The following is a 57,671-nucleotide window of genomic DNA, read 5'->3' as shown; positions in this document are numbered from 1 at the left end:
AAAAAAAATAAAATGCAGCCAAAATTAAAATTTCTTGACCGGTATTTAACGCTTTGGATTTTTCTTGCGATGACAATCGGAGTAGCTTTAGGATACTTTTTCCCGGATTTTTCTATAATGACAGAAAGCCTTTCTGTAGGAAGCACAAATATTCCGTTGGCGATTGGATTGATTTTGATGATGTATCCGCCGCTTGCAAAAGTAGATTACTCATTGTTGCCAAAAACTTTCAAGGATAAAAAAGTGCTGCCTATTTCGTTGATTCTCAACTGGATTATTGGTCCAGTTTTAATGTTTATTCTGGCCATCATATTTCTTCGAGACGAGCCGGATTATATGGTCGGACTGATTTTAATCGGGCTTGCGAGATGCATTGCAATGGTAATCGTATGGAATGACTTGGCAAAAGGAAACCGTGAATATGCTACGCTTCTGGTTGCGCTGAACAGTATTTTTCAGATTTTTTCGTACAGTTTTTTCGTCTGGCTGTTTATTAATGTATTGCCGCAAAAATTAGGCTTCGGAAATTTTAATGTTTCGGTGCCGATGCGTGATGTGACGGAAAGTGTTTTGATTTACCTCGGCATTCCCTTTTTAGCAGGATTTTTAACACGTTATTTTTTAGTAAAAACAAAAGGCGTAGATTGGTACAGCCGAAAATTTATACCAGCAATTTCGCCAATTACTTTATATGCTTTATTATTCACGATTGTTTTGATGTTTAGCCTGAAAGGAAGTACAATTGTTGAACTGCCAATGGATGTGTTAAAAGTTGCCGTTCCTTTGATTGTTTACTTTGTACTGATGTTTTTTGTAAGTTTTTTTATTAACAAATCAATGAAAGTTCCTTATGATAAAAACGCTTCCATCTCTTTCACTGCAACTGGAAACAATTTTGAGTTAGCAATTGCAGTAGCGATTTCGGTTTTCGGAATCAATTCAGCACAAGCTTTTGTTGGAGTCATTGGCCCTTTGGTAGAAGTTCCTGTATTGATTCTATTGGTGAAACTAAGCTTATTTCTAAAGAAAAAATATTACTACGATAATCATATTTAAATGAAAACATTTGCTACAAAACCTTTGTTAGAAATGCATAGAAAGGATGTTCTGGAAATTTATAAACTGGGAATAGAAACTAAAAATGCGACTTTCAACACCTCTGTTCCAACCTGGGAAGAATGGGACAAAGGTTACCTTCAGCATTCAAGATTTGTAGTAGAGATAGAAAATAACATCGCAGGCTGGATTGCGCTAAGTCCTGTTTCATCAAGATGCAATTATTCCGGTGTTGCGGAAGTCAGCATTTATATTCATCCAGATTTTTTTGGATTGGGAATAGCTTCTGAACTTATGAAAGTTTTAATTTATGAAAGTGAGAACAACGGAATCTGGACTTTACAATCCAGTGTTTTTCCGGAAAATGAAGCAAGTCTAAAACTTCACGATAAATTTGGTTTTAGAAAGGTTGGATATCGTGAAAAAATTTCAAAAATGGATGGAATCTGGCGAGACACTATTCTTTTGGAAAGACGAAGTGCGAATTTGATTTAAAAAAAAGTCTGAAAATTTTCAGACTTTAATTATTATTGACCGATTTTTTCTTTCAAATCTTTGATGTATTTCTTCAATTCTTTATCTATTTTGGAAACATCGCGGATCGTGTCGCAAGCATACATCACGGTCGAATGGTCTTTCCCGCCCATTTCTTCTCCGATTTTTGTAAAGGTTGCATTCGTATATTCTTTTGCAAAATACATGGCTAACTGTCTAGGCAAAGCAATTTCTCTTTTTCTAGTTTTAGACAACAATTGCTCTCTCTGAATCCCGAAATAATCACATACAACTTCCTGAATATAAGGAATATTGATGGTTTTCTTTTGAGTTGTCGCTAACTTGTTAATGGTGTCTTTTAATAAATCAAGACTGAAATCCGATTTATAAACTGTTGAATAAGCAATCACCGCATTTACAACACCGATGAGTTCTCTTACACCGTTGGTTTTAACTTCAGAAGCTAGATAATCAAGCATATCATCGGTCAGTTCAATTCCGTCACGACTTAATTTGTCAACGATGATTTTTCTTCTTGTCTCGAAATTAGGCGATTTGATTTCCGCAGAAAGTCCCCATTTGAAACGGGAAATAATTCTTTCCTGAGTATCCAAAATATCAGCAGGCGCTTTATCAGATGTCAAGATAATTTGTTTACCATTCTGATGGAGATAATCAAAAATATGGAAGAAGCTGTCCTGTGTTGCTGCCTTTCCGGATAAGAACTGAATATCATCGATAATCAAAACATCAATCATCTGATAATAATTCTGGAAGTCTGTTTTATTTTGGGATTTAGCCGCTTTTACGAAATCCTGAATGAATTTTTCCGAAGACTGATAAAGTACAACCTTATCAGGAAAAGAAGCTTTTACCTCCAAACCAATTGCCTGAGCCAGGTGCGTTTTTCCAACACCATATCCGCCATAAACAAACAGTGGGTTAAAGGCGGTTGCTCCAGGTCTTTTTGCAATCGATTTTGCAACTGTGCAGGCAAACTTGTTGCTTTCACCTTCTACAAAATTATCAAAAGATTGATCTGCTTTTAGATTAGAATCTATATTGATTTTCTTGATTCCTGGGACTACAAAAGGATTGACATTATTTTCCTTAATAACCGGTCTCGCTTCCTGAATTTTTGGAGCCTGTGTAGAAATTCCTTTTACGTTCATCGTAATTGGTTTTTCTTTTCCTGCAGGTTTGTTTTCCATTACAGAATACCACAACTTCACACCTTTACCGATATTTTTTTTGAGCGCAGCAGACAGTAAAGACAGATAATTATCTTCAATATATTCCTTATAAAAATCGCTTGGAACTAGCAACGTAAGATTATTGTTTACCAAAGAAATTGGCTGAACTTTGTCAAACAATAAGTCGAAAGAATTTTGTAACTTTTTGAGGTCTGAATTATCCTCCGCTGCGTTTAGATTGTCTCTCATAAACTGGAGACACCTATCCCAGATCAATACCAAATTATCATTCATTTTCTGCTGCTATTACCGGTAATATTCTAGTTTTTTTAGAAGAAGACAAATATCCAATTATTAATTTTTATAAAAAAATATTTTAGCTATTGATTATTAAAAAATATATTTGTATGAATTATTATCGACTTAAAATGATACACACAACACACTCAATACGAGTACGTTACGGAGAAACAGACCCCATGAAATATGTTTATTATGGTAACTATGCAGAATATTTTGAAGTCGCAAGAGTTGAACTTTTTCGCACCCTTGGAATGTCATATGATGAAATTGAAAAGAGAGGAATTTTCCTTCCCGTTTCCGAATATAAAATTAAGTATTTGAAACCAGGACTTTATGACCAACTTTTGGAAATTCATACTTACGTAAAAAAAATTCCGGGCGTTAAAATTGAATTTGATTATGAAATTTACAATGAAGATAAAGTGAAAATTACAGAAGCTTCCACCACTCTATTTTTCCTGGATGCCGAAACTAATAAAATTGTAAGATGTCCCGATTTTCTTTTGGACTTGATTAAGGAAAATTGGAAGGAATAAATTATCTTTCCTTAAATTTTCAACATATTCGGAATTAAAATAAATCTTAAATGAAAAAATTACTCGCAATAGTTTCATTATCTATTGTATCATTATTTTCAGCGCAACAAAAAACCTATTGTAATCCTATTAACATCGATTATGGTTATACGCCGTTTGAAGTTTTCTCCAAGCAAGGAAAACACCGTGCAACTGCGGACCCTGTAATCGTTAATTTTCAGAAGAAATTATTTCTTTTTTCTACCAATCAGGAAGGTTATTGGTATTCTGATAATATGTTGGATTGGAAATTTGTAAAAAGAAAATTCCTTAGAGACAATAAATACATTCACGATTTGAACGCGCCTGCAGTCTGGGCAATGAAAGACACACTTTATGTTTTTGGCTCAACCTGGGAACAGGATTTTCCGATTTGGAAAAGCACCAATCCTACAAAAGACGATTGGAAAATTGCTGTTGACACTTTGAAAGTTGGCGCTTGGGATCCTGCTTTCCATTATGATGAAGACAAAGACAAACTTTATCTCTATTGGGGTTCTAGCAACGAGTGGCCCCTGTTAGGAACCGAAGTTAAAACTAAAACAATGCAGTCCGAAGGTTTCGTAAAACCGATTCTAAGGTTAAAACCTGAAGACCACGGTTGGGAAAGATTTGGAGAATATAATGACAATGTTTTTCTTCAACCCTTTGTAGAAGGTGCTTGGGTTACTAAATATAAGGACAAATATTATATGCAATATGGTGCGCCAGCAACAGAGTTCAGTGGTTATTCTGATGGTGTTTATGTTTCCAAAAATCCTTTAGAAGGTTTCGAATATCAGCAACATAATCCGTTTTCTTATAAACCCGGAGGTTTTGCAAGAGGAGCTGGTCACGGTGCAACTTTCGAAGATAAATTCGGGAATTGGTGGCACGTTTCCACGATTTTCATTTCGACAAAAAATAATTTCGAAAGACGATTGGGAATCTGGCCAACTGGATTTGACAAGGATGATGTAATGTACACCAACACCGCTTATGGCGATTACCCTACTCTTCTTCCGCAATATGCTCAAGGAAAAGATTTCTCAAAAGGCTTATTTCCTGGTTGGATGTTATTGAATTATAATAAACCGGTTCAGGTATCATCAACTTTAGGCGGTTATCAACCGAATCTTGCCGTGGATGAAGACATCAAAACTTATTGGTCTGCAAAAACCGGAAACGCAGGAGAATGGTTTCAGACAGATTTGGGAGAAGTTTCTACAATCAATGCGATTCAAATTAATTATGCCGACCAAGATGTTGAGTTTATGGGGAAAACGCTCGGCAAAATGCATCAATATAAAATTTATGGTTCTAACGATGGCAAAAATTGGAAAGTGATTGTTGACAAATCAAAAAACCAAACCGATGTTCCGCACGATTATGTAGAATTGGAAACATCTGCAAAAGTAAGATTCCTGAAAATGGAAAATCTGAAAATGCCAACAGGAAAATTCGCTTTAAGTGGTTTTAGAGTTTTTGGAAAAGGAGCTGGAACAAAACCAGCTAAAGTTCAAAACTTCGTTCCGTTACGGGCTGACCCGAAAAAATATGGCGAGAGAAGAAGTATTTGGTTCAAATGGCAACAAAATTCTGACGCTGACGGTTATGTCATCTATTGGGGAAAATCGCCGGATAAATTATATGGAAGCATTATGGTTTATGGCAAGAATGAATATTTCTTCACAGGAGCAGACAGAACAGATGCGTATTATTTTCAAATTGAAGCATTTAACGCCAATGGAATCTCTGAAAGAACAGAGGTTGTAAAATCAGAATAAATTTTAAAGTTTTTCAAACAAAAATTCAAGCTTTCGGAGTCAATCTTCGAAAGCTTTTTTATTTTTTATGATTATTATTTCGAAATATTAAATTTTCATTAATTCAATGATTTTAAAAATTAGATTAATATTCATTAACAAACTTAAATTTTAAAAGAAAAACACTCAACAATTTCTAATTAATTGAAATAATTTTATAAATTTATAACAGTAAAAGAATTTTAAAAGCAAATGGAGTTTTTTCTGACATCAGAAGATAATGATGACCGACCGATTTTTATTACCGGTAATTTCAACAAGTGGAATCCGAAAGATTCAAAGTTTGAGTTGGAAAAATTGGATGAGAATAATTATTACATCAATATTTCTGACGAACTTTTAAATGATGAAATAGAATATAAGTTCACAAAAGGCGGTTGGGAAAATGTAGAGATTGATAAATACAACAATATCACTCCGAACAGAAAAACTAAAAAAGAGAACAAGAAAACACAAGATTCTGTAGAAAAATGGAGACTGAATTGGGGACCTTTCAAAAAAGAATTTTTCCCGATTACGGAACTGGTTGATGATGCATTCTATATTCCTCAGCTTGATAAGACGAGGAAAGTCTGGGCGCTTTTGCCTTATGATTATTACCATTCGGACAAAAGTTATCCCGTTTTGTATTTGCAGGATGCACAGAATTTATTCAATGACGGTTCCGAATTTGGAAATTGGGAAATTGATAAAAAATTGGCTCTTCTTGCAGAATATGGACGAGGCGATTTGATTGTCATTGCGGTAGAACACGGTAACGATGACCGAATCAAAGAATATATTTTTGATAATGAAGATGTGACGAAAAATGCTGAAGGCAAAAAATATTTGAGGTTCATTACTGATACTTTGAAACCTTGGATTGATAAAAATTACAGAACAAAGAAAGATAGAGAAAACACCGGAATTGGCGGAAGCTCTTTGGGTGGATTGATTAGCATTTATGGCGGATTTCTCTATCCGGAAGTTTATTCCAAATTGCTGATTTTTTCGCCGTCGCTTTGGGTAGAGCCTGAAAATAATTTTCCGATGATAAGGTTTGATAACCCTTACAAGCTAAAGGTTTATCTCTATGGTGGCAAGAAAGAAGGTTCCCGAATGGTGGGAAGAATAAGATTATTTGAAAAAGCTTTGAAAAAATTAACAGTGCAGAAATCCTTTGATTTTGAAGTCAGGACCAACATCAATGACCAAGGAACACATCAGGAATTTTTTTGGTCGCAGGAATTTCCAAGAGCAGTGGAATGGCTTTACATAGACAGTCTGGAAAGTCCAGTGAAAGCCAAAAATGAATTAGAAAACAACGAAGCAAATGATTAAAATTTACAATAAAAAAGAATCAACAACTCAAAACATATACCTGTTCAGCGAAGCCGAGTGGGAACAAGAAAAAAACTCACATCCAAATGTTGAATTATTCTTCAATGGAAAAAAGAACGAGGTTTTCATTAAGACCAATTCAGATGAAATCAATTTTTTCGTTGGAATCGGAAAAGACGCAAAAGGTTTTGAAATTCAATCTATCGCTAACAAATTTGCGAATGATTACAAGAAAAATCTGCAAGCAGTTCCAACTTCTGTTATTTCAAAATTAGGATTGGATTTGACAGGAGAATTAGTAAAAGGTTTATTTTTAGGAACTTATCACTATCCTTTCGAAAAATCTCATCCGTTTTGGCAAGAGAATTTTGAACTTCATTTTGAAAACATTTCTGAAGAAGTAGGAAGAAATTTAGCCTTAAAAACAGAAGCACTTTGCAACGGACAATTTGCCGGAATGGAATGGCTGAACAAGCCTGCGAATCATAAAAAGGTACACCAAATCTCAGATTTTCTAAAATCGACTGCGGAAAAATATGATTTGAAGTATAAAGCATTCAACAGAGAAGAGTCTATAAAAGAAGGTTTAGGGGCATTTGTTGCAGTTAATCAAGGAAGTTCGCAAGAAGCCGCGTTTACCATTTTGGAATACAATTGCGGAAAAGCAGATGCAAAAACTTTCGGGTTAGTCGGAAAATGCCTTTTGTTTGATACTGGAGGGATTTCCATCAAACCATCTGACAATATGCATTATATGAAAAGTGATATGGGCGGTGCAAGCGCAGTTATTGGAGCTTTGATTACAGCTTCGGAACTGAAACTTCCTGTAAACATCATTGCCATACTTCCGATTACGGATAATGCCGTGTCGGAAAATGCGTACTTGCCGAGCGATGTTGTGACAGCTTACAACGGAAAAACAATTGAAGTTCTAAACACCGATGCAGAAGGAAGAATGACATTAGCAGACGGACTTTCTTACTTGTCAAAAAATTACAAAACTGATGTTTTGATAGATTTGGCAACACTCACAGGAAGTTCAGTCAGAATGTTTGGTTACACTTGTGGCGCTTATTTTTCCAACAATAATGATTTGAAAATCAAGCTGGAAAAATCCGCCGATAAAACCAATCAGCGACTTTGGAATCTTCCGCTTTGGGATATTTGGAAAGGTGATTTCACTTCGGATGTTGCCGATTTTAAGAATATTTCGATGAAACCTTTTGGAGATTGCATTATTGCGGGAAAATTCTTGGAACAATTCATTGAAGGTCACGAAAATTGGGCGCATCTGGATATTGCAGGCGTTGCATTTGGGAATGTTGGTTATGCTAAAGATAAAATGGCGACCGGTTATGGCGTTCAGCTATTATTAGACTTTATAGAGAATTATAATTAAATCATCGGACATCAGTCATCTGACCACCGACAAAAATATGAATATGGAAAAAACAATTGTCTGCATATCTTGTTATTACAAAGGTTACGATTTTATGGATGAGTGCAAAAAACTCGGAAACAAAGTCATTCTGATTACTTCGGAAAACCTGAAAGAAAAGAATTGGCCTTGGCACGCTATAGACGAGATTTATTATATGCCAGAGCTTGAACCTTCGGTCTGGAATCTTGACCATTTGATCCAGGGATTTGCTTATCTGATGAAAAATCATCAAATCGATGCGGTTATTGCTTTGGACGATTATGATGTAGAAAAAGCGGCAATGATTCGTGAAACCTATCGTATTCCTGGGATGGGACAAACGACACATCGTTATTTTCGAGATAAACTGGCTATGCGCCAACAAGCCAAAGACAACGGGATTTCTGTGCCAGAATTTTCTTCCATATTCAATGATGCAAAACTACATCAATTCACGCAGGATGTTCCCGGACCTTGGGTTCTGAAACCTCGTTCCGAAGCTTCGGCAAGTGGAATTAAGAAAATCAATTCGGCTGATGAACTTTGGCCGGCTGTGGAAAATCTTGGGGATGAACGTTATAAATTTCTTTTAGAATCTTTCAAACCTGGCGATGTCTATCACGTAGATTGTTTGGTTTATAATAAGGAAATTGTGTTTTCCTGTTTTTCAAAATATCTATCTCCACCGATGAAAGTTTCTCACGAAGGTGGCGTTTTCCGTACCAAAACATTGGATAAAAATTCTGAAGAAGCCAAAGGTTTGGAACAAATCAACAGAGAAGTTCTGACAAAATTCGGAATCAAAAATGGAGCAACTCATAGTGAATACATCAGAGGAACAGATGGACAATATTATTTCCTCGAAACATCTTCCAGAGTTGGTGGCGCACACATTCCTGATATGGTAGAAGCAGCAACCGGCGTCAATATCTGGAGAGAATGGGCAAGATTGGAAAATGCACTTTTAGACGGAACTCAATATTCGGTTCTGGAAACTCAGAAATTATATTCTGGATTGATAGTGGCATTAGCAAAAGACAAACATCCCAATATTGACAATTTGAAAAGCGACGAGGTGGTAAAATTTCTACCCATCGAGTATCATATCGGAATTGTTTATAAATCCGACAATCCCGAAAGAATTCAGCAAAAATTGGATGAAGCGGCAACCTATGTCACAGAAGAGATTCTGAATATCATTCCGCCAAAAGACAAACCAAGCAGCTAATGCTTAATTATGAATGATAAATTTCTGAATTTCACAATCTTTTAATTTTAAAATAACAATGCCTCAAATAACACATACAGATTATTATTCACATATTCTTGGAATGAGCCTTCAGGTGGAAGTTACAGGACATTTCGGCTATCCGATTATTATGTTTCCGACTTCTCAGGGGTCTTATACTCAGAATGCCGATTTTCATCTGAACGGAAGTATTTCACATTTCACAGACAATGGAATTTTGAAATTATTCAATGTTCAGACGATTGATAAATTCAGTTTTTATGACAAAGGAATTTCTCCTTACGAAAGAATTAGAAATTACGAAATGTATGTTCAGTTTTTGGTTCAGGAGTTCATTCCTTATATCCAAAGAACGCATAACACACATCGTGTAGCGGTTGCAGGCGCAAGTTTTGGTGGTTATCACGCTGCAAATATTGCGTTTAGATTTCCAGATTTGGTTTCGCATCTTTTCTGTCTGTCTGGTGCTTTTAACATCCGGAATTTTATGGACGGCTATCAGGATCAGCTGATTTATTTCAATTGCCCAGACGAATTCGTAAAAAATGATGAAGCCTGGAAATATAAGCATATGCATATTGTTCTCAGTACATCTGACCGTGACATTTGTTTGGAACCAACTAGAAAAATGGCAGGAATCTTAACTGAAAAAGGAATTAATCACTGGTATGATGAGCAAAAATGGATAGATCACGATTGGGTGCTTTGGAGAATGGTTTTCCCGAAATTTATTGGAAGATTTTTTGGGTAATCAAAAATTTAAATTAATAAAATAAACATACAAACTTCGGACTTCGGACATCCGTCTTCCGACCTTAAAAAAACAAAACATTATGGCAAAAAAAATTGGAATTTTATTCGGAATGGAAGACACATTTCCGTGGGCTTTTATTGACAAAGTTAATGAACTCGGAAAAGGAGAATATATTGCAGAACCTGTCCAAATCGACAAACTGGAACAAGGCGCAGATTATGGTTACGCTGTAATTATCGATAGAATATCGCAGGATGTTCCTTTTTACAGAGCTTATCTTAAAAATGCTGCAGTTAATGGAACTTATGTCATCAATAATCCATTTTGGTGGAGTGCAGATGAGAAATTTTTCAATAATGCTTTGATGTCAAAAATCGGAATTCCATTACCGAAAACTGTTTTGTTACCATCTCACGAAAGACCAACCAACACTTCGGAAACTTCTTTCAGAAACCTGAAATTCCCTCACGATTGGGAATATATTTTCAACTACATCGGATTTCCTGCTTATATGAAACCGCACGACGGTGGTGGCTGGAGAAATGTTTACAGAGTTGAAAGTCCCGAAGATATGTGGGCAAAACACGCTGAGACCGAGCAATTGGTTATGATGGTTCAGGAAGAGATTGTCTTCGAAGATTATTACAGAGTGTATTGTTTGGGTAGAAAATACGTTCATATTATGCCTTATGAACCGAGAAATCCGCACCATTTGAGATATGCAACAACGCATCAAACGGAAGGAAAAGAACTTGAAAAACTACTTAAAACCATTACAGATTATACTATTAAAATGAATGAAGCTTTGGGTTACGATTTCAATACGGTGGAATTTGCGGTGAGAGACGGAATTCCTTACGCCATTGATTTCTGTAATCCAGCGCCTGATGCAGACAGAAACTCAGTTGGCGAAGAAAATTTCCAATGGATTGTAGAACACGCTGCAAAACTAGCCATTGAAAAAGCTAAAGATTACAAACCAGGAAAAATCAACATCGATTGGGGGAAATTTGTAACCAATAAGCTTTAAAAATATTTTAAAAACACTTCGACTCCGCTCAGTGTGACATTGCTAATTTTTCCACAATGTCATCTGAAGTTCTCAAATACATCGAATATAGACTAACTACTAACTAACACAAGAAAAAAAATGCACAAATTCACAATAGGTGTGGAAGAAGAATACCAAATCATAGATGCGGAAAGCCGCGATCTGGTGTCCCACGTTTCCAAAATAATAGAAGGAGGAAAAGCAGTTCTAAGCGAAAACTTAAAACACGAGATGCACGAGTCGGTTGTTGAAATGGAAACAGGCATCTGTGAAAATATTCAGCAGGCTCGCCAGGAACTCACAGACCTCAGAAGACATCTTGTAAAAACGGCTCACGAACAGGGTTTGCGGGTTTCCGGCGGTGGAACGCATCCATTTTCGCATTGGAAAGATAACATCATCACAAAAGATGCACGTTATGACAAAATCGTAAGCGATATGGGCGATGTTGCAAGGTCGAATTTGATTTTCGGTTTACACGTTCACATTGGTATTCCAGATCGTGAAGAAGGCATCAGGATTCAGAATGTGATGCGATATTTTCTTCCTCACGTTTACGCATTATCTACTAATTCTCCTTTTTGGGTTGGAAGATTAACGGGTTTCAAATCTTATAGACAAGAAGTTTTTGCTAAATTTCCAAGAACAGGATTACCAAGTTATTTCAGCAGTGTGGCGGAATTTGACGCTTATGTTAATCTGATGGTAAAAACAGGAACCATTGACAATGCTAAGAAAATATGGTGGGATTTGAGAGTCCATCCGTTCTATCCTACTATTGAATTCAGGATTTGTGATATGCCTTTGACGATTGATGAAACGGTTTGTCTGGCGGCAATTATGCAATCTTTGGTCGCAAAAATCTATAAAATGCACCAGCAAAATATTAGTTTTAGGAGCTACAGAAGACTTCTGCTAACAGAGAATAAATGGCGCGCTTCCAAAGACGGAATTGATGCTCATCTTATTGACTTTGGGAAAGAAACAAGTGTTCCTTATAAAGATTTGCTGGAAGAATTATTGGCTTTCATAGATGATGTTGTGGACGATTTGGGATGCAGAAAAGAAGTTGAGTTTGCGAGAGAAATTATCAAAATGGGAACCGGAGCAGATAGACAATTGAAAGTTTTCCACGAAAGTGGCGGTGATATGAAAAAAGTCGTGGATTATATGATTTACGAAACAGAGAAAGGACTTTTGTAATTATTAATTTTATTCTGCAATTTAATAAATTAAAGAAATATTTTCAATTTTGTAAATTTGCAAAAAGAATTGGTTATGAACATTGAAACAACCAAATTGGAACTAATGAAACTTCTTTTAAATACTCAGAAAGAAAGTGTTCTTGAAAAAATAAAAGATATTTTTCAGAAAGAATCTTCTCAAGATTGGTGGGAAGAAATGAATGAAGAAGAACATCAAGACATTGAACTGGGACTGAAAGAAGCTGAAAACGGGCAAGTAAAATCACATCAAGATGTAATGAAATCTTTTGATGAATGGAAATAGAAATTGTCTGGACAAATCGTGCAGAAAAAGGTCTTTTCAAAACAATTGACTATCTCAAATCAAATTGGACAAAAAAAGAAATTCTGCGATTGGAAGACAACATCCATCAATTCATTGAACGAATCAAATTACAGCCTAATCTATATCCTAACTGCTAGGTTCAAACATCTGCATAAAGGAATGGTTGACGAACATAACTATATCGTTTACAAAATAAATCCGAAAAAGAAACAAATTGTAATAATTAATTTCAGAGACGGTAAACAAAAATCAATTTATTAAAGACAATATGAATATGAGTAAAAATGATGTGAGAATTGCACTTCTTGATATGAATAATAATCATCCGAATCAAGGGATGCGCAATATAAAAGAGCTGTCGAAAGCGTTTCAGGAGCAGTCGGAATATGAGGTTTCTGTGGAGCTTTTTGATGTTCGTTACAAAAATGAAATGCCCAATATTGAAGATTTTGATATTTTCATTTCTTCCGGTGGACCTGGGAATCCGCATCGTGAAGGTTACGAATGGGAACAGAAATTTGCTGATTTTCTAACGCAAATCTGGGAACACAACAAAACTAATGAGCAGAAAAAATATTTATTTCTGGTTTGCCATTCTTTCCAATTGGCGGTTATTCATTTCGGGATTGCGAATGTTTGCAAGAGAAAATCATATTCTTTCGGTGTGATGCCCATTCACAAAACCGAAGACGGCGAAAAAGATTTTTTACTAAAAAACTTGCCGGAACCTTTCTATGCCGTAGATTCCAGGGCTTACCAATGTATAGAACCAAATGATGACAAAATCAATGCGTTGGGAATGAAAATCGTGGCGTTGGAGAAAATCCGTCCAACGATTCATCTGGAAAGAGCAATGATGGCCGTTCGTTTTTCTGATGAGATTTTCGGAACGCAGTTTCATCCTGAAGCCGACCCACTTGGTTTCATCAAAAATCTGGAAGACGAGAAAAATAAAGAAGCGATGATTGAAACTTTCGGAATGGAAAAATACCTTGAAACCATTGACAGAATGGACGATGACGACAAAATTGTTTTAACCAGAGCGCAGATTATTCCAAGGTTTTTACAGCTGGCTTCTGAACAAATTACTAAAAATTTAGTATTCGGTTAAAAACTCAACCCACAAAAGTCACAAAAGCTTTTAACTAAAATTATTTTTAAAAGTTCAAAAAAGTCTATCTTTTAATCTATTCTTTTTTTATCTTAAAAATAAATATTCTAACTTTTGTGACTTTTGTGGTTAATAAAAAATTAAACTATGATTCCAAAATACAGAACTCAATTCAACGCAGAATTTTCTCAGGAAAAATATCAAAAAGTCAATGAATTAATAAAAGAGAAAACGGGATACGAAGCTGGTTTCCGAATATCAGAAAGTCCTGTTTTTCTTACCAAAGATTTTTGGCAAAAGCTGGATGATGCTTCTGAATCGATTATTTCGCAAATCAAGGAAATGTCTGATGAAGAACTCAGCAAAGCTATTCCTGCGAATTGTAATGTTCCGAATGACACTAAAAAGCCACATTTTGTAGCAATCGATTTTGGAATTTGCCAAGATGAAAATGGAAATGTAATTCCGCAGTTGATAGAATTACAGGCTTTTCCGAGTTTGTTCGGATTTCAGAAGTTGTTTGAAGAAGTGATTACCGAAGTTTATCCTTTTCTAAATGAACTGAAAAACTCGCTCCCAAAAGATGAATACATCAAAAAGCTGAAACAAGTTATTGTTGGAAACGAGAATCCTGAAAATGTAATTATTCTGGAAATCTATCCTGAGAAACAAAAAACGCTTATTGATTTTATTGTCACAGAAAAATATCTTGGAATCAAAACGGTTTGTCTGACGAAAATCAAAAAAGAAGGAAAAAAGTTATTCTATGAAAATGATGGAAAATTAGTTTCTATTCATAGAATTTACAATCGTGTAATTTTTGATGAATTGGATAAAATCGAGGGTTTGGAAACGGAATTTGATTTCCGAGAAGACATTGATGTCGAATGGATTACGCATCCGAATTGGTTTTTCAAAATTTCAAAATACATTCTCCCAAAACTGAAACACAAGTTTGTTCCGAAAAGTTATTTCTTACCGGATTTTCCTGAAACTGAACAATTAGAAAACTTCGTTTTAAAACCGCTTTTCTCATTTGCAGGAAGTGGCGTGAATCTGAATCCAACCCAGGAAATCATCAATAAAATTGAAGATAAAGAAAACTATATCCTTCAAAGAAAAGTGACTTACGCTCCACTTTTCGAAGACATCAACGGAGAATTTTCCAAAGCAGAAATCCGTTTACTTTTTGCGTGGAATCCAGAAAAAGAAAATCCAGAATTACTCGTCAACCTTGTAAGAATGACGAAAGCTGCGATGGTGAATGTAGATTTTAATAAGAAAGATGCAATTTGGATTGGAAGTTCTATGGCGTTTTTTGAGAAATAAAAATCAAACCTAAATCAATTCTAATTCATCAACTTTCAACTCATCAAAATGATGAATGACCAAATCTGCAGTTTCGTAGTTTTGATTTTTACTGTTTTCGCTTTTGTAACCAACACAAAATATCTCTGCAGCATTTGCTGCCCGAATTCCGTTTGTACTGTCTTCTATGATAATGCAATTCGACTTTTCATTTCCAGAAAGCCTTTGAGCTTCGATGAAAATAGCGGGATTTGGTTTTGATTCGGGAAAATCTTCACCACTTACGAGATGTGAAAAAAACGGAAATAAATTGAAACGCTTAAAAACCCGATGAATGGTAGATTTTGCAGCAGAAGAAGCTAATATCAATTGGAAATTGGCAGAATAAAGATTCTTAATCAATACTTCTACTCCATCTAACAACTTCAAAGCTGGGTCAGAATCGAATAAATCGTAAAATAGGGTTCTTTTTCTTTGGATTAAATCTTCAACATTGGTATCAATTCCGAAAATCTCTTTTATCATTTGATAGACATTTCTGGTAGATTTTCCTGTGAATCTTGAGAATAATTCTGCATCTACATTTATATTAAGTTCTTCAAAATGCTGATAGTAAGCTTTTTTATGAAGCGGTTCTGTATCTACAATCACGCCGTCCATATCAAAAATAACCGTGTTCTTCATCTTCTAAATTCTCTTGTCAATTTTCATTAATTCGGTGCAAAAATAGGGATTGAAAATTAAACTGAAAGATTTGGAAATTATTGAAATGTTAATTTGACAATTTTATCCTTCCCTGCTAAGATCAACGTATCGTGATTCAGCCATTCGCAGGCGTAGAGATTTTTTTCGTCGGAGATTTTTGTCCAAGTCTGTCCGTAATCTGATGAAAAACTGATATGTTGATCGCCAACTGCAACAATCTCTTTTCCTTTGGTTTTCGGACGGAATTTCACACAAGTCATATAACCTGCATTTTGTCCGCTGGCTTGGATTTGCCAAGTTTGTCCACCATCATTGGTTGTTGCGATATTATTAATATTATCGGATTGTTTTGTGTAATCTCCGCCAACTGCGATTCCGAAGTTTTTATCATAAAAATCTATTGAGTAAATACCTTGGGATGATGTTCCTTGTATAAATGGGGTTTCGAAAACTTGCCAATAACAATCTTTGTTTTTCATTCTGTAAATTCTGGATTTTGCACCTCCGGTCGCAATCCAGATAACATTTCTAAAACTTGCAATATTAGTATTACTTGCTGCAAAAGCCGCTTCGCCTTTTTCTAAATAAGGAAAATCTTTACAATTTTTACAATTGATCCAATTTGCACCACCATTTCGGGTTTGAGAGATATTCAGTCTTTGATTGGCTGATGGGTCACTAAATGCTAATCCAAAATTATGATCTGTGAATTTCAAAGCATCATAAAAAGCCGTCGGATCATTATCATTAAACACAACTTTGAAGTCTAATGTTTTTTTATCAACTTGAAAAAAATAAGCAGGACTTTCTATGTTGATTGCGTAGAAATATTTGTTGTTTTGAGCCAATGTTCGGAACTGAAGAGATTTCTGAGACAGTCGGATTTGCTTTTTATTATTGACATTCTCTAAATCGACATACCCAAACTTGGAATCTGTCCCCGCATACCAGACTTTTCCGTCCCAGAGTTGTATTGCTCGGATGCTGATTTTATCAGTCAATAATGTATCGATCGTGAATTTCTGAGACAGGAGAAATGACGAAATTATGATGAATGGAAATAGTATTAGTTTTTTCATTTTATAAATTTAAATAAACTTTCGTAAAGTTCTCAATATTTGACAAAACTTGATTGACAGACAAAATCCATAGCCCCGATAGGAGCGGCATCCTTTTTTGTTATTGCGATGAGTGAATGGTTCTACAGATTGCTTCACTTCTTTCGCAATGACGAAAAAGATATAGCGGATAGCGGGAAACAGCTCCAAAAAACAATAAATAGAAACTGTTCGACGAAGTCAATAAGCTCCAAAAAAAATTCCGCAAAAAAAATGCGGAATTTATATTTTAATGTTTGTTGTCGATATCGATATCTACATCCTCCAAAGGTTCTTGTTCTGCTTTGAACGTCTCTCCAAACCCTCCATTCTGCAATTTTGAATTTTTCTTACTGTACAAGAAATAGATGAAGAAACCTATAAGCAACCAGCCTAAAGAATACATTTGCGCTTCTTTACTCAGGTTGATGATCAAATAGATGTTGATTGCAATTCCTAAAACTGCAATGACAGGCAATGCAGGCACTTTAAAGTTCCTTTGCAAATTGGGCTCTTTTACTCTCAATACCCAAACTGCTACACATACCATAGTGAACGCGAATAAGGTTCCGAAGCTTGTCATATGTGCAAGATCATTAATCGGGGTAAATGATGCAACCACAGAAATAACGGTGCCCAAAATTACCAGATTCTTGGATGGCACACCACTTAAAGGATTTACTTTTGCAAAAGTTTTAGGTATCAGACCATCTTTTGACATTCCTAAAAATATTCTGGATTGTCCCATAATCATTACCATTAAAACAGAAATAAGTCCAACTGTAGCAGCAATCGTGATGATGTAACCTGCCCACGCTTGTCCCGCTATATCAAAAGCATAAGCTACAGGAGCTTTGATAGCATCCGGATATTTTCCCAAAGGATTGAAGTCTGTATAATGCATCATCCCTGTTAAAACCAATGATACCAAAATGTATAATAATGTACAAATTACCAATGATGCAATGATTGCAAACGGAACATCTTTCTTAGGATTTATAGCCTCACCAGCCTGTGTAGAAACAGCATCGAATCCTACATAAGCAAAGAAAATTGCAGACGCTCCGGCCACTACTCCAGCATATCCATAAGCTGGGTGCGAAACACCATTTTCTGTAATAGTTGTAGGCTCAGGTATAAATGGCGTCCAGTTCTCTGGATTGATAAAGAAAACTCCTGCTACAATTACAAAAATAATCGCTGAAACTTTCATCACCACAATGAAGTTATTAGCTTTTGCTGCGCCTTTTGTTCCTCTTAAAAGAATCCCAATTACTACCCATACAATTAAAAATGCAGGTAGGTTCATAGAAAATCCAGAATTGCCTGCAGCAAGATACGTTTGTGGATCCGTTGTGAGCCAAGCTGGCATGTGCAAGCCAAACATTTTAAGCAATTTTCCAAAATAACCCGACCACGAAACAGCGACTGTCATAGAACCCATCGCATATTCCAGAATCAGTCCCCAACCAATAATCCATGCGAAAATTTCTCCAACGGTTCCATAGGCATAAGCGTAAGCAGAACCTTCCACAGGAAGAATGGACGCAAACTCTGCATAACATAGTGCTGCAAAAACACAAGCGATCCCCGCGATAACGAAAGAAAGTGCTAATGCAGGACCGGCGTTATAGTAAGCACCTGTCCCTGTTAAAACAAAAATACCACCTCCAATGATGGCACCAATCCCGATAGCTGTTAAACTCCATTTTCCCAATACACGCTTGAGCTGACTTTTTTTAATGTCCGCTTCATAAGCTTCCATTGGTTTCTTAATCCAAATATTTGCCATAGTTGTAATTTTTTTTACCCCAAAAATTAAGGGGGACTTTTCTTCTATATTTATTTTTGAATTACGAAAATATTAAAAAAATGCTTTCATTAACTTTTTTTAACTATTTAATTTTACTTATCTGTATTAATTATGAATAAGCCAACGCATTTTTGAACATTAATAATTATCTTTGAGACTATGAATTTCCTCGAAGAACTCACGGCCCAATATCAATCCTACGAAACTTATCTAATTGTTTTAGAAATCATTGCAACTATATTCGGTTTACTTAGCGTTTACTTCTCTATCAAAAAAAATATTTGGGTTTATCCTACAGGAATAATTTCCACAGTTCTTTTCATTTATATAATGTTTGTTTTTGGACTTTTGGGCGATATGCTAATTAATGTCTATTATTCAGTTATGAGTATTTACGGATGGATTCTTTGGTCAAAAAACTCAGACGACAATATCCACGTCAACGTCAAAAAAGCAAGTGCCTATGATTGGAAAATCGGAAGTGTTCTGTTTGTGGGAAGTTTACTTTTCGTAGGTTTAATCTATTATTTCAAACCGTTTATCGATAACCAGTTTTCTATGGAAGGTATAAAACTCGGACTTTATCATTTGGATTGGGCGAATTATACCGATATCGTTACCACTTCTCTATTTCTTGTTGGAATGTATTTTATGGCAAAGCGTAATCTTGAGAACTGGATTTTCTGGATTGTTGCAGATATTGTCTGCGTTCCGATGATGCTTTACAAAGGTCTAGGATTTACAGCGCTGCAATATTTGATTTTTACCGCAATGGCTATCATTGGCTATCTGGAATGGAAGAAAAACTTAGTTCAGTCCTGATAATTTCTCAGCGTATTCCTTAGCAAAAAGCGCCTTATCTTCTTGTAATTTTTCAATTGTTGTTGGCAGTATGTAATGAAAAATATACTCTTTGTCATCATTCAAGAAAACAATTTCTTTTTCCTCGCCATCAATCATTTGGGCAAAAATATCCCACATCGATTGGTCTTTCAACTTCAGTAATTCAAAAAAATCGTTGGCTTTTATGGTGATGTTTTTCATTAATGTAAAATGTATTTTGTAAAAAGTAAAATGTATTCTCTCTAATAGACTTTAAATATCCTTAATAAAATCCTCATACTCGTAAAACAAACGCTCAAAAGCGTCCATTTTTTCAACAAAGAATTCGAAAATATCTGGCCAAGTCTGCTTATTGAAAATGCTGACTCCATTTTTCTCCACCCAAATCCTACTGATGACTTTTCCATTTTCCAAAACATAAAATTCATCTTTTGAAAACGCTCCAATTTCATCTTCTAAAATAGATTCCAAAGACCAAATCTTCTCGTAGTAGGCATTACGAAACAATTCATCTTTCATCTCGATATCAATAGAAACCTCAGCTTTTTTGTTATCTGCGTAAAATTTGAAAGAAAAATCTTTGATTTTGGTATCATATAACAACCACTTCCGAGGAAAAGCTTTTCCGAAAGCCGTCCAAAATTCTTTCTTTAATTGTTGAGCTTCCTGCTTTGAGAACATTTGAGTTAGAGGGTTTGAGTGTTGGAGAGTTTATTGGCCAGGCCGAGGCTCTCGAAGCCATTTATACTTGAATCTTTTTACTTTTATCATGTTTCTTATAAAGACAAATCCAATTTTGAATCATTGAATTCTTTTATTAAGTTTTCAAAGACTTTTTCAACAGGAAGAATTTCGTCTATGAGAGCAGAGACTTGTCCGATTTCCAGTTCGCCTTCTACCAAATCGCCTTCAAACATGCCTCGTTTTGCGCGGGCTCTTCCGAGAGTTTCCTTCAATGCTTCTACATTTCTGCCAGTTTCATACAGACCTTCCAAATCTTGGAAGAATTTATTCTTAACCAAACGAACCGGTGCCAATTCTTTCAATGTTAATTGCGTATCGCCTTCTTTCAGTTCAACGATTTTATTTTTAAAATTCTGATGAGAACTTGCCTCGACCGTTGCTGCAAAACGAGAACCAATCTGGACACCATCTGCGCCCAAAGTCATTACCGCACGCATCTGACTTCCCAATCCGATTCCGCCTGCTGCAATCAATGGGGTATCAATATGTTTTCTGACATTAGGAATCAGGCAAAGCGTGGTCGTTTCATCTCGCCCGTTATGTCCTCCCGCTTCAAAACCTTCTGCTACAACCGCATCCACTCCAGCTTCCTGACATTTTATCGCAAACTTTGCACTTGAAACTACATGAGCGACTTTGATGCCTTCTTTCTTTAAAGTTTCTGTATAAATTTTCGGATTTCCTGCGGATGTAAAAACGATTTTTATGCCTTCTTCCAAAATGATATTGATGATTTCTTCAAGATTTGGGTAAAGTAGAGCAACATTCACACCGAAAGGTTTATCCGTAGCCGCTTTACATTTCCTAATATTTTCTCGCAAAATATCAGGATACATACTAGCCGAACCAATCAATCCCAATCCCCCATTATTAGAAACGGCGGAAGCCAATCGCCAACCGGAATGCCAGATCATTCCGCCTTGCACAATTGGATATTTTATATTGAACAGCTGGGTGATTTTATTCATCCTGTTATATTGTTTGTGAGCCAATCCGAAATCTATAAAGCTTGACATTATTTTATTTTTTCAAAAATAAGGATTCGAATTGGAAATAAAAAAGCCGATAGAAAATCTACCGGCCAAATTCAACTTTTATTATCAATTAATTTTTAATAAACTTAATGGTCTGTACACCATTATCGGTAAAGATCTTAATGAGGTAAGCGCCTTGTATTAGGGTATGAATATTCAGTTTTCTTTCTCCATTCAAAGATTTTTCAGAAACTCTTTTACCATCTATGGACATAATTACAACCTTACTTATTTTCACATCACCATTGAAATACATTGATTCTTTAACAGGATTTGGATAAATTTGGATTTTGTCTTTTCCATTTAAATCACTAACATTTAAAACCTCAGACCAAGCCCTTACCGGCAAAGATGCCTTTGACTCACAACCACCAATGGTCTGCGTAGCATAATAAGTGGTATTATTTACGATTATTATACTGATTGGCAAAGCATTGACATGATTATTAGCATCGGCTGCTGTAGAATACCACTTGATATTTTGACCATTTACAACAAGAACGCTTAAAGTATCTCCAGCATCAAAGGTTTGCGTCGAAGCTCCTGTTGGTGCTGTTACCGCCTGTGCTTCTGTAATTGTAAACGCATATGTAACACTACAACTATTTGCATCTTTAACAGTTACTGTATAAGTTCCAGCAGCCAATCCTGTTGCTGTCATTCCTGTTTGTACAGGAGTTGTATTCCAAGCATAGGTATAACTGCCTTTTCCACCAGTAACATTAACTGTAGCTGAACCTGTTGCGCTACCATTACAAGCAACGTTGGTAATTGTTCCTGCTGTGGCTACTAATGCTGTTGGCTCGGCTATAGTCACAGAAGTAACACCAGTACAACCATTAACATCTTTTATAGTTACTGTATAAACTCCTGGGGCAAGACCTGTTCTATTTTGGGTTTTCACACCGTCATTCCATTCAAAAGTATATGGCAAAACGCCTCCAGAAGGTGTCAGAAATATCGATCCATTAGAACCTCCATTACAACTAATATCGGTTTTAGTTATTGACCCGCTTACCAATGATACAGTCAGAGCTGCACTATTTGAATTTTTAGGACTGCATCCCGTAGAACCTGAGATTACTGCACGATAAACATAACCGGTCATATTGGCAGTTGCTCCTGTTACAGTTAAGCTTGATGTCGTTGCTCCGGAATATATTGGAGAGTTTGTGATATTTGTAAAGCCTGAACCTGTATTAACCTGCCACTGATAGCCTGTAGCATTGCTTGCGACTGCTGTAAATGTTGTATTAGAACCTGCGCAGATTGTACTTGCAAGCGGCTGAGTCGTAATATTTAGTTCAGGATTAACTGTTATAATTTTACTACTGAAATGCGTACAGCCATAAGGATCTGTATATTTATAAGTAATAATTTGCGTACCCGCTGCTGGATCAAATTTACCTCCACTCACGCCTGTTCCGCTATAAGTTCCGCCTGTAGGAAAAGCTCCTATTAAAGTATATACACTGCCATTGCTACAAAGTATTGGAAAATCAGCCATGGTAATCGGGTTTGTCGGACATTGTACAGTAATAGAATAAATCTGAGAAGCTGAGCATCCACTGGCATCATTAACTCTTGCCATAAAAATAAATGTTCCAGTAGCAGTAGGCGTTCCTGAAATAGTTCCCGCGGAAGATAATGATAATCCCGGAGGAAGTGATCCCCCCATAATAGCAAAATTTGGTGATCCCAAAGCTCCTGTTTGGGAAAGCGTAGTACTATAAGCAACTCCCGTAACTCCTCCTGTTAGAGCTCCTTCTGTTGTCATTGTAAAAGCAGGACACACATAAGGCGTATAGACTACATTATCAATGCCTATATAATCTGAATTAGTTCCTAAAGCACCAGCACCTGTTACAAAATATCGAAAAGCAATACGACCTGATGTGGGTGCAGGCAAACCAGAAACGGTAATAGTATACTGCGTCCAAACTTGTGGATAAATGTTTGCAACCAAAGTAGGATTGATACTAAGTAATAATGTAGTAAAGTCTCCTACAGCAGTTGCGCCAGCTCCGACATTTGTACTCGCTCCGTTTGTACTTAATCTAACCTCCAGACGATCCACGTACACATCTGGAGAGGATTTACGTGTATAAAATGTAAAAACATCGCCATTTCTCAAGGTTCTATTGGGCGTTATTAACCAGTTGGAAATGGTTCCTGTATTTCCTGTACTGTTAAAATTAGCTGCGATGTAGGAATTAGTTGCTCCATTATAGGAGTTAAAAGGTCCTGGAGTTGGTGTTGCAGTCGTAGCAGTACCTTGAAACCAACCGAGTGAACCTACTGGTGTACTGTTGTTTTGTATCACCCAACCGTCGCCAGCAAGTGTAGTAATGTCATCAAAATTCTGCGTATAGCTTTGTGCAAAAATTAATTTTGTCCAAAGCACAATTACGAGAATGGCAATTTTTCTGTAAAAATTTCTCATATATATCATTTTTGAGGTTATTTGAAATAATTTCGAATTGAATTAAACGTTAGCAACATATCCAGACACATTCTTCAGAGCTGTAATTAGTAAAAATCAATAATATTTGATTTTAATATAAATTACGTAAACGCACTGACACATTAACCAAGTAATAGAACTATATCATTAACATGATTTGGTAAATGTAACAAACCCACTAATCAAATATCACATTAGGGGGGTGGACAAATGGGTGGACAAATGATTTTACAAATTACCATTATTGATTATCAACAACATAACAATAGTTACTTTGACTCAATGACAACTGAAAAATTTAAATTTGACTAAATATCTTCCAATTATTCTGTCAGAACACATTCAAAACAAGCATAATAATTCCATTAGTAAATCTAAAACTAGTCTCTTGTTGGTAGAAAAAAATCTTCTGAAAGTGGTATATCTTGTTCTGAAATACAATTCATAAAAATTCTTTTTTAAATCCCTACTTTTACAAAAAAATTAAAATTGGATCTATCATTGAGAACCGTGTCGGTTACCAGATATATTTTGCCGTTGCGAGAAGGCGGTTCTTTGCCGGCGCTTGCAGAAGCTGACGATGACTTCAAATATGTGCTGAAGTTCCGAGGCGCTGGACATGGCGTGAAAGCATTAATTTCCGAATTGATTGGAGGCAAGGTTTCTCAAATTTTAGGATTTCGTATTCCGGAGTTGGTGTTTGCTAATCTTTCTGACGATTTTGGGAGAAGTGAAGCCGATGAAGAAATCCAGGATTTATTAAAAAACAGCTGTGGGCTGAATCTTGCTCTACATTATCTTTCCGGTGCCATTACTTATGACCCCGGTGCGGTAAAAATCGATCCTAAATTATCTTCTGAGATTGTCTGGCTGGATGCGTTCCTTACTAATATCGATCGTACTTTCCGTAATACTAATATGCTGATGTGGCATCAGGAACTTTGGCTCATCGACAACGGCGCTTCTTTATACTTCCATCATTCTTGGGACAATTGGGAGAAAACAGCAGTAAGTCCATTTGTAATGATAAAAGATCACGTTTTATTGCCTCAAGCTTCAGAGTTGGATGAAGTGAATGAACGATTCAAAGCGATATTGACAGACGATGTTTTGAGGGAGATTGTAGAACTGATTCCTGAAGATTGGTTGCATTGGAACGATACAGATTTAACTCCAACTGAAATCAAGGATGTGTATTTCCAATTTCTAATTCTGAGACGTGATAATTCTGATAACTTTTTAAATGAAGCCAAAAATGCAAGAGCCAAAGTTATATGAATATGCGGTAATCCGCTTGGTCCCGACGCCTGAGCGCGAAGAGTTCTTCAACGTTGGATTAATCATGTTTTCCAAGAAAGAAAAATTTATCCGTGTGAAAACACATCTTTGTGAAGAAAAATTCCGAATGATGGCTTGCAAAACCGAATATGAAGACGTGCGAAAACATCTTTTGTCTTTCGAAAATATTGCAAAAGGGGAAAAATCTGCGGGTGCTATTGCCCAAATGGATATCCCAGAACGTTTCCGGTGGCTTACTGCTGTAAAAAGTTCTATCATTCAAACATCCAGACCACATCCTGGTGCAAGCAACGATTTGAGCAAAACGTTTGACAGATTGTTTGATGAGCTAGTGATGTGAGTAGATGAAAGATAATAGATTTACAATCACAGATTAATGTTTAAATTTAGCTTTAATTATTTTTAAGCACTTAAAATGATTCTCTGTGCACCAAATCCATTGAAAAAGCAGGCAAACAGATTGCAATATATTCACACGGTTCTTTAAAAGGATTGGAATATCGCACTCTTGCGCCTTTTTCGATGAGAATACTTTGACCTTTTTCTAAAATAACAGAATCACCATCTATCTCGAAATGTTTTTTTCCGGAAATGATCAATGTAAATTCGTCAAACTCAGGCGTCTGATGCGGCTCGCTCCAGTTGGATGGCGCAACCATATGCGCGATAGAAATTTCTGAGTTTCTCGTAGAATTTCCCCAATGTTCTTCTATCAGTTTTCCATCTGTGGTAGGAACTACAAATGGGCTGGCTTGTATTCTGTACTTTTTCATTTTTATGGTTTATCGATTTCAAAAACAACATTTAATTTTTCTGGTTCTCCGAAGTAAGCAACATTGACCTCATCCACTTTCTTAGCGCCAAGTTTTTCCATCGCCTTCTGAGAACGTATATTATCTTTCCCAACGTGAAAATTAACCTTATCTACGAATTGAAAGATGTAATCTAACATTAGCTTTTTGACCTGTGGATTTAGCTTTGAACCCCAAAACTTCGTAGCATAAAATGTATATCCTATAAAAATGGAATTCTCTTTGGGATTATAATCATAGAATCTTGTGCTACCAGCTATTTCGCCAGTATTTTTATCTAGGATTTTGAATGCACCTTTACTTTCAATCGCTCCTTGGAAGAACTTCTCAAACACTTCTCTTTGGTAACGGTCTTTGTTAGGGTGTTGTTCCCAAATTTTCGGATCAGATGCAACGGAAAACAATTCCTCAAGATCATTCGGATTCAAAGGGACGAGTTTGACATTTTCGTTTTCTAAAGTGGCTTGGACATTCATTGTAATGATTTCAAATCACTAAACTATAATATTTTAAATTTAAAACAAAATTGCTTTCTCCAATTCAAGCAATTTTTGTTTTCGCCAGATTCCGCCTCCATAGCCTGTCAAAGTTCCATTGCTTCCAATCACTCTGTGACAAGGAATGATAATGGAAATTTTGTTAAGCCCATTGGCATTGGCCACAGCTCTCACCGCTTTTGGATTTCCCAGAATGTCGGCTTGTTGCTGGTAAGTTCTTGTGGTTCCGTAAGGAATGGTTCTGAGGATTTCCCAAACTTTTTTCTGAAAATCTGTCCCAACCGGAGCCAATGGAACGGTAAAATCTTTTAATTTTCCTTCGAAGTATTCTTCTAATTCTTTTTCTAAAGTTTTAAAATGAGGATTTTCTCCTTGAACAATATTCGCATCAAAATGTTTTGAAATCTCTTTGAGTTCCGTTGGAAGTGCTTTTCTGTCGGAGAATTCCAGCATACAGATTCCGTTTTCGTTGGCGCAGGCAATCATAGTTCCAAGTGGAGTTTCAATTCTTTTGAGGTCAACAATCTTTTCCAATTTCGAGTTTTTAGGTGACACACCAAATACATTTTTGAAACTGTCATTGAAACCACTCAAACTTTCATAACCATTATCCAAAGCCACATCCAAGACATTCTCGCCTTGCTGAAGTTTCTTAAAAGCCGAATTGATTTTGAACGTTCTCTGAAACGCGTGAAAAGTCATTCCGTGATGTTTAAGAAACCAGCGTTTTACGGTTATTGGTTGTAATCCTCTTTCAACTAAGTCAATATCTTTGAATTTAGTCTCAGGATTAACTGACAATTCATCCATCAGTTTCTGAATTTCGGGAGGAGTTTCATCTGGATTTTCCAATGGTTTACAAACTTTGCACGGGCGATAACCTTTCTTTATCGCATCTTTTGTATTATCAAAAAATTCTACATTTTCAGGTTTCGGTTTTCGGGCCGTGCAAGTTGGACGACAAAAGATTCCCGTCGTTTTCACACCCATCCAAAAAACACCTTCGAAGTCGGAATTTTTCTCATAAGAGGCTTGATACATTTGGTCGAAACTAAGATTCATTGTTTATAAATGATAACTGAAACAAATCTAGTGATTTTGAATATTCATCAACAACCGAAAAATGAACAGGTATTTTTTACTCCGGTATCGCTTTCCATTTTTTGACAAATCCAGTATAGAAGTATAGAAAAACAAAAGTTGAAATCAGCATAATATAACTGGATGTCAGTCCCAAATTATCCAACACGCCTTTACAATTCATATAATTATCTCCGATATAAACTTTGGTTCTGCAATCTGACACCTGATGCTCATTCACAATTCCGAAAATCAACCAAATAAAAAGAGGAAAACCTACCATTGAGATTATCATAAAAATTGAAGTAACAATTTTCCGAGCTTTTCCAATAGTGATCAATGGTATCAAAAGAATTATGACTCCGACCGTAAGAATAGTATAAAGAATAAAAAATGCATTCTTAAAACCACCAACAAAGGCGAAGAAAACACAGAAAAGCGTTACCAGCAAAATGATAACTCCTGCAGAAATAATACTAAACAAAAGTGCGCGCAAATCTGTAACTCTGAAGCTGAATATAAGAATAGCTAGTGCAAAAGCAATCCAGATAAAAAGATGAACCGAATCTGAAAAGAAATCATCGGTCTTGATGGTGTCTACATTTTCCAAGAGATTTTTTAGATCCTGGGTGTAATAGTAAAAATGGCTTACATTTCTTTTGAAATAATCTTCAGGCGCAATCTCCCGATCCACATTTGGATTAAAATCCCTGATGTTGATAGTATCTTTGTGGATTTCACCATTAGCAGCCAGATAATTATCCTCATAAGCGGCAGTTGAGTCCGCAGCTACGGCTACTTCATAATCGTTATAACGCTCAGCCGGTGCTTTATTAGGGTCATAATCAGTTCCCGAATCTGGTTTGTATAACATTATAAACTGCTTAACCTCAAATTTTTTCGGATGATAGACCATCGCAGACCAATCTTTCACATTAAGATTAGTGACAATACCAAACTCTTTTGAAACACGTAGAAAATCCTTTAGTAATTGTTCTAATGCTTTGGAATCCTTCGAAGTAATAAGTCTAATGGTATTGCCATTAACTTCAATTTGCTTTTGTTTGTAAACCTCTTTATCTGGATTGTTAGCATAACTGTATTTTCTGTCATTTCCAGAAGGATTATTCACATTATCATAAAAAACCGAAGAGTAATTATAATAACTTGGGGCAACCGTTTTGATGAAAGGCGACAAATCCTCAACCTGTTTTTTAAAAAAATAAGTTCTGGACTTGTTATCGGCACTGTTCTCAAAGTAAGCCAACGGAACATTTTTCTTTTTTTCCTCTGCGGGATATATGAACTGTCCACGTTCGTCGGTTTGATTTACCGTTTTTTTATAAAGACTGAAATACTGATAAACCCTATCGTGATATACAAAATATGGCCGTGTCTTTTCAATCTTATTGATGTCTGTCTCACAATAAAAATCCGCAAAAGGTTTGGGTGACAATCGATTTTCTAGCGTATAATCTTCAATATTCTGCGACAGGAAAGGAACAGAATGATTAATAATTTCTATATTTTTCGCCATCGTCTCATCATCATATTTATAATTGATGAAAAGCCTAAAACCAGTCATATAAGAAAAATAAAACGTCACCGAAACGAAAATGATGATGAAATACTGGACAAATTCAAAGAACAGCTTTTTGCCAGAACTCGGATAAAAATTCTTGAAAGCGTTATTCTTCAGCATATAAATCAGCCAGCCGACAATCAGAAGCACCGAAATAATAATGTGGACAAACACAAGTCCTGTGGAGAAATAATCATCAATGGCTCTGGTATGTTGCAACGTGCCAGGACTGGCATGCGAAACGAAGCCGATAAAGAAGAAAACGAGATGGACAGCAATTCCCAAAAGCAACATCCAGACGATTCTCGTGTTCCAGATATTGGGAAATCTCTCCAGTAAATATTGATTGATTTGATTGATTTTTCGCATTGGTCAGAAGTTTTTATTCCACGAAGAAACGACGTGTAGAAGTTGAAATATTACGGATGTAAGTCACTTGGATTTTCGAATTTCCAATAGCCGTTAAAACATCGGAAAGCTCGGTTTCCGGACTGAAATATGCCACGAAAATCCCACCATTGAAATTCAGTTTTTCAATTGCGAAAGGATGGAAAATTTGCAATAATTCTTCTCTGGAGTTAGCCGTATCGATTTCTACAATCAGATTTGGATTTTCCGTTTCAGATTGGGATTCGTTGTCCTGATATTTTCCGTTTTTGAGGAAAATCACTTTGTCCGAGATTTTCTCTACTTCGTATAATTGCTGAGAACTTAGAATCAGCGCAATTGGATGATTCACCGAATTGGCAATGGCCTTCAGATCTTCCAAAATCACTTGCTGAGCGAGTACATCCAAATTCGCCAAAGGTTCATCCAGCAACAAAATTTCGGGCTGACGAAGCAATGTTCTCGCCAATTCGAAACGCATTTTATATCCAGAAGAAAGTTCGTTCCATTTCAGATGTTTGTAATTCCAAAGTCCAAGACGGGCAATCATCATCAGCGTTCTGGTTTCGTTTTCTTCAGGTTTTACGCCATAACTTGCCAAGACAAATTTCAGATTATCCTTCAGACTTCCGTACCATTTTTCGGTTCGCTGTGGGATGTAAACCAATTTTGTCCGCAACTCAAATTCATCCTTTGGGACAGAATCGAATTGATATTTCAGCTCTCCTTTGTTATGCGAAATTTCTTTAGCTAAAATCCTCAACAACGTCGTTTTCCCATTTCCATTTTCGCCCACCAAACCGTAAACTTGTCCCTTTTTGATTTCCAAAGAAACCGGACCAAGCGAAAAACGATTGCTTCCATAAGATTTTTGGATATTTATTGCTGTTAGAACTGCGATGTCCGTGGGATATTCCTTGACTTCTATTTTCTCTATTTCACCAAGAAAAACCTTGCATTTTTCAATGAGCTCATCGGATTTTTCAGGGTTCTTTTCTTTCCAATCCGTCAATTCAATGGCAGTTTTATAGACATCCATATTCTGAGTATCCATCGCACAATCTAGCATTTTTCGGAAACCCAGAACTGTATCTTTATTATCAAAAAAGTGGAAAACGGCTTTCACTGTCTGTTGATGTTTCGTCATAGTTATTTTGTTTTGAACGTTTTTAAAGATAACTAATTTGTCACTCAATTTATTATTAATTTCAAAAATAAATCATCATAAAATATTGTGCCTTTTGGGTTTAGCAAAAATTATTTTCAATTGATATTCCGAAAATATTTATCATATAAAACGCAAAATATGATTATTTAAATGCTAAAGAATTGGTGGAAATCCTTACCAAAAATCTATTCAATTTTTTAGAAATACAATCTATACTGAAAAAAAAACCACAGAAAGTTCTTAAATTAGCGAAGATAATTATCATTTTTTTGAAAAATTAAAATAATTTACCTGCTATAAGAGATTCTCCATCACAAATTCATTAAAGAAAAAATCTCATTACAAACCAAACCAAAAGATATAATTTTGATTTTGGACATTATTAGATTGTCAAAAAGGATTACACAATTCAATAAAAAACACCTCATCGATTGATGAGGCGTTTTGGTTTATTTTACACTTTTAACTCTTATCATTCCTTTGTTCTCGTGATACATCATACACATAATTTTGCCATCTCTTTCCTTGCATTCTTTAGTGTAATCATAAACTACAGATACTTTTTCGCCCTCTTTTTTAGACGCTAAAATATCAGAATTACAAACCAGATAATCTTCGTTTTCTCCAACTCTGAGGTAAGTTCCCGTGCAGTCTTTTACGATTGTTCCCGTTTGTAATCTATCGTGAACAGTTGCGCAAGAGAATAGTAATGTTGAGAAAAGTCCTAAAGATAAAATGTGTGATGCTTTACTCATCTTAGATTTATTTTTATTTTGGAATTCGTGAATCTGCGATTTCATAGATTTTTATTTGATTTAAAAGTACAATTTTAAATTATCATATTATAATCATTTTATTAACTTTGATAAAATTATAAATGATGGATATTTCTAAACAAACGCTTTATCAAGAAATTATAGACAAATTAAAAAATGTCCCAAAAGAAGTCCTGGAAAGGATTTCGGCTTATTTATCTGAAATTGATGAGAATAAAGAACATATTAATTTCGAACTTTCAGAAGAGCAAAAAGAAAGTCTTTCCAAAATACGAGAACGCCCTTATTCTGAACATACAGAAATCAATATTTTTCTGAACGAAATGAGTGAAAAATATGGCATTTAAAGTCATTATTTCTGATGAGGCAAAATTAGACTTAGAAAATTCATATTTATATTATCGGGAAAACGCAAGCAAAAAAGTTGCAGATAATTTTATTAAGGACTTTAGAAAATCAATAAAAATAACTTCTGACAATCCTTATTTTAAAATTTGGTTTGAAGAATTCCGAGCTAAGCCATTAGTAAAATATCCTTTCTTAATATTTTTCTCTTTTGACAATAAAGAAAATATTATTTTGATTGCAAGAGTTTTTCACACTTCTCAACATCCTGAAAAATATCCATAAAAAAAGCGAAAGAATTACCTTTCGCTTTTCTATTTTGAAAAGTTGGTCAAAGATTTGGAACTTTGACAAATTGTCTACATCGTCTCCATCTTGAAACTCATACTTTCTATCACTTTCAAAATCGCTTCAACAGTATCCATTGAAGTCAGACAAGGAACACCGTTTTCTACCGACATTCTTCGGATTTGGAAACCGTCTCTTTCGGCTTGTTTTCCTTTCGTAGTCGTATTTACAACGTACTGAACTTTTCCTTTCTGAATCAAATCAATCAAGTTGACATCTTCCTCTCCTATTTTATAACCGATTTTCGTATGGATTCCTTTTTCCTCGAAGTATTTCGCTGTTCCTTCTGTTGCCCAGATTCTGAAACCAGCTTCCTGAAATCTTTTTGCCAACAAAGAAGCTTCTTCCTTATCTGAATCTGAAACCGTAAACAAGATAGAACCGTGCGTCGGAACTTTTCTTCCCGCACCGATTAATCCTTTATACAAAGCTTTTTCGAATGTCGAATCTTTCCCCATTACTTCTCCTGTCGATTTCATTTCAGGTCCTAATTGGATATCAACTTTCGTCAATTTACTGAAAGAGAAAACCGGAACTTTCACGAAGATTCCTTCTTTATTCGGAACTAATCCTGATTGGTAACCAAGGTCTTTGAGTTTTGTTCCAAGTATTGCTTTTGTTGCCAGATTCGCCATTGGAACATCAGTAATTTTCGATAAGAAAGGAACGGTTCTGGACGAACGTGGATTCACTTCGATAACGAAAACTTCTCCGCCTGAAATCACGTATTGAATATTCATTAATCCAATGACATTCAATCCTTTTGCTAGTCTCTGAGTATAATCTTCTAATGTTTTGATTTGAGTCTCCGTCAAAGTCTGAGGTGGATAAACCGCAATCGAATCTCCAGAGTGAACGCCCGCTCTTTCGATGTGTTCCATAATTCCCGGAATCACCACTGTTTCTCCGTCAGAAATCGCATCCACCTCCACTTCTTTTCCTGTCAAGTAACGGTCAATCAGAACCGGGTGTTCCGGACTTGCATCCACAGCATTTTCCATATAGTGAGCGAGTTCTTTTTCAGAATAAACTATTTCCATAGCACGACCTCCCAAAACATAACTCGGACGAACCAAAACCGGGTAACCAATTTCGTTGGCAATTACAATCGCTTCTTCTTTTGAAGTCGAAGTTTTCCCAAGCGGTTGTGGAATCCCTAAATCTTGAAGTGCTTTTTCGAATTTGTCTCTATTCTCGGCTCTGTCCAAATCTTCAAGAGAAGTTCCCAAGATCTGAACACCGTAAGCGGCTAATTTATCGGCCAAATTAATCGCCGTCTGTCCTCCGAACTGAACTACAACGCCTTTTGGTTTTTCAAGTTCGATAATATTCATCACATCTTCTTCTGCCAAAGGTTCGAAGTATAATTTATCAGAAATCGAGAAGTCTGTGGACACTGTTTCCGGATTTGAATTGATGATAATCGCCTCGTAACCCATCTGCTGAATCGCCCAAACCGAATGTACGGTTGCATAGTCAAACTCAACTCCTTGACCAATTCTGATTGGACCAGAACCAAGAACTATGATTTTTTCTTTTTCAGAAACTACACTTTCATTCTCCTCTTCGTAAGTTCCATAGAAATAAGGTGTTTCCGATTCGAATTCGGCAGCACAAGTGTCCACCATTTTGTAAACCGGCATTATTCCGTTGTCTTTTCTGAATTGGAACACTTCTTTCTGAGTTGTTTCCCAAAGATGCGCGATATTCAAATCTGCGAAACCTAATTTTTTAGCTTCGAGAAGAATTTCTTTGTTGAATTTATTTTCCTTGATTGTCGTTTCGAAATCAATCAGTTTTTTGATTTTCCAGATGAAGAATTTATCAATTTTACTCCATTCCACAATCTGTTCCCAATCGTAACCTCTTCTTAAAGCATCTCCGATGATAAATAATCGTTCGTCATCACAAACCCGGATTCTTCTTTCGATTTCCTCGGCTGTTAAAGCATCCGCCTGTTTTTTCTTAAGTCCAAGATGTCTCAATCCTGTTTCCAAAGAACGAATCGCTTTTTGCAAAGACTCTTCGAAATTTCTTCCTATTGCCATTACTTCGCCTGTTGCTTTCATCTGCGTTGACAATCTTCTGTCAGCCGTTTCAAATTTATCGAATGGAAATCTCGGAAACTTAGTCACAACATAATCCAAAGCCGGTTCGAAACAAGCGTAAGACGTTCCTGTTACAGGATTTTTGATTTCGTCCAATGTCAAACCAACTGCAATTTTTGCTGCGATTTTGGCAATTGGATAACCTGTTGCTTTACTTGCCAAAGCCGATGAACGCGAAACTCTTGGATTAACCTCGATGATATAATAATTGAATGAATGCGGGTCTAATGCCAATTGAACGTTACATCCACCTTCGATTCCTAAAGCTCTGATGATTTTAAGAGAAGCATTTCTCAGTAACTGATATTCCCTGTCAGAAAGTGTCTGCGAAGGCGCCACCACAATCGAATCTCCTGTGTGAACACCAACCGGGTCGATGTTTTCCATATTACAGACCACAATCGCGTTGTCGTTGGAATCTCGCATTACTTCATATTCAATTTCTTTGAAACCTGCGATTGACCTTTCTATCAAACATTGAGTCACAGGCGAATGTTTCAATCCTAATTCAGCGATTTCACGCAGCTCCGATTCATTGGAAGCAATTCCGCCGCCGGTTCCTCCCATTGTAAAAGCAGGGCGAACAATCACAGGATAACCTAAATTATCAGCGAAAGCTAAAGCACCTTCAACAGTAGTGACGATGTCAGATTCTGGAACCGGTTCGTTCAGTTCGCGCATCAATTCGCGGAACAAATCTCTGTCTTCTGCCTGATTAATCGCTGAAAGTTTCGTTCCTAAAACTTCCACTTTACATTCTTCAAGAATTCCGGATTTCTGTAATTCAACCGCCATATTCAGTCCGGTTTGTCCTCCCAAAGTTGGAAGAAGTGCATCCGGACGTTCTTTTCGGATGATTCTGGAAACGAATTCCAAAGAAATCGGTTCAATATAAACTTTATCGGCAATCTCCACATCTGTCATTATCGTCGCAGGATTGGAATTAATCAAAATCACTTTGTAACCTTCTTCCTTCAAAGAAAGGCAAGCCTGTGTTCCCGAATAATCAAATTCCGCAGCCTGTCCAATAATGATTGGGCCTGAGCCGATTACTAAAATTGTTTGTATATCTGTTCTTTTCATTTTTACTTTTTTTGTCCGAAGTCCGATGATGGATGTCGGAAGATTTTTTATTTTATTTCTTGCGTTGCTTTGTCATTCTGAAAGAATCTCAACAGTTTAGATTCCTATTCAATGATGAACGTTGCTTTAATATTCTACTTTATAAATTTCTTCACGATTATTTTCAACAAGCTGATTTATTAACTTACATTCTCCACCAATAGTTGAAAATGGCAAATCATAATCTGTATTGATTAACCAATTTTTTTCTTTTGGATAAATTAAACTTGGAGGTCTTGATTTATTATTTAAAAGATGGGGAAGTTCAGATATTTTTCCAACAAAAAGCTCATCTTCTTCATACTTTTCTGTTGCCATAAATACATAAAATGCCTCAATTTCTTGGTCTCCATAGATTGAAAGTACCGTATTTACAAATGAAATCAAATGTTCTTTATCCATCAACCCTTCTCCACAATACAATTCATTATTCATTTGCTTTCCAAAAGGGCGTTTCCATTCTACTGCGTCAATCATAGCTTTATTTAAATCGAATTCAACATTTTTATACTTATAAAAATCTCTCCAACTTATCCTATCATAATCTTCTTCGGGAAACTCTCCCTCCGACTCATTTATATTTATTTTTATTTCGTGAATATTATTTGTTTTATAAATCCAGTACGAAGCCAATGAAATTGCATAACATTTAAAAATATTTGGCTGTGTTAAATTCAAAAAATATTTCACTGGATTTATAGATTTTAAATCTTTATCCTGTACTTGGTTTGAACCATAAATTGTTACATAGGGTTCAGTCCAATCGTCTATTTTCTTATTAATAAGTCTCATCTTTAAATCTTGTATTTAATTTCAAATAAGGGCTTTTATTAATGATTGATTTCACACCTTTGACTGTCTATTTCACACCTCTGACAATCTACTTCGCTTCTTTGACTGTCTACTTAACTCAAATTATTTCTTAAAATCCTCCATCAAAGTGATGAAATTATCAAAAAGATAATTCGCATCTTCCGGACCTGGACTTGCCTCTGGATGGTATTGAACTGAAAAACAAGGATGGATTTTATGTTTCACACCTTCGTTTGTTCTGTCATTCAAAGCGATGTGAGTTTCTACTAAATCTGTATTCTTCAAAGATTCTTGGTCAATTGCATAACCGTGATTTTGAGAAGTGATTGCCACTTTGTTCTTTTCTAAATCCAAAACAGGATGATTTCCACCTCTGTGCCCGAATTTCAGTTTGTAAGTTTTTGCGCCACAAGCCAAACCAATCAACTGATGACCTAAACAAATCCCAAAAATTGGAACTTTTCCTAATAACTTCTGAATCATTACCAAAGCTTCCGCATTATCTTCCGGATCGCCAGGGCCGTTGGAAAGCATAATTCCGTCTGGATCCATTAATAGAATTTCTTCTGCAGTTGTGTCGTGAGAAACTACGATGATGTCACAATTTCTTTGAGACAACTCTCGGATGATTCCCAACTTGGAACCGAAATCAACCAAAACCACTTTAAAACCTCTTCCCGGACTTGCATAAGACGTTTTTGTAGAAACCTGTTCTACTTGATTTGTTGGAAATTGAGTCGCTTTTAGTTCTTCGATTACTGCTTTTTCATCTGCATCTGCATTGACGATTTTTCCTTTTTCAACCCCTTTGTTTCTAAGGATTCTTGTTAATCTTCTGGTGTCGATTCCTGAGATTCCTGACAAGTTTTTCTTCTGGAACAATTCGTCCAAAGTGATTTGAGTTCTGAAATTGGAAGGCAAATCACACAATTCTTTTACAATCAAACCTTTGATTGCAGGTTCGATGCTTTCGTAATCGTCACGATTAATTCCGTAATTTCCAATCAAAGGATACGTCATACAAACGATTTGTCCGCAATAACTTGGGTCGGAAATCAGTTCTTGATAACCCGTCATTCCCGTGTTGAAAACTACTTCTCCGGCAGTGTCCTGCTCTGCTCCGAATCCCGTTCCGTAAAAAACTTCGCCGGATTCTAATATTAACTTCTTTTTCATTTTTACTTTTAAGTCGGAAGACGGAAGCCCGAAGTCCGAAGTTTTACTATTACTTATTTCATCTTCTGTCATCGGTCATCAGACTTCTGACTTTAACCTCAAAAAAAACACGCCCGAAAGCGTGAATAAATATTTTAATTTTTGGAGTCGATGAATTTGAATCCTCTGTTTTCTAAATCATATTTAAGGATTGCCATTCTAGCAAAAACGCCGTTTTGCATTTGTTTGAAAATTCTCGACCTTTCGCATTCAACTAATTCTGAATCAATTTCCACTCCTCTGTTGATTGGCGCCGGATGCATAATGATGGATGTCGGTTTCATTTTCGCTTCACGCTCTTTTGTCAAACCAAATTTCTTCAAATAATCTTCAGACTTGAAATTGAAGCTTTTCTCGTGACGCTCGTGCTGGATTCTTAATAAAATCAAAACGTCAACTTCTTTTACAAGGTCATCAAACTGCATATAAGTTCCGTTCACCAACATTCCTTCGTCAAACCAAAATTCTGGTCCGGAGAAATAAACTTTCGCACCTAACCTTCTGAATAATCCCGAATCTGAATTCGCAACGCGGCTGTGTTTTACATCACCAACGATTCCTATCTTAAGGCCTTCGATTTTTCCAAATTCCTGAATGATTGTCATTGCATCCAAAATGGCTTGCGAAGGATGATGTCCCGTTCCGTCACCTGCATTTACGATACTTAATTTAGTATCTTTCAATGCGTCATAATAACGTGTTTCCGAATGTCTGATTGCCGCGACTTCTACGCCAATAGCTTCCAGGGTTTTAATCGTATCCAAAAGTGTTTCGCCTTTTGCAATGGAACTTTTATCAGCTTCGAAATCGATAACTTGAAGTCCCAATTTCTTTTCTGCAACTTCAAAACTTGTTTTGGTTCTCGTGCTATTCTCAAAAAACAGGTTCGCGGCGAAAACATCGCCTTCAATCTTGCTAATCTTTCCTTCTGAAAACGCCTGAGCTTCTTTTAAAATTTTCTCTATACTTTCTGTAGATGTGCGGGAAAGCTTAATCATATCTCAAATTTTTAAATAAAAAAAACGAAGCCTAAAAAGACTTCGTTAAATATAAAAAATATTGTTGTTGTCGGCAAACTTGCCAATAGTTTTTGTCGCTAAATTCTGTACCAGATTCATTGGGTGCAAAGATACCAATATTTTCTATATTATGAAATCTTATTCATAATTTTTTATGTTATATGAATGAACTTTTGCTCTAAAATTTTTACAATCAAAAATTTTCTTTACTTTTGAAAGAATGATTTGCCATTATGGGATTGGATAAAAAAGACAAATTAATACTTTCGCTTCTACAAGAGGATTCTACATTATCTGTAAAAGAAATTTCCGAAAAAATCGGACTCACTTTCACTCCAACTTACGAACGCATCAAAAACCTTGAAAAACAAGGTGTCGTAGAAAAATATGTTGCGATTTTGAACCGAGAAAAACTCGGCATCAACATCGTGGTTTATTGCAATATTCGTCTAAAAGAACAATCTCAAAAAACACTTCAAGAATTCGAAGATTATATTTCCAAATATGATGAAGTACAGGAAATCATCAGTCTTTCCGGCGAATATGATTATATGTTGAAAATTCTTGCGAGTGATATCAATTCGTACAATAATTTTACAGTCAATATAATCTCCAACGGTCCTAACATCGGGCAATATCACAGTTCTATTGTTCTTGCCGAAGTTAAAAAGACGACTAAGTTTAAGTTGGATTAAAATTTATCTTAAACGCAAAGTCCGCAAAGTTTTCTTTATCAAACTTGAAAATATTTTTAAGATTCGCAAATGCGTAAAACTCAGCAAAGCAAACAAAAGTTCAATTATTATCCCAACAACTTATCTCTAACTTTATTGAATTGATATTCGATTTCATCGAGGCAAAGATTTCCTAAACTGCCTTGATGAGAATGATGGAGTTCTTTGTAATCGTATTCAAAAACACCATTTTCAATCTCTTGACCGATTTGGATATAAGCATCACGGAATGATTTTCCCTTCTTCACTTCTTCATTGATTTTTTCAACACTGAAGATGTATTTATATTTCTCATCGTCCAGAATATTATCTTTCACTTCGATGTTCGGAAGCGTGTAAATCAAGATTTCCAAACATTCTTTCAAAGAATCGATGGCGGGAAAAAGGATTTCTTTCGTCAACTGCAAATCCCTGTGATAACCAGAAGGCAAATTATTGGTCAACAAAATCAATTCATTGGGCAAAGCCTGAATTCTGTTGCATCTCGCTCTCACCAACTCAAAAATATCCGGATTTTTCTTGTGTGGCATTATGCTACTTCCCGTTGTAAATTCTTTCGGAAAGCTGATGAAATCAAAGTTCTGACTTAGGTAAAGACAAACATCGTAAGAAAACTTGCTTAAAGTTCCAGCTAAAACAGAAAGCGAATTAGCCAATAATTTTTCTGATTTTCCACGAGTCATTTGAGCGTAAACTACATTATAATTCAGTGTTCTGAAATCTAATTTATAAGTTGTACTTTCTCTGTCAATAGGAAAAGAGGAACCGTAGCCTGCAGCCGAACCTAATGGATTTTTGTTGATGATATTTTTCGTTGCAAACAGCAATTCCAAATCGTCAACCAAAGATTCTGCATAAGCACCAAACCACAAACCAAAAGACGAAGGCATCGCAACCTGAAAATGCGTGTAACCAGGCAATATAACGTTTTTATGTTGATTCGCTTTGTCTTTCAATATTTGAAAAAATGAATCTGTTCGTTCAGTAATTTCACGGATTTCGTCTAAAAGATATAATTTGATATCTGTCAAAACTTGGTCGTTTCTTGACCTTGCTGTATGGATTTTTTTTCCTGTTTCTCCGAGTTTCTCAATTAGAATCGTTTCGATTTGAGAATGGATGTCTTCTGCTGTTTTGTCAATTTCGAAACTTCCTTTTTCGATGTCTATAAGAACTTCTTCCAAAACCGCAACGATATCTTGCTCTTCATCCAAACGAATCAGACCAACTTCTGCCAGCATTTTGGCGTGGGCAATGGAACCCAATACATCGTATTTTGCTAATCTATCGTCAAAGTCCAAGTCTTTACCAACCGTAAACTGGTTAATCAAATCATTGGTTTTTACATTATCTTTTTGCCAAATTTTTTTCATTTTTTTTATATTTTGAACGCAAAGAGCGCAAAGATTTTTTTTTATTTTATTGAAAATATTTAAGGTTCGCAAAGGCGCTTATGCTCATCAAAGCCTAAATTTTAAAGTTCTCTTATATTGAAAACAAATCTTCAACTTTGCGAAGCGCAGCCCGACTTGAGCGGAAATCCTTTTTTGCGTATTCATCAAGTTCTATTTAAACTGAAATCGTCTTGCAAAAAAGATTGAGAGCGGAAGGCGGTTAAGCTGCCCAAATTATTTTTATTTTGTTGACTTTATAAATTTTGGCTAAAGCCAATTCCTAATTTCCTTTCTAAGACGGGCTAAAGCCCGCCTCTATTTATATTTATAAAACTTTTTCTAATATTTTGATGTAAATATCGATGCCTTCTCGGATTTCGTCGATGTAAACAAACTCGTCCGCTGTGTGAGAACGCAAACTATCTCCAACACCCAACTTGACCGATGTGCAAGGAATAATCGCTTGGTCGGAAGATGTCGGCGATCCGTAAGTTGTCCTTCCCAAAGCCAATCCCGCTTGAACAAACGGATGACTGACCTCGATTTTTGAGGAATTGAGACGGAATGACCTCGGCGTGAGTTTCGATTTCATTTGAGATTGGATGATTTCGAAAACTTCGCGATTCGTATATTCGTCTGTCACACGTACGTCCAAGGTGAAATTGCATTTTTCCGGAACCACATTGTGCTGAGTTCCCGCATTGATAACCGACAAAGTCACTTTCACTTCGCCTAGATAATCGGAAACTTTTGGAAATTTGAAATCCAAAATATTCTGTAAATCCTTCATACATTTCACAATCGCATTGTCATTGTTAGGATGCGCTGCGTGAGAAGGCGTTCCCGTCATTTCCCCGTCAATCACCAACAAACCTTTTTCTGCAATGGCGAGATTCATTTTGGTTGGTTCGCCTACGATGGCCAATTCTACATTCGGAAGTTGTGGAAATAAAGCTTCAATTCCGTCCAAGCCAGAGATTTCTTCCTCAGCCGTCAAAGCAATTACCAAATTATGAGTCAAATCCTCGGCTTCATAAAAATAAAGAAACGTCTGCGCCATTGCCACCAAAGATGCGCCTGCATCGTTGCTTCCCAAACCAAATAATTTCCCGTCTTTTTCCACAGGAATAAACGGATCCAAAGTGTAAGCCTTGTTCGGTTTTACCGTGTCGTGATGCGTGTTTAGAAGAATCGAAGGTTTGCCTGCATCAAAATGTTTGTTGGTTGCCCAAATGTTATTTTTGAATCGGTTCACAGTCAGCTGATGCTCATTGAAAAATCCTTCAATGATGAGCGAAACATTATATTCGTCTCGGCTCATAGACGGCGTTGCAATGAGTTTTTTCAGTAATTTGACTGCATTTTCCGTTAATTCTTCTCTGCTAAAGACAGATTTCAGTTCCTTCATTTCCTCGATTTATTTGATCTGATAATTTTTCTTCTTTGATTAAAGCCACTTTCTGAACGCCATTTTCTTTGGCTCGGAAAGCATTTTCAAGTTTTGGCAAAATCCCTTTATGGAGTTTTCCTTCGGATTTTAGTTCAGAAAATTCTTGTTTATTGATTGTTTTCAAATTTGAATTTTCGTCCTCAATATTTTCTAAAACCCCGTTTTTATCGAAACAGAACAACAATTCTGTATCGAAATGTTTTGATAAAGCCTGAGCGATAGTTCCGGCAATCGTGTCTGCGTTGGTGTTGAACAGATTTCCTTTTTTATCGTGAGTGATTGCAGAAAACACCGGAACCAAACCCAGATTTATCATATTGATGATCAATTCGTGATTGATACTTTTTTCGTCTATATCGCCAACAAATCCAAAATCGATTTCAGGATGTTGTCTTTTTTCGGCTTTGATAACGTTACCATCCGCTCCGGAAAATCCAATCGCATTGCAGTCGAAACTCTGAAGTTTTGCCACCAAATTTTTATTGATTCTACCTGCATAAACCATTGTTACGATTTTCAACGTTTTCTTATTCGTGATTCGTCGTCCATCAATCATTGTTTGCCTTATTTTTAGCTTTTCAGCTAAAGTTTCAGCTATCTTTCCACCGCCGTGAATCAGGATTTTAGCGCCTTTGATTTCAGAAAATTGCGCAAGAAAAGCTTTCAATGCTTTTTTGTCATCGATAAGAGTTCCGCCGATTTTTATGATGTGTAGTTTTTGCATTTTTGTTTTCAATTCTTACATAATTTACACAAAGGCACAAGGATTACTAATTATGCAATATTGTGTTTTAAGGCACAAAGTTTTAAAATCTTTGATTTTTTTGTGCCTTAAAATTCTTTTCAAAAAAAATCTTTTGTGCCTTTGTGTTTAACATTTATCTAACTCATCCAAAATTTCAGAAAACACAACTTGAGCAGAAAAAATTCTGTTTTTTGCTTGCTGATAGATGATTGAGTTTTCTCCATCCATTACTTCATCACTCAATTCAAGATTTCTACGAACTGGCAAACAATGCATTACTTTCGCTTGATTGGTTAATTCTAATTTTTCATTCGTCAACATCCAATCGCCTTCAACTTTTGGCATATTTGCGTAATCTTCAAACGATGACCAGTTTTTCACATAAATAAAATCTGCATCTTTCAACGCTTGTTCCTGATTGTGAATTACAGGCGTATCTTTAGTGAAGTTTTTATCTAAATCGTAACCTTCTGGGTTTGTGATTACAAAATCAACATCCATTTTTTGCATCCATTCTGTGAAAGAATTGCCGACAGCCTGTGCAATCGGTTTGATATGTGGCGCCCAAGTCAAAACAACTTTTGGTTTTCTATTAATCTTGAGCTTGTCGAAAGGCCAGTTTTCTGTAATCGTGATGCAATCCGCCAAACTTTGCAAAGGATGTCGCGTCGCAGATTCCAGGGAAACCACCGGAACTTTCGCATATTTCAGAAACTGGCTTAGTATACTTTCGTTAACGTCGTCTTCTTTACTTTTCATTCCGGCAAAACATCGTACGGCAATGATATCGCAATATTGATTCAGAACCTCTATTGCATCTTTGATATGTTCGACCGTGTCGCCATTCATCACAGTTCCGTCAGCGAATTCTAAATTCCAAGCTTCCTGAGCGGCGTTGAGAACTAAAACATTCAGTCCTAAATTCTGAGCTGCGATTTGTGAACTTAATCTTGTTCTAAGACTGGAATTAAGAAAAACCAAACCAATTGTCTTTCCCTTTCCTTTGGTTGGATTTTCTAACAGATTGTCTTTTATTTTTAAGGCTTTTGCAATGATATCTTGCAAGTTATCTATATCGTAAACCGAAGTGAAATTTTTCATTTTATCTTTTTTATCGCAAAGGCGCAAAATTATTTTATGTAATTCGACTTTTATAAGTCGCAAAATTTTAGTGTACAATTTTTGCGACTTTCCAACATTATAATAATTATTGATATCTTGCGACTTTGCGTTATTTAAATTCTACAATTTCTTTTTTATCAATAGCTTTCAAAGTTTTTTCTAAAGCATTGATGAATAAGTCGGATTCTTTTTCCGAAATGTTGAGCGCCGGTAAAATCCGCAGAACATTTTTATCATTAGCATTTCCAGTGAAAATACAATGTTCAAACAACAATTCTTTTCTGACATCTGCGCAAGCTTGGTCGAGCTCAATCCCAATCATCAAACCACGTCTTTTAATATTTTTAATGTGAGGAAAATGTTTAATTTTTTCTTCGATGTAAGCTCCAATTTTCTCTGAATTTTCAATTAAATTTTCATTTTCAATAACTTCTAAAACGGCTAATCCAGCAACACAAGCCAAATGATTTCCGCCAAACGTTGTTCCCAACAATCCGTAACTCGCTTGGAATTTTGGACTAATCAAAACACCACCAATCGGAAAACCATTGCCCATTCCTTTTGCAACTGTAATCAAATCCGGTTTGATGTCGAATTCCTGATGCGCAAAGAATTTCCCTGAACGTCCATAACCAGACTGAACTTCGTCTAAAATCAAAACTGTATTATTTTCTTTGCACAATTTTTCAATCATTAAAACGAAATCTTTTTCCAACAAATTAATTCCGCCAACACCTTGAATTCCTTCGACAATCACTGCTGAAATATCATCCTGATTTTCAGCAAAAATCTTTTTCAGTTCTTCTGAATTATTGAATTCACATTTGATGAAATTTTCAGATTCATTAACTGGTGCTACAATTTTTGGATTATCTGTTACCGCAACTGCAGCCGAAGTTCTTCCGTGAAAAGACTCAGAAAAATAAACGACTTTCTTTTTATTATTATGGAATGAAGCTAATTTCAAAGCATTTTCATTCGCTTCCGCTCCAGAATTACATAAGAACAATGAATAATCTTCGTAACCTGACAATTTTCCTAACTTTTCAGCCAATTTTTCCTGAATTTTGTTCTCGACAGAATTGGAATAAAAACTGATTTTTTCTAATTGATTTTTCAATTTCTCTACATAATGCGGATGATTATGACCAATGGAAATCACAGCGTGACCGCCATAAAAATCGAGGTACTGCTGTCCGTTTTCGTCCCAAAGAAAAGAACCTTGAGCTTTTATAGGATTGATGTTGAAGAGTGGATAGACGTTGAATAAATTCATTTTGGTTGATGGTTGTCGGTTGATAGTTGATTGACTTTAAAAAGCAATTGGTTTTAGGTTTAATCCAAGATTTTGTTCCCAGCCATTGGCGATATTCATATTTTGAACAGCCTGTCCGGAGGCACCTTTCAAAAGGTTGTCAATTGTAGAATGGATTGCTATTTTATTTCCTTTCTTTTCTATTTGAATTGTACAAAAATTGGTATTTACAACTTGTTTCATATCGATTGGTTTTTCTGAAACTTTCACAAAAGGCGAATCTTTGTAGAAGTCATTATATATGGAATAAATCCTTTCCAATTCCAAATCGCATCCGATAACAGAACTGGTAAAAATCCCTCTTGCAAAATCGCCGCGCCAAGGAACAAAATTGAGTTCTACTTCTTCTTTATTCAGCAAATTAACCTGTTTCAAAATCTCATCAACGTGCTGATGATTCAGAGTTTTATAAGCCGAAATGTTATCATTTCGCCAAGTGAAATGCGTTGTCGGTTGCAAAGATTGTCCAGCTCCCGTTGAACCCGTGATTCCGGTTGTGTAAACATCTTTTAACAGATTTTCTTTTGCTAAAGGCAATAACGCCAACTGAATCGCAGTTGCAAAACATCCAGGGTTAGCAATACTTTTCGAATTCTGAATTTCATTAAAATGAATCTCTGGCAAACCATAAACAAAATCTCTGCTTCCAAAATGGGTAGAAAGTCGGAAATCGTTTCCTAAATCTATTATTAATACCTCATCGTCTGCTGGTCTTTCTGCAAGCCATTTTGCACTTTCTGTGTGAGGCAAGCAAAGAAAAAGAATATCAACCGGACGCAATGTATTTTCTAAAACCAAATCGCAAACGGAATCTAAATCCGGATACAAATCCGAAATCTTAACGCCGGAATTGGAACGACTGTACAAAAATTTTAATTCTATATTCGGATGAAAAGCCAGCAATCGAACAAGTTCGCTTCCTGTGTAACCGTTGGCACCGATGATTCCGACTGATTTTTTCATTTTTTAATATTTTGAACGCAAAGCGCGCAAAGTTTTTTTATTCTTATTGAAAATGTTTTAAGTTCGCAAAGGCGTTTACGCTCAGCAAAAGTTTATTAATCATTGAATCACTCGCAGCCCGGCTTGAGCGGAAATCCTTTTTTGCTTGTACTTAAGTTCTATTTAAAATGAAATCGTCTGCAAAAAAGATTGACTTCGTCGAACCACTTCGTTAGGTTTGGGAGCGGAAGACGGATTAAGCTGCCCCAATTATTCTAATTCAATTTATTAACCTGATGATAGATGTTGAGCGAGTTGCTGAGGATTTTGGTAAAACCTTTCACATCTTCCCCGCTCCACGCGAGATTTTCTTCACCATAACTTCCAAATTTTGAAGACATTAAATCGTTGTCAGACTCAATTCCATTCAAAATGAAACGATACGGATGAAGTGTGATGAAAACTTTTCCATTAACCGTTTTCTGAGAATCCTGTAAAAACGATTCGATATTTCTCATCACCGGGTCAAGGAAAAGCGCCTCGTGAAGCCAGTTTCCATACCAATCTGACAATTGTGATTTTATCGTCTGCTGGTACTTTGACAACGTATGCTTCTCCAACAAATGATGCGCTTTTATGATGATTGACGCCGCGGCAGCCTCAAAACCAACACGACCTTTGATCCCAACAATCGTGTCTCCAACGTGAATGTCACGCCCGATTCCGTAAGGTGAAGCCAATTCTTCAATCTTTTTAATCGCTAAAACCGGATGAGAAAACGTCTCGCCATTCACAGAAAATAATTCTCCGTTTTTGAATTCTATTTCCAATTGAGAAGGTTCTGTTTTTTCGATTTGCGACGGAAATGCTTCTTCAGGAAGGTAATTTTGCGAAGTCAAAGTTTCTTTTCCTCCGACTGAAGTTCCCCAAAGTCCTTTGTTAATCGAATATTTTGCTTTGTCAAAATCCATTTCGTAATTGTGATTTTTCAGGAATTGAATTTCATCTTCACGCGACAAACCCAAATCACGAATTGGTGTGATGATTTCGATTTTCGGGCACATTACTTGGAAAATCAAATCAAAACGAACTTGGTCATTTCCTGCGCCTGTGCTTCCGTGCGCAATCGCATCTGCTCCGATTTCCAAAGCCACTTCCGCAATCGTCTGCGCCTGAATCGTTCTTTCCGCACTCACAGACAACGGATAAGTATTGTTTTTCAGAACGTTACCAAAAATCAAATACTTAACACAATCATTATAATATTTTTCCGAAGCATCAACAAACCTGTAAGAAGCCACGCCTAATTTTTCCGCTTTTTCTTTAAGCGAAACTTCATCTTCCTTATCAAAACCTCCTGTATTAATCGTGACTGCGTGAACTTCGTAACCCAAAGTTACACTCAGATATTTTGCGCAATAAGAGGTATCCAAACCGCCGCTAAATGCCAAAACTACTTTCTTACTCATTGTTGTTATTTATTGATTCAAAATTTTTCTTATTCTCTTTATTCAGATTTTCGGGAACGAAAAGCATAGCTGTGCATAGACAGTTTTTGCGTTCTTTCATCATCAGAATTTCATAATTCACACAGTTTTTACAACCATTCCAGAATTGTTCATCTTGCGTTAGTTCAGAATAGATTACCGGTTTATAACCGAGATTACTATTGATTTTCATCACCGCTAATCCAGTTGTCAATCCAAAAATTTTAGCATTGGGATATTTCTCTCGTGATAATTGGAAAATCCTTTCTTTAATCTGAGTTGCTAATCCAGCATTCCTGAATTGAGGCGAAACGATGAGTCCAGAATTAGCGACATATTCCCCATTTGTCCAAGTTTCTATATAACAGAAGCCCGCCCAAGTTCCATTTTCGTCAATTGCAATAATGGAATTGCCTTCTGAGATTTTTTTGCCCAGATATTCTGAAGAACGTTTTGCGATACCTGTTCCGCGTTTTTTCGCAGAATCCTCCATTTCGTTTCTGATTTCTTCCACATAAACCAAATGTTTCTCTGAAGAAACTTCTAATTTCATTGATATTATCTAATTAATATGCAAAAATAGAAACATTTATCTTTATAAAACAAATTAAAAAGATATTTTTATCTGTTAAATTTACATTAACAATAATATTATCTTTAATCCAAAATATAATATTGCTAAATTATTATACATTTGCTAAAAAGCTATAGTTATGGAAAATCAATGTCCTAAATGCAATAATCAAAACGTGTCAAAAAGCGGAATTATCAAAGGAAAACAAAGATTTTTCTGTAAGAATTGTAACTATAATTTTACAGTTAAAAAATTAGGAAAACAGATTGATGACTATTATGTCACCAAAGCTTTACAACTGTACCTGGAAGGGTTAAGCTATCGGGAAATCGAAAGAATTATCGGTGTTTCTCACGTAAGTATCAGCTCTTGGATTAAGAAATATAATATCACAAGACCGCCACATTCAGAATTCCATCCCGTGTATAAGGTTTTGAAACAAAACGAATTAATAGAATATATCTCTCAAGAAAATAATCTTGAAAATTCAGGATTAATTATCACTCAATTTGCTGATAAATATATGTTGATTAAATGGGAAAGGTTTAAAAAATAGAGAAAGAAACAAGATTAAAGTAAAAAGAATCAAGACTAACTATACTATTAGCATTAATATATATTAAATTTTTGTAAACAAAATATTAATAACAATTTGGCAATCACAAAATAAACACCAAATTTTTATTAATATATGAAGAAAATCATCACTTTTATAGGATTAGCTTTAATCAGCTCTTCTCTATATTCACAAGGTTCGCCTGATTATGGGAATGGTTTGAAATTAAACCTAAATCCAGAAGGCGACAAGTATGTAAGATTTATTCTTTGGAACCAAATCTGGTTGCGACATACGGAAATGAATCCCGGAACGATGGTTTCTGACGATGCTACCAAAAATTCCTGGAACATCGGAAACCGCCGATTGAGAGCACTTGCTTATGCACAAATTACCAAAAGATATATGGTTTTGATGCATTTCGGAATTAATAATCAGACTTTTATCAATGGTGGCGGTTCAGGTTCTAATGGAACAGGCGGTTATGGAAATGGCAAAAAGCCACAAATGTTTTTTCACGATGCCTGGAACGAATATGCAGTGGTTTTACCCGGAGAAGCAGGAAAATTCAGTTTGAGTTTGGGAGCAGGACTTCATTATTATATGGGGCTTTCCAGAATGACAATGGCTTCAACCTTAAATTTCCTGACTGTTGATTCCCCGATTTTCACTTGGCCTTTGATCGACAATTCTGACCAATTCGCCAGACAAATGGGACTATTGCCAAGGGAAAATATGGCAAATTCGAATATCGATTCAGTTTAAACAAACCTTTTGCAACCAATATTGCACCTATTAATCTTACAAATCCAGCAGCCAGAGTTGCAGTTGACAACAATGGAAATCCGGAATTTTCAAAAGCAGGATATGTAGAATATCAATTTTTGGATTCCGAATCTAATCTTTTACCTTTCAAAGTTGGTTCTTACTTGGGAACTAAGAAGGTTTTCAATTTAGGAGCCGGTTTTTATCATCAGAAAGATGGAACGAGAACTTCTGTTAATTCCCAAATCGAGAAACACGACATTGCACTTTATGCGATTGATGCCTTTGCAGATTTACCTTTAGGAAACGCCAAAAACAAAATGGCACTTTCTGCTTATGCTGGTTTTTACAATTACAACTTCGGACCGAATTATTTGAGAAATCTTGGAATAATGAACGTTGGCTCCAATGACCCCAATTTCATCGGAGACAAAGCGATTGCCGGCGCCGGAAACCTTCAACCAATGATCGGAACAGGAAACATCTATTATCTGCAGGCCGGATTACTCTTGCCAAACAATGCCGATAAACCGAAAATCAGAATTCAGCCCTTTGCAGCTTACACCAATAAGAATTTCAAAGCTTTGGAAAATTCTTCTTAACAATTTGATATCGGAGCGAATTGGTTCATTGACGGTCATCATGCAAAATTGACGACTCAATATTCAACAAGACCAACCTACACAAGTGCTTCGGCAGAACCAAAATCAAAAGGAGAATTCATCCTTCAGTTCCAGATTTATCTATAAAAATTATTAACACAAAATCTTAATATACAATGAGCGATTCACATCACGTACAGTACGAGAACCTGAGCGACAAGCAAAAAAACCGCACCATTTGGAGCGTGATTATGGCTTCATCTCTCGGCACCCTTATCGAATGGTATGACTTCTATATTTTCGGAAGTCTGGCAATTGTCCTAGCCACAAAATTTTTTCCGGCAGATAATCCAACAGCAGCTTTCCTATCAACTTTAGCAACATTTGCAGCAGGCTTTGTAGTAAGACCTTTCGGCGCATTATTCTTTGGAAGATTGGGAGATTTAATCGGCAGAAAATATACATTTCTGGTCACACTTCTGATTATGGGATTTTCCACATTCCTTATTGGATGTATCCCAAGCTATGAAACCATCGGTTTTATGGCTCCGGTATTAGTTTTAATCCTGAGACTTTTACAAGGTCTTGCTCTGGGAGGCGAATATGGCGGTGCGGCAACTTATGTGGCAGAATATGCACAGCCTGGCAGACGCGGCTATTGGACTTCTTGGATCCAAACGACAGCAACAGCAGGTCTGTTCATCTCACTAATCGTCATCCTGATTACAAAAACATCACTTTCTACAGAGGAGTTTGATAACTGGGGATGGAGAGTTCCGTTCTGGATTTCAATTCTGATGGTTATCGTTTCCTATTTCATCAGAAAAAACATGAAGGAATCGCCACTTTTTGCAAAAGCGAAAAGCGAAGGAAAAACATCAACCAATCCATTGAAAGAAAGCTTCGGGAACAGATTCAATTTCAAATTTGTATTGCTTGCACTTTTTGGAGCTGCGATGGGACAAGGTGCCATCTGGTACACAGGACAGTTCTACGCCATGAGTTTTATGCAAAAAGTAATGAACATAGACACGACCCAAGTAGATTCCCTGATGGCTATCGGATTATTCCTGGGAACGCCATTTTTTGTTTTCTTCGGCTGGCTGTCTGATAAAGTCGGAAGGAAAGCCGTGATGATGACGGGAATGCTCATTGCCATTTTAGCTTACAGACCTATTTACAGTGCGATGTTCAATTCTGTGGACGTTGCTAAAAAAGAAATTTCTGCTGATGGAATTACAGAAAAGAGAACCGTGAAAGTTCACGACAAAATTGCTGCGGACAGCCTGATCACTTTCCATAAAGAAATTGCTTACACAGATGGAACTCTAATGAAAAGAGACAGCATCATCCATTGCTCAGCAGCCGAACCTGTGATGAAAGATGGAAAAATTGAGGAACCTAAAGTTACAAAATCAGTCAAAATCAACGATGACACCAAATGGTATTTAGTATTTCTGGTATTCATTCAGGTGATTTTTGTAACAATGGTTTATGGTCCGATTGCAGCATTTTTGGTAGAAATGTTTCCTGTGAGAATCCGATACACCTCTATGTCACTGCCTTATCACATTGGAAATGGTGTTTTCGGTGGATTATTACCGGCGGTTGCAACGTATCTGGTAACTACAGGGAAAGATGCCGGGCACGAAGGCTGGTATCTGGAAGGTTTATGGTATCCGATTGGTGTAGCTGCGGTCTGTCTTGTGATTGGTATGATTTACATCAAAAACAAAAATCAGAATATCCACGATTAGCAATAATTGATGATTGATAAAAGAAGAACGATATTAACATCATCAATAAAAAACAAAAAAAACACATTATAAATTAATTCACTTTTATTAATTTTAAAACAAAGAAAAATGGACGGACTAAAAAAAATATTAGGTATAGTTTGGATCTTACTCGCATTGGTAGTTCTGTACTTCGGGCTGACAGTAATGGGAATCCCTAAACTAAGCTCCGGTAAGCAGGAAGATTTGGTATTCGGGATTATCATTGTATTTATTTTATTGCCTATTGTTGCAGGTGGCATGGCAGTTTTTGGATACTATTCACTTAGCGGTGATTATTCTGATGAACAAGTTTAAATCAACACTAAATTATAATAAGAAACCACACAATTTCAATTTTGTTTTGTGTGGTTTTAAAATTAACAATGAAAAAACGTCACGAACAAAAACTGGTTATTCTAAGCTTTGGATTGGTAATTCTTTTCAGCGCTCCAATAATACTTTTGTTCAATAGCGAAAAGGAAGTGTTCGGTTTTCCGATGATTTACATCTACATCTTCGGAGTGTGGATTTTCTCGATTTTTATTTCGTTTGTCATTTTCAAAAAATACGATGAATAGCTACGTCTTATTTGCAGTTGTAATTCTCTATCTCGCCCTTCTTTTCTTGGTCGCCCATCGCGCAGAAAAAAAGAAGAGCAAGATTTGGGTGAACAATCCTTACATCTACGCATTGTCGTTGGCGGTTTATTGTACAGCGTGGACGTATTACGGAAGTATCGGTGTTGCCGTGAATGACGGATTAGATTATCTTCCGATTTACATTGGACCGATGATTATTATTCCAGCTTGGATTTATATTAATCGTAAAATTATCCGGATCGCCAGAATCAATAAAGTCAGCAGTATTGCAGATTTTATTTCTCTGCGTTACGGGAACAGTCGTTCGTTTGGTGCGATTATCACTTTGGTCTGTATTTTTGGTATAATCCCTTACATCGGGCTGCAGATTAAAGCGATTTCTGAAACATTTCATTTGGTTACTAACACGCCAATTTCTAAGAATATTTTTACAGATAATGCAACTTACGTTGTCGTACTATTAGCCTTATTTTCATCTTATTACGGAACTCGTTATGTAGATGCATCTGAGAAAAGATTAGGAATCATTTCTGCTGTAGCATTGGAAAGTTTTTTGAAGTTAATTTTCCTTATAGTTCTAGGTGTTTTCGTGACATTTTTTGCATTTGACGGACTTTCTGATATTTATGAAAAGGCGAGTAAATTTCCAGATTTTAAAGCCAAAAACACATTTTCAGGATTGGAAGGAAGCTTCAATTGGATGATACTTTGCTTGATTTCGGCTTCAGCGATTTTTCTTTTGCCGAGACAATTTCATACTGCGATTGTAGAAAATCGACAAGAGAAGCATTTGAAGACAGCCATTTGGTTTTTTCCGCTTTATCTCTTGATTTTCAATATTTTCGTATTTCCTATCGCTTGGGGCGGACGGATTATTTTCGAAGGACAATCAGTTAATCCTGAGTTTTATTCGATTTTAATTCCTCAACATTTCGGTAATCAAATCATCACGGTTTTGGTTTTTCTTGGTGGATTAAGTTCATCAATTTCTATGGTAATTATTTCGAGCATTACATTGTCAATTATGTTATCAAATAATCTCATCATTCCTTATGGCTGGTTGGATAAACTCAAGTCTCATAACGATGTGAAAAATACCAGAAACATTACTAATATTAGAAAAATCAGTATTTTCATTTTGATTGTGACTTCTTTTGCTTTCTACAAATATTTCATTTTAAGGAACAGTTTATATTCCGTTGGGTTGATTTCTTTTGTTGTGATTTCTCAACTTGGGCCATCATTTTTCGGAGCGATTTTTTGGAGAAGAGGAAGTTACAAAGGCGCAGTTATCGGATTGACTGGAGGTTTGATTATCTGCTATTTCGGTTTGATTATTCCGCAGTATTATTTTTCTTTCAATCAGGAATTCAAAGGATTTTTGATTGAAATGTACAATTGGTTCAGCTTTTTTAATATTCCGTATTTAGGTAGTATTTCTCAGATTTTCTTTTGGTCGATTTTAGTTAATCTGACTCTGTTCACCATCATCTCTGTCAGTCAAAAAGGTGATTATCGCGAACGGAATTTTGCTGAAATTTATATTGATGTTGACAAATACATCCAAAATCACGAGAATGCATTTATCTGGCGAGGAAAAGCTTATGTTTCTGACATCCGAAATATCTTGGTCAAATTTCTTGGAGAAAAGAAAACCGAACAAGCACTGAGAATCTTCAACCTAAAATATAACATCGACACAAGAACAGAAACTGCCGATGCAAGATTCATTAAGTTTTCCGAGAATCTTTTGTCTGGGAGAATCGGCACTGCATCAGCGAAAATCCTTATTGAAGGTGTGACTTACGAAGATAAAATCTCCCTCAAAGAAGTTTTAGAAATCCTCGAAGAATCGAAAGAAAATATCAGCCTTAATAAAAAACTGACGGAACAAAGCCGAGAATTAAGACAATTATCCGACGAGCTACGTTCTGCCAACGAAAACCTCATCTTCAAAGACAAACAAAAAGATGATTTCTTGGATACTGTCGCACACGAATTGAGAACGCCACTTACCGCGATTCGTTCTGCTGGCGAAATTTTGGCTGATGACGATGATATTCCGTTGGACATCAAAAAAGAATTTTTCAATAATATCATCACAGAATCTGACCGATTGAATGAAATCATCAATGATATTCTTTATCTCGACAAATTGGAACACGGCGAAATCGCTTTGAATATCAGCAAAAACGACATCATTGAAACCTATCAGAAAGCCCTGAACCCAATTAGTCATCTTCTGCACCAAAAGAACATTCATCTGAGTGAAGTTAATCTTTTAACGAAAACTCAATTCGAATATGATGAAGCAAGGTTGATTCAGGTTTTTCAGAATATTTTAGGAAATGCTTTCAAATTTACAGATGAACAAGGAACAATTCAGGCTAAGTTTCAGGAAAAAGATAATCACTTGATTATAAGAATCTTCAATACTGTAAAACAAATTCCGGAAGATGATTTGAATTTGATATTTGATAAGTTTTATCAATCGCGAAATCAGAATATCAGAAAACCTTTGGGAAGCGGATTGGGTTTGGCAATTTGTAGGAAAATAATGCAGGCACACAGAGGAAACATTTCCGCCAAAAATTTAGAAATTGGTGTCGAGTTCCAAATGATTTTAAACATAAATAATACAGAAAAATAACAAAAGAAAATCGAATCCTTGGGGATTCCTCAAGTTAGAAGAAATATGAAAAAAATATTAATCGCGGACGATGAACACAAAATATTAATGTCCTTGGAATACAGTTTCAGGAAACAGGGTTACGAAGTCTTCATTGCAAGAGACGGAACCGAAGCTCTGGAACTGCTGAAAACCATAACACCGGACGCTATTCTACTCGATATTATGATGCCAAAACTAGACGGTTACAGCACACTGAACGAAATCAAAACAATGGAAAACCTCAATCATTCCAAAGTGATTTTCCTCAGTGCGAAAACCAATCCGAAAGATATCGAGAAAGGATTGGAATTAGGAGCAGACGCTTATGTAACCAAGCCATATTCCATCAAAAAACTGATTCAGCAGATTGATGAAATGCTTAAGTAGAACAAAGAGAAAAGATTAAATAAACAAGATTTATAAAAATTAAAAATATTAATATAATGAGAAATTATCACATTCAGAATTTACAGGATTATTTCAAGGAGTACAAGAAGTCAATTAAAAATCCAAAGAAGTTTTGGGACAAGATTGCGGATGAGAATTTTGTGTGGTATCAGCGTTGGTCCAAGGTCGTGGACTACAATATGGAGGAAGCCAACATCAACTGGTTCAAAAATGCAAAACTGAACATTACCAAAAACTGTCTGGACAGACATCTTTCCGTAAGAGGCGACAAAACCGCTATCATATGGGAACCGAATGACCCGAAAGAAGAAGCTCAACACATCAGCTTTAATGAACTCTACGAAAGAGTGAATAAAACCGCCAACGTTCTCCGTGCAATGGGCATTGAGAAAGGCGACAGAGTCTGCATTTACCTTCCAATGATCCCAGAATTGGCTATCACAATGCTGGCTTGTGCCAAATTGGGCGCCGTTCACTCCGTGATATTTGCAGGTTTTTCTGCTTCGGCGGTGGCATCCAGAGTAAATGATTGTGGCGCTAAAATGGTCATTACTTCAGACGGAAGTTACAGAGGGAACAAAGTCCTTGATCTAAAAAGCATTGTGGATGAAGCTTTGGAAAAATGCGAAACCGTGGAACATGTCTTGGTGGTTAAAAGAACTAATAATGATGTGAAGATGAAAGAAGGCCGAGATTACTGGATGTCAGAATACTATGATAAAGCTTCCACAGACTTCGTGACCGTGATAATGGATGCAGAAGATCCGTTGTTCATTCTTTATACTTCAGGTTCAACAGGAAAACCAAAAGGAATGCTTCACACTTGCGCAGGCTACATGGTTTACACAGCATATACTTTTAAAAATGTGTTCAATTATAAAGAGAATGACATCTATTGGTGTACGGCGGATATCGGGTGGATTACGGGACATTCGTATATTTTATACGGTCCGTTATTGAATGGTGCTACGACGGTAATATTCGAAGGGATACCGACTTTTCCTGATGCAGGAAGATTCTGGGAAGTGATTGAGAAACATAAAGTGACTCAGTTCTACACCGCACCGACAGCGATTCGTTCTTTGGCAAAAGAAAGCGTGGAATGGGTGGAGAAGCACGACCTTAGTTCTTTGAAAGTGATTGGTTCGGTTGGAGAACCTATCAATGATGAGGCTTGGCATTGGTACAATGACCACGTTGGCAAGAAGAAATGCCCAATTGTTGATACTTGGTGGCAGACCGAAACTGGCGGTATCCTAATCTCTCCAATCCCATTTGTAACGCCGACTAAACCTACTTATGCAACCTTACCGCTACCTGGCGTTCAACCAGTCCTGATGGATGACAAACGTAACGAGATCTCAGGCAATCAGGTGACAGGCAATTTATGCATCCGCTTTCCGTGGCCAGGTATTGCGCGTACCATTTGGGGTGACCATCAACGTTATAAGGAGACTTACTTCTCTGCATTTCCGGGTAAATATTTTACCGGTGACGGTGCTCTGAGAGATGAAGTTGGCTATTACAGGATCACAGGTCGTGTGGATGATGTCATTATCGTTTCCGGGCACAATCTTGGAACAGCACCAATCGAGGATAGCATCAATGAGCATCCTGCTGTGGCAGAATCTGCAATTGTTGGCTATCCGCACGATGTAAAAGGCAACGCTTTGTACGGTTTCGTGATTCTGAAAGAATCTGGGGAAGAAAGAAACCGTGAGAACCTAGCGAAGGAAATCAACCAGCTTATCTCCGAACAAATCGGGCCGATTGCCAAGCTGGACAAAATCCAGTTCGTCTCCGGTTTACCAAAGACCAGATCCGGGAAGATTATGCGCCGCATCTTGAGAAAGATAGCGGAAGGCGATTTCACTAATTTTGGAGACACTTCCACCTTATTGAATCCTGAGGTTGTGGATGAGATCAAGAATGAGAGGATTTAGGAAATCCTATGTCAGATGTTTAATTTCCATTTTGTTATACAAAGGTCATACTATTACTTTAACTAGGCTGGCAATGACATTCTGACAAAGTACATCCCTCAGTAAACAAAAAAACCGCACATTGGAGGAGGCCACTGAAAAACTA

At 36.3% G+C, this 57,671-nt stretch carries 56 protein-coding genes (1 of these 56 running past the window's edge); 30 read left to right on the top strand and 26 right to left on the bottom strand.

Translation table 11 applies throughout. The annotated features are described in order from the left end of the window. The 3 genes in view from EGH73_RS06500 to EGH73_RS06490 are tightly spaced (each overlapping or abutting the next) and all read left to right on the top strand, a layout consistent with a single transcriptional unit that may run on beyond the window. Positions 1–28, top strand: partial view of a low molecular weight phosphatase family protein gene (locus EGH73_RS06500; protein ID WP_123281174.1) — the end only. It extends 602 nt beyond the left edge of the window; only the last 28 of its 630 coding nucleotides appear in the window; the start codon falls outside the window, past its left edge; it ends in the stop codon at positions 26–28. Beyond that, entirely contained in the window at positions 13–1,056 is a 1,044-nt protein-coding gene (gene arsB / locus EGH73_RS06495) for an ACR3 family arsenite efflux transporter (protein WP_123281196.1), read from the top strand. The genes EGH73_RS06500 and arsB overlap by 16 nt, the downstream gene beginning before the upstream one ends. After that, entirely contained in the window at positions 1,057–1,551 is a 495-nt protein-coding gene (locus EGH73_RS06490; RefSeq protein ID WP_123281173.1) for a GNAT family N-acetyltransferase, read from the top strand. It begins immediately after the preceding gene. Positions 1,552–1,583: 32 nt separating this feature from the next. Here EGH73_RS06490 and dnaA read toward each other — a convergent pair whose 3' ends face one another. Then, positions 1,584–3,038 (bottom strand): chromosomal replication initiator protein DnaA, encoded by a 1,455-nt coding sequence (gene dnaA / locus EGH73_RS06485; RefSeq protein ID WP_089770045.1) that lies wholly within the window; start codon positions 3,036–3,038, stop codon positions 1,584–1,586. Between the two features lie 134 nt (positions 3,039–3,172). On the opposite strand from dnaA, the gene EGH73_RS06480 reads away from it, so the two are divergent. The 12 genes from EGH73_RS06480 to EGH73_RS06425 all read left to right on the top strand — a co-directional run bounded on the left by EGH73_RS06480 (position 3,173) and on the right by EGH73_RS06425 (position 15,191). Beyond that, positions 3,173–3,583, top strand: coding sequence for an acyl-CoA thioesterase (locus EGH73_RS06480; RefSeq protein ID WP_123281172.1), 411 nt, complete (start codon positions 3,173–3,175; stop codon positions 3,581–3,583). Between the two features lie 50 nt (positions 3,584–3,633). Next, positions 3,634–5,388 (top strand): discoidin domain-containing protein, encoded by a 1,755-nt coding sequence (locus tag EGH73_RS06475; protein ID WP_123281171.1) that lies wholly within the window; start codon positions 3,634–3,636, stop codon positions 5,386–5,388. A 231-nt stretch (positions 5,389–5,619) separates the two neighbouring features. Beyond that, positions 5,620–6,747, top strand: a complete 1,128-nt coding sequence (locus EGH73_RS06470; protein WP_123281170.1) for an alpha/beta hydrolase — start codon at positions 5,620–5,622, stop codon at positions 6,745–6,747. After that, positions 6,740–8,146 carry a M17 family metallopeptidase gene (locus EGH73_RS06465; RefSeq protein ID WP_123281169.1) on the top strand — a complete coding sequence of 469 codons (1,407 nt, stop codon included), beginning with the start codon at positions 6,740–6,742 and terminating at the stop codon, positions 8,144–8,146. The genes EGH73_RS06470 and EGH73_RS06465 overlap by 8 nt, the downstream gene beginning before the upstream one ends. 43 nt (positions 8,147–8,189) lie before the next feature. Then, positions 8,190–9,395: an ATP-grasp domain-containing protein gene (locus EGH73_RS06460; protein WP_123281195.1), complete on the top strand. Its 1,206-nt coding sequence runs from the start codon at positions 8,190–8,192 to the stop codon at positions 9,393–9,395. 58 nt (positions 9,396–9,453) lie between these two features. After that, a complete protein-coding gene (locus EGH73_RS06455) occupies positions 9,454–10,167 on the top strand; it encodes an alpha/beta hydrolase-fold protein (RefSeq protein ID WP_123281168.1) in 714 nt (237 codons plus the stop codon). Between the two features lie 82 nt (positions 10,168–10,249). Further along, the gene (locus tag EGH73_RS06450; protein ID WP_123281167.1) at positions 10,250–11,200 is read left to right on the top strand and encodes an ATP-grasp domain-containing protein; all 951 of its coding nucleotides are present in this window, start codon (positions 10,250–10,252) and stop codon (positions 11,198–11,200) included. Positions 11,201–11,320: 120 nt separating this feature from the next. Beyond that, complete coding sequence (locus EGH73_RS06445; protein ID WP_123281166.1) at positions 11,321–12,424, top strand: carboxylate-amine ligase; 1,104 nt, start codon at positions 11,321–11,323, stop codon at positions 12,422–12,424. 75 nt (positions 12,425–12,499) lie between these two features. Next, positions 12,500–12,730, top strand: a complete 231-nt coding sequence (locus EGH73_RS06440) for a hypothetical protein (protein ID WP_123281165.1) — start codon at positions 12,500–12,502, stop codon at positions 12,728–12,730. After that, the gene (locus EGH73_RS14190; protein WP_245985456.1) at positions 12,721–12,888 is read left to right on the top strand and encodes a type II toxin-antitoxin system RelE/ParE family toxin; all 168 of its coding nucleotides are present in this window, start codon (positions 12,721–12,723) and stop codon (positions 12,886–12,888) included. The genes EGH73_RS06440 and EGH73_RS14190 overlap by 10 nt, the downstream gene beginning before the upstream one ends. A 131-nt stretch (positions 12,889–13,019) precedes the next feature. Further along, the gene (locus EGH73_RS06430; protein WP_245985455.1) at positions 13,020–13,862 is read left to right on the top strand and encodes a type 1 glutamine amidotransferase; all 843 of its coding nucleotides are present in this window, start codon (positions 13,020–13,022) and stop codon (positions 13,860–13,862) included. Between the two features lie 147 nt (positions 13,863–14,009). Next, on the top strand, positions 14,010–15,191 hold the full coding sequence (locus EGH73_RS06425) for a hypothetical protein (protein ID WP_123281164.1): 1,182 nt from the start codon (positions 14,010–14,012) through the stop codon (positions 15,189–15,191). A gap of 9 nt (positions 15,192–15,200) precedes the next feature. Here the strand turns inward: EGH73_RS06425 and EGH73_RS06420 are convergent, their stop codons facing one another. From EGH73_RS06420 to EGH73_RS06410, 3 genes are all read right to left on the bottom strand, one after another. Then, a complete protein-coding gene (locus EGH73_RS06420) occupies positions 15,201–15,854 on the bottom strand; it encodes an HAD family hydrolase (protein WP_123281163.1) in 654 nt (217 codons plus the stop codon). Positions 15,855–15,931: 77 nt separating this feature from the next. Continuing rightward, positions 15,932–16,954: a WD40/YVTN/BNR-like repeat-containing protein gene (locus tag EGH73_RS06415; protein ID WP_245985452.1), complete on the bottom strand. Its 1,023-nt coding sequence runs from the start codon at positions 16,952–16,954 to the stop codon at positions 15,932–15,934. Between the two features lie 268 nt (positions 16,955–17,222). Further along, entirely contained in the window at positions 17,223–18,764 is a 1,542-nt protein-coding gene (locus tag EGH73_RS06410; RefSeq protein WP_245985450.1) for an APC family permease, read from the bottom strand. A 180-nt stretch (positions 18,765–18,944) separates the two neighbouring features. Between EGH73_RS06410 and pnuC the strand changes: the two genes are divergently transcribed. After that, on the top strand, positions 18,945–19,607 hold the full coding sequence (gene pnuC, locus EGH73_RS06405) for a nicotinamide riboside transporter PnuC (RefSeq protein ID WP_123281162.1): 663 nt from the start codon (positions 18,945–18,947) through the stop codon (positions 19,605–19,607). Here the strand turns inward: pnuC and EGH73_RS06400 are convergent. From EGH73_RS06400 to EGH73_RS06385, 4 genes are all read right to left on the bottom strand, one after another. Beyond that, on the bottom strand, positions 19,593–19,829 hold the full coding sequence (locus EGH73_RS06400; RefSeq protein WP_089770060.1) for a hypothetical protein: 237 nt from the start codon (positions 19,827–19,829) through the stop codon (positions 19,593–19,595). The two genes, pnuC and EGH73_RS06400, sit on opposite strands and share 15 nt — an antisense overlap. A gap of 51 nt (positions 19,830–19,880) precedes the next feature. Next, a complete protein-coding gene (locus tag EGH73_RS06395) occupies positions 19,881–20,309 on the bottom strand; it encodes a DUF4268 domain-containing protein (RefSeq protein WP_123281161.1) in 429 nt (142 codons plus the stop codon). 95 nt (positions 20,310–20,404) lie between these two features. Beyond that, on the bottom strand, positions 20,405–21,340 hold the full coding sequence (locus EGH73_RS06390; protein WP_123281191.1) for an NAD(P)H-dependent flavin oxidoreductase: 936 nt from the start codon (positions 21,338–21,340) through the stop codon (positions 20,405–20,407). Between the two features lie 136 nt (positions 21,341–21,476). Continuing rightward, positions 21,477–23,849, bottom strand: coding sequence for a T9SS-dependent choice-of-anchor J family protein (locus tag EGH73_RS06385; RefSeq protein WP_184808077.1), 2,373 nt, complete (start codon positions 23,847–23,849; stop codon positions 21,477–21,479). Positions 23,850–24,359: 510 nt separating this feature from the next. Between EGH73_RS06385 and EGH73_RS06380 the strand changes: the two genes are divergently transcribed. After that, entirely contained in the window at positions 24,360–25,148 is a 789-nt protein-coding gene (locus EGH73_RS06380; RefSeq protein ID WP_123281159.1) for a HipA family kinase, read from the top strand. Next, positions 25,126–25,509 carry a DUF3037 domain-containing protein gene (locus EGH73_RS06375; RefSeq protein WP_123281158.1) on the top strand — a complete coding sequence of 128 codons (384 nt, stop codon included), beginning with the start codon at positions 25,126–25,128 and terminating at the stop codon, positions 25,507–25,509. Before EGH73_RS06380 ends, EGH73_RS06375 begins: the two co-directional genes overlap by 23 nt. Positions 25,510–25,579: 70 nt before the next feature. Here EGH73_RS06375 and EGH73_RS06370 read toward each other — a convergent pair whose 3' ends face one another. The 6 genes from EGH73_RS06370 to EGH73_RS06340 all read right to left on the bottom strand — a co-directional run bounded on the left by EGH73_RS06370 (position 25,580) and on the right by EGH73_RS06340 (position 31,495). Continuing rightward, positions 25,580–25,942, bottom strand: coding sequence for a cupin domain-containing protein (locus EGH73_RS06370; protein WP_123281157.1), 363 nt, complete (start codon positions 25,940–25,942; stop codon positions 25,580–25,582). Between the two features lie 2 nt (positions 25,943–25,944). Beyond that, the gene (locus tag EGH73_RS06365) at positions 25,945–26,457 is read right to left on the bottom strand and encodes a GNAT family N-acetyltransferase (RefSeq protein WP_123281156.1); all 513 of its coding nucleotides are present in this window, start codon (positions 26,455–26,457) and stop codon (positions 25,945–25,947) included. Positions 26,458–26,496: 39 nt separating this feature from the next. Beyond that, positions 26,497–27,540: a bifunctional transcriptional activator/DNA repair enzyme AdaA gene (locus tag EGH73_RS14340; RefSeq protein ID WP_123281155.1), complete on the bottom strand. Its 1,044-nt coding sequence runs from the start codon at positions 27,538–27,540 to the stop codon at positions 26,497–26,499. 76 nt (positions 27,541–27,616) lie between these two features. Beyond that, positions 27,617–29,509, bottom strand: a complete 1,893-nt coding sequence (locus tag EGH73_RS06355) for a hypothetical protein (RefSeq protein WP_148041685.1) — start codon at positions 29,507–29,509, stop codon at positions 27,617–27,619. Positions 29,510–29,522: 13 nt separating this feature from the next. Beyond that, a complete protein-coding gene (locus tag EGH73_RS06345; RefSeq protein WP_123281190.1) occupies positions 29,523–30,674 on the bottom strand; it encodes an ABC transporter ATP-binding protein in 1,152 nt (383 codons plus the stop codon). Between the two features lie 470 nt (positions 30,675–31,144). Then, positions 31,145–31,495 (bottom strand): hypothetical protein, encoded by a 351-nt coding sequence (locus EGH73_RS06340; protein WP_228411437.1) that lies wholly within the window; start codon positions 31,493–31,495, stop codon positions 31,145–31,147. Positions 31,496–31,575: 80 nt separating this feature from the next. Here EGH73_RS06340 and EGH73_RS06335 point away from each other — a divergent pair, with 80 nt between their 5' ends. Together EGH73_RS06335 and EGH73_RS06330 are read left to right on the top strand one after the other, a co-directional pair. Beyond that, positions 31,576–31,818 (top strand): hypothetical protein, encoded by a 243-nt coding sequence (locus EGH73_RS06335; RefSeq protein ID WP_123281152.1) that lies wholly within the window; start codon positions 31,576–31,578, stop codon positions 31,816–31,818. After that, entirely contained in the window at positions 31,808–32,101 is a 294-nt protein-coding gene (locus EGH73_RS06330; protein ID WP_123281151.1) for a type II toxin-antitoxin system RelE/ParE family toxin, read from the top strand. The genes EGH73_RS06335 and EGH73_RS06330 overlap by 11 nt, the downstream gene beginning before the upstream one ends. Positions 32,102–32,175: 74 nt before the next feature. Here the strand turns inward: EGH73_RS06330 and carB are convergent, their stop codons facing one another. From carB to EGH73_RS06310, 4 genes are all read right to left on the bottom strand, one after another. Continuing rightward, positions 32,176–35,355 carry a carbamoyl-phosphate synthase large subunit gene (gene carB / locus EGH73_RS06325; RefSeq protein ID WP_123281150.1) on the bottom strand — a complete coding sequence of 1,060 codons (3,180 nt, stop codon included), beginning with the start codon at positions 35,353–35,355 and terminating at the stop codon, positions 32,176–32,178. A 126-nt stretch (positions 35,356–35,481) separates the two neighbouring features. Continuing rightward, on the bottom strand, positions 35,482–36,186 hold the full coding sequence (locus EGH73_RS06320; RefSeq protein ID WP_123281149.1) for a hypothetical protein: 705 nt from the start codon (positions 36,184–36,186) through the stop codon (positions 35,482–35,484). Between the two features lie 123 nt (positions 36,187–36,309). Further along, on the bottom strand, positions 36,310–37,383 hold the full coding sequence (locus EGH73_RS06315) for a carbamoyl phosphate synthase small subunit (RefSeq protein ID WP_123281189.1): 1,074 nt from the start codon (positions 37,381–37,383) through the stop codon (positions 36,310–36,312). Positions 37,384–37,517: 134 nt separating this feature from the next. Then, positions 37,518–38,420 carry an aspartate carbamoyltransferase catalytic subunit gene (locus EGH73_RS06310; RefSeq protein WP_123281148.1) on the bottom strand — a complete coding sequence of 301 codons (903 nt, stop codon included), beginning with the start codon at positions 38,418–38,420 and terminating at the stop codon, positions 37,518–37,520. Positions 38,421–38,674: 254 nt separating this feature from the next. On the opposite strand from EGH73_RS06310, the gene EGH73_RS06305 reads away from it, so the two are divergent. Further along, complete coding sequence (locus tag EGH73_RS06305; RefSeq protein ID WP_317124641.1) at positions 38,675–39,136, top strand: Lrp/AsnC family transcriptional regulator; 462 nt, start codon at positions 38,675–38,677, stop codon at positions 39,134–39,136. 107 nt (positions 39,137–39,243) lie between these two features. On the opposite strand, the gene argH is transcribed toward EGH73_RS06305, so the two are convergent. The 8 genes from argH to EGH73_RS06265 all read right to left on the bottom strand — a co-directional run bounded on the left by argH (position 39,244) and on the right by EGH73_RS06265 (position 48,183). Then, the gene (gene argH, locus EGH73_RS06300; RefSeq protein WP_123281147.1) at positions 39,244–40,548 is read right to left on the bottom strand and encodes an argininosuccinate lyase; all 1,305 of its coding nucleotides are present in this window, start codon (positions 40,546–40,548) and stop codon (positions 39,244–39,246) included. Positions 40,549–40,894: 346 nt separating this feature from the next. Then, the gene (locus EGH73_RS06295) at positions 40,895–41,977 is read right to left on the bottom strand and encodes a M20 family metallo-hydrolase (protein ID WP_123281146.1); all 1,083 of its coding nucleotides are present in this window, start codon (positions 41,975–41,977) and stop codon (positions 40,895–40,897) included. Further along, positions 41,952–42,743 (bottom strand): acetylglutamate kinase, encoded by a 792-nt coding sequence (gene argB, locus EGH73_RS06290; RefSeq protein ID WP_123281145.1) that lies wholly within the window; start codon positions 42,741–42,743, stop codon positions 41,952–41,954. Before argB ends, EGH73_RS06295 begins: the two co-directional genes overlap by 26 nt. 147 nt (positions 42,744–42,890) lie before the next feature. Further along, positions 42,891–43,865 (bottom strand): Rossmann-fold NAD(P)-binding domain-containing protein, encoded by a 975-nt coding sequence (locus tag EGH73_RS06285; protein WP_123281144.1) that lies wholly within the window; start codon positions 43,863–43,865, stop codon positions 42,891–42,893. A 130-nt stretch (positions 43,866–43,995) separates the two neighbouring features. Next, the gene (locus tag EGH73_RS06280; RefSeq protein WP_123281143.1) at positions 43,996–45,162 is read right to left on the bottom strand and encodes an aspartate aminotransferase family protein; all 1,167 of its coding nucleotides are present in this window, start codon (positions 45,160–45,162) and stop codon (positions 43,996–43,998) included. A gap of 36 nt (positions 45,163–45,198) precedes the next feature. Beyond that, a complete protein-coding gene (argC, locus tag EGH73_RS06275; protein ID WP_123281142.1) occupies positions 45,199–46,164 on the bottom strand; it encodes an N-acetyl-gamma-glutamyl-phosphate reductase in 966 nt (321 codons plus the stop codon). Positions 46,165–46,418: 254 nt separating this feature from the next. Further along, positions 46,419–47,612 (bottom strand): argininosuccinate synthase, encoded by a 1,194-nt coding sequence (locus EGH73_RS06270; RefSeq protein ID WP_089770607.1) that lies wholly within the window; start codon positions 47,610–47,612, stop codon positions 46,419–46,421. Then, positions 47,605–48,183, bottom strand: a complete 579-nt coding sequence (locus tag EGH73_RS06265) for a GNAT family N-acetyltransferase (protein WP_123281141.1) — start codon at positions 48,181–48,183, stop codon at positions 47,605–47,607. The genes EGH73_RS06270 and EGH73_RS06265 overlap by 8 nt, the downstream gene beginning before the upstream one ends. Positions 48,184–48,343: 160 nt before the next feature. On the opposite strand from EGH73_RS06265, the gene EGH73_RS06260 reads away from it, so the two are divergent. The 9 genes from EGH73_RS06260 (at position 48,344) to acs (ending at position 57,526) form a co-directional block, all read left to right on the top strand. Next, positions 48,344–48,760 carry an IS1/IS1595 family N-terminal zinc-binding domain-containing protein gene (locus tag EGH73_RS06260; protein WP_089770605.1) on the top strand — a complete coding sequence of 139 codons (417 nt, stop codon included), beginning with the start codon at positions 48,344–48,346 and terminating at the stop codon, positions 48,758–48,760. Positions 48,761–48,895: 135 nt separating this feature from the next. Next, the gene (locus EGH73_RS14175; RefSeq protein ID WP_245985449.1) at positions 48,896–49,525 is read left to right on the top strand and encodes a hypothetical protein; all 630 of its coding nucleotides are present in this window, start codon (positions 48,896–48,898) and stop codon (positions 49,523–49,525) included. 119 nt (positions 49,526–49,644) lie between these two features. Further along, a complete protein-coding gene (locus EGH73_RS14170) occupies positions 49,645–50,127 on the top strand; it encodes a hypothetical protein (protein WP_245985448.1) in 483 nt (160 codons plus the stop codon). Between the two features lie 176 nt (positions 50,128–50,303). Beyond that, positions 50,304–51,884: an MFS transporter gene (locus EGH73_RS06250; protein WP_123281140.1), complete on the top strand. Its 1,581-nt coding sequence runs from the start codon at positions 50,304–50,306 to the stop codon at positions 51,882–51,884. 108 nt (positions 51,885–51,992) lie between these two features. Then, complete coding sequence (locus EGH73_RS06245) at positions 51,993–52,220, top strand: DUF6814 family protein (protein ID WP_123281139.1); 228 nt, start codon at positions 51,993–51,995, stop codon at positions 52,218–52,220. 68 nt (positions 52,221–52,288) lie between these two features. After that, entirely contained in the window at positions 52,289–52,483 is a 195-nt protein-coding gene (locus EGH73_RS06240) for a hypothetical protein (RefSeq protein ID WP_123281138.1), read from the top strand. Continuing rightward, on the top strand, positions 52,476–55,154 hold the full coding sequence (locus tag EGH73_RS06235; RefSeq protein WP_123281137.1) for an ATP-binding protein: 2,679 nt from the start codon (positions 52,476–52,478) through the stop codon (positions 55,152–55,154). Before EGH73_RS06240 ends, EGH73_RS06235 begins: the two co-directional genes overlap by 8 nt. Before the next feature lie 45 nt (positions 55,155–55,199). Continuing rightward, positions 55,200–55,562, top strand: a complete 363-nt coding sequence (locus EGH73_RS06230; RefSeq protein ID WP_123281136.1) for a response regulator transcription factor — start codon at positions 55,200–55,202, stop codon at positions 55,560–55,562. Positions 55,563–55,618: 56 nt separating this feature from the next. Further along, on the top strand, positions 55,619–57,526 hold the full coding sequence (gene acs, locus EGH73_RS06225) for an acetate--CoA ligase (protein WP_123281135.1): 1,908 nt from the start codon (positions 55,619–55,621) through the stop codon (positions 57,524–57,526). Positions 57,527–57,671 lie beyond the last annotated feature (145 nt).

The sequence above is a fragment of the Epilithonimonas hominis genome (assembly GCF_003730015.1).
GTDB lineage: Bacteria > Bacteroidota > Bacteroidia > Flavobacteriales > Weeksellaceae > Epilithonimonas > Epilithonimonas hominis.
This window is presented reverse-complemented; position numbering and strand designations above follow the sequence as displayed.

Excerpts from the sequence above, each read along its gene's own strand:
- arsB (WP_123281196.1), top strand. The coding sequence starts at position 13 with ATGCAGCCAAAATTAAAATTTCTTGACCGGTATTTAACGCTTTGGATT.
- EGH73_RS06490 (WP_123281173.1), top strand. The coding sequence starts at position 1,057 with ATGAAAACATTTGCTACAAAACCTTTGTTAGAAATGCATAGAAAGGAT.
- dnaA (WP_089770045.1), bottom strand. The coding sequence starts at position 3,038 with ATGAATGATAATTTGGTATTGATCTGGGATAGGTGTCTCCAGTTTATG.
- EGH73_RS06480 (WP_123281172.1), top strand. The coding sequence starts at position 3,173 with ATGATACACACAACACACTCAATACGAGTACGTTACGGAGAAACAGAC.
- EGH73_RS06475 (WP_123281171.1), top strand. The coding sequence starts at position 3,634 with ATGAAAAAATTACTCGCAATAGTTTCATTATCTATTGTATCATTATTT.
- EGH73_RS06470 (WP_123281170.1), top strand. The coding sequence starts at position 5,620 with ATGGAGTTTTTTCTGACATCAGAAGATAATGATGACCGACCGATTTTT.
- EGH73_RS06465 (WP_123281169.1), top strand. The coding sequence starts at position 6,740 with ATGATTAAAATTTACAATAAAAAAGAATCAACAACTCAAAACATATAC.
- EGH73_RS06460 (WP_123281195.1), top strand. The coding sequence starts at position 8,190 with ATGGAAAAAACAATTGTCTGCATATCTTGTTATTACAAAGGTTACGAT.
- EGH73_RS06455 (WP_123281168.1), top strand. The coding sequence starts at position 9,454 with ATGCCTCAAATAACACATACAGATTATTATTCACATATTCTTGGAATG.
- EGH73_RS06450 (WP_123281167.1), top strand. The coding sequence starts at position 10,250 with ATGGCAAAAAAAATTGGAATTTTATTCGGAATGGAAGACACATTTCCG.
- EGH73_RS06445 (WP_123281166.1), top strand. The coding sequence starts at position 11,321 with ATGCACAAATTCACAATAGGTGTGGAAGAAGAATACCAAATCATAGAT.
- EGH73_RS06440 (WP_123281165.1), top strand. The coding sequence starts at position 12,500 with ATGAACATTGAAACAACCAAATTGGAACTAATGAAACTTCTTTTAAAT.
- EGH73_RS14190 (WP_245985456.1), top strand. The coding sequence starts at position 12,721 with ATGGAAATAGAAATTGTCTGGACAAATCGTGCAGAAAAAGGTCTTTTC.
- EGH73_RS06430 (WP_245985455.1), top strand. The coding sequence starts at position 13,020 with ATGAATATGAGTAAAAATGATGTGAGAATTGCACTTCTTGATATGAAT.
- EGH73_RS06425 (WP_123281164.1), top strand. The coding sequence starts at position 14,010 with ATGATTCCAAAATACAGAACTCAATTCAACGCAGAATTTTCTCAGGAA.
- EGH73_RS06420 (WP_123281163.1), bottom strand. The coding sequence starts at position 15,854 with ATGAAGAACACGGTTATTTTTGATATGGACGGCGTGATTGTAGATACA.
- EGH73_RS06415 (WP_245985452.1), bottom strand. The coding sequence starts at position 16,954 with ATGAAAAAACTAATACTATTTCCATTCATCATAATTTCGTCATTTCTC.
- EGH73_RS06410 (WP_245985450.1), bottom strand. The coding sequence starts at position 18,764 with ATGGCAAATATTTGGATTAAGAAACCAATGGAAGCTTATGAAGCGGAC.
- pnuC (WP_123281162.1), top strand. The coding sequence starts at position 18,945 with ATGAATTTCCTCGAAGAACTCACGGCCCAATATCAATCCTACGAAACT.
- EGH73_RS06400 (WP_089770060.1), bottom strand. The coding sequence starts at position 19,829 with ATGAAAAACATCACCATAAAAGCCAACGATTTTTTTGAATTACTGAAG.
- EGH73_RS06395 (WP_123281161.1), bottom strand. The coding sequence starts at position 20,309 with ATGTTCTCAAAGCAGGAAGCTCAACAATTAAAGAAAGAATTTTGGACG.
- EGH73_RS06390 (WP_123281191.1), bottom strand. The coding sequence starts at position 21,340 with ATGAATAAAATCACCCAGCTGTTCAATATAAAATATCCAATTGTGCAA.
- EGH73_RS06385 (WP_184808077.1), bottom strand. The coding sequence starts at position 23,849 with ATGAGAAATTTTTACAGAAAAATTGCCATTCTCGTAATTGTGCTTTGG.
- EGH73_RS06375 (WP_123281158.1), top strand. The coding sequence starts at position 25,126 with ATGCAAGAGCCAAAGTTATATGAATATGCGGTAATCCGCTTGGTCCCG.
- EGH73_RS06370 (WP_123281157.1), bottom strand. The coding sequence starts at position 25,942 with ATGAAAAAGTACAGAATACAAGCCAGCCCATTTGTAGTTCCTACCACA.
- EGH73_RS06365 (WP_123281156.1), bottom strand. The coding sequence starts at position 26,457 with ATGAATGTCCAAGCCACTTTAGAAAACGAAAATGTCAAACTCGTCCCT.
- EGH73_RS14340 (WP_123281155.1), bottom strand. The coding sequence starts at position 27,540 with ATGAATCTTAGTTTCGACCAAATGTATCAAGCCTCTTATGAGAAAAAT.
- EGH73_RS06355 (WP_148041685.1), bottom strand. The coding sequence starts at position 29,509 with ATGCGAAAAATCAATCAAATCAATCAATATTTACTGGAGAGATTTCCC.
- EGH73_RS06345 (WP_123281190.1), bottom strand. The coding sequence starts at position 30,674 with ATGACGAAACATCAACAGACAGTGAAAGCCGTTTTCCACTTTTTTGAT.
- EGH73_RS06340 (WP_228411437.1), bottom strand. The coding sequence starts at position 31,495 with ATGAAATCGCAGATTCACGAATTCCAAAATAAAAATAAATCTAAGATG.
- EGH73_RS06335 (WP_123281152.1), top strand. The coding sequence starts at position 31,576 with ATGGATATTTCTAAACAAACGCTTTATCAAGAAATTATAGACAAATTA.
- EGH73_RS06330 (WP_123281151.1), top strand. The coding sequence starts at position 31,808 with ATGGCATTTAAAGTCATTATTTCTGATGAGGCAAAATTAGACTTAGAA.
- carB (WP_123281150.1), bottom strand. The coding sequence starts at position 35,355 with ATGAAAAGAACAGATATACAAACAATTTTAGTAATCGGCTCAGGCCCA.
- EGH73_RS06320 (WP_123281149.1), bottom strand. The coding sequence starts at position 36,186 with ATGAGACTTATTAATAAGAAAATAGACGATTGGACTGAACCCTATGTA.
- EGH73_RS06315 (WP_123281189.1), bottom strand. The coding sequence starts at position 37,383 with ATGAAAAAGAAGTTAATATTAGAATCCGGCGAAGTTTTTTACGGAACG.
- EGH73_RS06310 (WP_123281148.1), bottom strand. The coding sequence starts at position 38,420 with ATGATTAAGCTTTCCCGCACATCTACAGAAAGTATAGAGAAAATTTTA.
- EGH73_RS06305 (WP_317124641.1), top strand. The coding sequence starts at position 38,675 with ATGGGATTGGATAAAAAAGACAAATTAATACTTTCGCTTCTACAAGAG.
- argH (WP_123281147.1), bottom strand. The coding sequence starts at position 40,548 with ATGAAAAAAATTTGGCAAAAAGATAATGTAAAAACCAATGATTTGATT.
- EGH73_RS06295 (WP_123281146.1), bottom strand. The coding sequence starts at position 41,977 with ATGAAGGAACTGAAATCTGTCTTTAGCAGAGAAGAATTAACGGAAAAT.
- argB (WP_123281145.1), bottom strand. The coding sequence starts at position 42,743 with ATGCAAAAACTACACATCATAAAAATCGGCGGAACTCTTATCGATGAC.
- EGH73_RS06285 (WP_123281144.1), bottom strand. The coding sequence starts at position 43,865 with ATGAAAAATTTCACTTCGGTTTACGATATAGATAACTTGCAAGATATC.
- EGH73_RS06280 (WP_123281143.1), bottom strand. The coding sequence starts at position 45,162 with ATGAATTTATTCAACGTCTATCCACTCTTCAACATCAATCCTATAAAA.
- argC (WP_123281142.1), bottom strand. The coding sequence starts at position 46,164 with ATGAAAAAATCAGTCGGAATCATCGGTGCCAACGGTTACACAGGAAGC.
- EGH73_RS06270 (WP_089770607.1), bottom strand. The coding sequence starts at position 47,612 with ATGAGTAAGAAAGTAGTTTTGGCATTTAGCGGCGGTTTGGATACCTCT.
- EGH73_RS06265 (WP_123281141.1), bottom strand. The coding sequence starts at position 48,183 with ATGAAATTAGAAGTTTCTTCAGAGAAACATTTGGTTTATGTGGAAGAA.
- EGH73_RS06260 (WP_089770605.1), top strand. The coding sequence starts at position 48,344 with ATGGAAAATCAATGTCCTAAATGCAATAATCAAAACGTGTCAAAAAGC.
- EGH73_RS14175 (WP_245985449.1), top strand. The coding sequence starts at position 48,896 with ATGAAGAAAATCATCACTTTTATAGGATTAGCTTTAATCAGCTCTTCT.
- EGH73_RS06250 (WP_123281140.1), top strand. The coding sequence starts at position 50,304 with ATGAGCGATTCACATCACGTACAGTACGAGAACCTGAGCGACAAGCAA.
- EGH73_RS06245 (WP_123281139.1), top strand. The coding sequence starts at position 51,993 with ATGGACGGACTAAAAAAAATATTAGGTATAGTTTGGATCTTACTCGCA.
- EGH73_RS06240 (WP_123281138.1), top strand. The coding sequence starts at position 52,289 with ATGAAAAAACGTCACGAACAAAAACTGGTTATTCTAAGCTTTGGATTG.
- EGH73_RS06235 (WP_123281137.1), top strand. The coding sequence starts at position 52,476 with ATGAATAGCTACGTCTTATTTGCAGTTGTAATTCTCTATCTCGCCCTT.
- EGH73_RS06230 (WP_123281136.1), top strand. The coding sequence starts at position 55,200 with ATGAAAAAAATATTAATCGCGGACGATGAACACAAAATATTAATGTCC.
- acs (WP_123281135.1), top strand. The coding sequence starts at position 55,619 with ATGAGAAATTATCACATTCAGAATTTACAGGATTATTTCAAGGAGTAC.